Below are 56,966 nucleotides of genomic sequence, written 5' to 3'. Positions count from 1 at the left end.
GTAGGTGCCGTACGAATAGCCCAGGTAGGAGATCTTGCGCTCGCCGAGCGCGCCCCGGATCACGTCCATGTCGCGGGCGGTGTTGCGTGTGGTGACGTGCGGGAGGACGGACGCGTTGGTGGCGCGGCACTTGTCGGCCAGGCTCTTGCTCAGGGCCACCTGGCGGTCGAAGCCCGCCCGGCCCGCACCGGCCGAGAACCAGGTGAAGCTGACGGGCCAGTCGCAGTCCAGCGGGGTGCTGCGGCCGATGAAGCGGGGGTCGAAGCCGACGATGTCGTAGCGGGCGCCCACCTGCTTCATCGCCTTGCGGACGGTCGGCGGGGAGTCCACGGCCGGGCCGCCGGGGCCGCCGTTGTTGAGGAGGATCGCCCCGATGCGGTGGCGGGTGTCGGTGGCCTTGAGCCGCGATATCGCCACGGTGATCGTGCGGCCCCTGGGGGCCGCGTAGTCCAGCGGCACCGTGACGTCCGCGCACTGCACCCCGGCCTTGTCCAGGTCCCGGCCGGCCGTGTCGTCCGGGGCCTGCATACAACTGCCCCAGGCCAGGCGTTGGTTGTAGTAGCGGTCGAGTCGCCCGTCGGCCTGGGGCCCGGCCTTCGCCGTCGCGGCGGTACGGGCCGCCGCGGAGGGCGTGGCCGCCAGGGCCGGTGACGCGGTGAGGCCTACGGCGAGCGCGAGGCCTGCGGCCGCGGCGCTGCGGGCCGCCGGGCTGTGGGTGATCCTGATCTTCTCTGCGTTTCTCACACCAACAGACGCTAGAAGCTCGGGCGTTCGCACTCACTAGGGCTGGCCCCCCTCTTCACAGGGGGGTCAGCTCCTCCTCGGTCCGTCGCCCCGTGACCGGTCGCCGGTCACGCTCACGGGCACGGGCACCGTCACCGTCACCGTCACCGTCACCGTCACCGTCACCGTCACCGTCACCGTCACCGTCACCGTCACCGAGCGAGGGTCTCCCCGATCACCCACCGCGCGTTCCGCGCCATCACCGGATTCGACTCCCGGTAGGCGGCGAGCTCCATCACCGCGATGGACAGGGCCCAGCCGCGGCCCCGCTCCCAGCTCGCCTCGTCGGCCCCGACCGCCGTACGGAACACCTCCCTGGCCCCAGCGGGCAGCAGGTACCAGGCGGCTATCAGGTCGACAGCGGGGTCGGCCAGGCCCATGCAGGCGAAGTCGATCACCCCGGTGAGGCGGCCGTCCGCGACCAGGACGTTGCCCGGCTGGAGGTCCCCGTGCACCCACACGGGCGCGCCCGTGTACGCCGGGGCGGTCAGCGCCCTGTCCCAGACGGCGCCGGCCGCCTCCGCGTCGAGCACGCCGCCCAGTGCGGCGATCACCTTGCGCGTCTCCACGTCCCGGGAGGCCAGGGGCTCGCTGCGGTAGGCGGGCGGGCCGTCCGTGGGGGCGATCCGGCGCAGCGCGAGGACGAACTCCGCCAGGTCGGCGGCGAAGGCATCCGGCGCCCAACTCCCTTCTCCAGGTAGCGGGTTCGCGCCTTCCAGCCACGTGCACACCGACCAGGCCCAGGGGAAGCCCTCGGCCGGAGCGCCCTGGGCCAGCGGCGCCGGAACGGGCACGGGGAGTTGCGGTGCCAGCCGGGGCAGCCAGTGGGCCTCCGTCGCCACGTCCGCCGCGCTGCCCTCCGTACGCGGCAGCCGTATCACCTTGTCGTCCCCCAGGCGGTAGACGGCGTTCGCCGTCCCGCTCGCGTCAACCACCTTCACCGGCAGGTCCGCCCAGTGCGGGAACTGCGAGGCGATGAGCGTGCGCACGAGGGCGGCGGAGTCGGCGGAGGTGGAGTCGCGGGCCGCGGAGGCGGAGGGGGCGGGGGCGGGGTCGGAGGAAGTGGAGTCGGAGGTGACGGAGTCGCGGGCCACGGAGCCGAAGGGAGCGGAGTCGCGGGTCATGGGGTGAGTGAAGCAGTTGGGTTCGAGGCGGCACCAGGTCATTTCCGCCCGGCGCCCCATCGGCCGCCCGCCCCTCCGACCCGCGAAAAGCGGTGGGCCTGCGCCCTGACGCGGCGGAGAATCGGCATCCATGGACGACGTACCCGATGCACCTCGCACCCTCCTCCTGCCGCCCCGACTCACTGCGTCCGCACGGCGGTTGCGCGATGCCGCCGTGCGGCGCGGCCTGTACGCCGTCGAGTCGGCCGGGTTCTCCGTACCGGAGCTGCCGTGGGCGCCGCAGGGCGGGGCCGTCCATCTACATGCCGGGCCCTCCTTCGCCGACGCCGTGGCGCCCGCGCTCGGGATCGCCGCCGCACAGCCCGGCCCGGCCCTGCCCTGCCCATGCCGTGAAGCGGCGCCCCCAGAGGTTCCGGCACCTCAGAGCTCGACGGCTCCTCGGGACCAGCCGACTCCTCAGGGCCTACCGGCACATCGAGGCCTGCCAGCTCCTCGGAGTCCGCCGACTCCTCAGGGCCTGCCGGCCCCTCAGGCCGGCCACCCGTTCAGCTCAGCTCAGCTCCTCCGGGCACGGCGTCCCCGGCTGTAGCTGGTACGGGGCCGCCAGCCGGTACACCCCCGGCTTCGGCGCGAGGAGTTCGGTCCACTCGTCGCCGTACGGCCCCTCGTCCTCGATCTTGTTCAGGCAGCCGTGGATGTTGTCGAAGGTCTTGGGGGCCGTCTCGTCCTCCTGCGTCCGCAGCTTGGACTCCTCGGTCTCCTGCGGCCGCTCCAGGCTCTTGCCCTGCTCGTCGACCAGCCCGAGCCAGCGCGAGTACGGGACCCGGATCAGCACCCGGCCGGCCGACTCGACCCGGATCGTCAGCTCGTTCGCCCCCGCCCTCTCCACCGTCGCGGGCGGATCGGCGAGCGGTGTCGGCTCCAGGACCCGGTAGAGCTTCCAGTTCTCGTCGCCCCAGATCTCGCGGAGGTAGGACAGCCCGCCCCCGACCAGCTCCGCCTCCTGCTCGGCCCCGCTGTCCGGCTTGCCCGTGGGCAGCACCACGTAGTGCACCGCCCAGCGGTCCAGCCACTGCCGGTAGTTGACCGCGTTCAGGGTGTCGTCGTAGAAGAGCGGGTTGCGCTTCATGTCGGCCTGCCGGTTCCAGCCGCGGGCCAAGTTGTACGTGGCCAGCGCCGAGGCCTCCCGGTGGCTGCTCGCGGGGACCACCTCGACCCGGCCGCGCTCGGCCCCGACCTGCTGGAGCTGGTTGACCAGGGGGGCCAGCTCGCGGGCCCAGGAGGCGGTGGGGGCGGTACGGACGATGTCGTCGACGCCCTTGAAGCCGATCCAGAAGTTGAGCCCGGCGAACGCGAGGACCAGCGCGTACCAGCGGCGGCTGCGCGGCACCGTGTACGGCAGGGCGGCCAACAGCACGATCCCGGCGAACAGCATCGCCATGCGGGTCACGTTCGACCCGATCTGCGAGTCGACGAAGTAGGTGAGCACGGTGCCGACCCCGTAGACGGCGGCCGCCGTGCGGACCGTGCTCCAGTCGCGCGGTACGAGGACGAAGACGAGGACCGAGAAGATGAACGGCAGCGACACCGTCCCCAACGACATCGGCTGCGTACCGGAGAACGGGAAGAGCAAGGAGGACAGCGCCACCACGGCGACCGGGGCGAGCCCGATCGCGTACGCGCCGGGGCGCCGCTTGTGGAGGAAGAGCGCGGCGGCCACGACCCCGAGGAAGAGCCCCGCGACCGGGCTGGACGCGGTGGCCAGCGCGGCGAGCGGGGCCGCGACGGCCGCCTTGGCCCACCGCTTGTAGCGCCAGCGGTAGGGCCAGCAGAAGACCGCGGCGACGGCGCCGATGGCGAACATCATCCCGAGGCCGAACGTCACCCGCCCCGACAGCGCGTTGCACAGGTAGGCGAAGACCCCGGCGAGCGAGCAGGCCAGCGGATTGCGCACGGCCCGGACCCGGACCAGGATCAGCGCGGTCAGCCCCGCCGAGACCGTCCCCGCGATCATCATCGTCGACCGGACGCCGAGCAAGGACATCAGATACGGAGAGACCACGCTGTACGAGACGGGGTGCATGCCCCCGTACCAGGCGAGGTTGTACGCGGTGCCCGGGTGCCGGCCCACGAACTCGGCCCAGGCGTCCTGCGCCGCGAGGTCGCCGCCGCTGTTGGCGAAGAAGAGGACCCAGAGGATGTGGGTGACGGCCGCGGCCGCCGTGGCGATGGTGACGGGGTGGCTCAGCAGCCGCCGGGCCCGGGTGGTGGGCGGGGCGGGGGCGGCGGGGTTCACGGGGGGCTCCGGCTCACGGGGGGACGGCAGCAGGACGCGCGGGGCGCCGCTGCCCGCGCTGCCGGCGGTGGCGATGCCCTCATGGTTCTTACTGTCCTTGCGGTTCTCAGGGTCCTCACGCGGAGCCGCGACGCTCTCGTGGCTCCCGGCGGTGTCGATCTCCCCGGTGGTCTGCCCGATGCGCTGTCCGGCGGTCTGCCCGATGTGCCGCCCGGCGGTCTGCCCGGCGGTGCTGTCCGTCTCAGTCTCACGGCCGGGTCTCGGCTCCGCGGTGGTCACTACGACTCTCCCCGTCCTCCGCCGGCCCGTACGCCTTTCAGGACGCGTCCCGGCGTCCTTCAGTTGTCCGGGGACGCTAACACGTGCCTCCGACACATTCCCTTGACATGGAGCGGGGTGAGCGACGCCGCTCACCCCGCCCCACGACCTCTACCTACCGCCGCGTGCTCAGCCGATCCTGGTCAGCTTGTCGCCGAAGCCGGCCTCGGCCAGGTCGCCCTGCAACACCACCGGTGCCGTGACCTTTCCGGTGCCCGTGCCCACGGTCACCATGCCGACCTCACTGCCGGCCTTCGCGGAGTGCGCGATGCCCTTGCCGCTGTCGGTGACCTTGAGTTCGACCTCCAGGCCGGGCCAGCCGACCGCCTTGAGGTTCTTCGTCGCTATCACCGGGGTCTGTGCGCCGAACCCGTTGTCCACGTACCCGACCACGTCACCCTTCTTCACCACCGTGGCGGAGACAGGGGCTTCCTGCGCGTCCTGGATCAGCTTCAGGCTGTTGGTCAGGGACAGCTCCAGGCTGTCGTAGACCCGGCCCGTACCGGCCTGCTGGCCCATGACCGCTCCGTAGATCCACAGCATCTTGCCGTCGACCTTGGTGTTCGCGGACCAGAGCAGGTTGCCGCCCGCAGGGGTGGAGGAACCGGTCTTGATGCCGCTCACACCGGGCTGAAGGAGCAGCGTGTTGTTGTTGTAGATCTTGCCGTCTATGCCCTTGATCTCGACCTCCGGCATATCCACGATCTCGCGGAACACCTCGTTACGCATGACCGCCTGGGCCAGCTTCAGCTGGTCGGTCGCGGTGGAGACGGTGGCCTTGTCCAGCCCGCTCGGGTCCGTGTACGTCGAGTTGGTCATCCCGAGGTCCTTGGCCGCGTCGTTCATCTTGTCGATGAACGCGTCCTCGTTCCCCGCGTCCCAGCGGGCGAGCAGCCGCGCCGCGTTGTTCCCCGAGGGGATCATCAGCAGCTGGAGCATCTCGCGCTGGCTGAGCTTCTGGCCGTTGGTCAGGGGGGCCACCGACTCGTCCGAGTTCTTGGACTCGTCCTCCGCCTTCTGGTCGGCGGTGATCGTCTCGCCCCCCTCGTCGCCCTTGAGGGGGTGCTCCTTGAGGATCACGTAGGCGGTCATGACCTTCGCGACGCTGGCGATGGGCGCCGGCTTCTGCGCCCCCTCGGAACCGAGCGACCCGACGCCGTCCACCATCACCGCGGACTGCCCCTGGCCCGGCCAGGACAGCTTCGTCTCGCCGCCCTCGAAGGTGTACGTCGGCTCCGCCGTGAGCTCCAGGGCCGGTTCCGGCAGCGGGCGCATCACCTGCACGATCGCAAAGACGATCAGCAGGAGGAGGACCAGCGGGGTCCAGATCTTGACCCGCCGGACCACCGTACGGACCGGGGTCTCGGCCGGCGGCGGGGTGTTCGTCAGCTCGGCGAGCAGGTCGAGCGGCGGCTTGGGCGGCATCGGCTGCTGCCGGGTCCGCTCGGCCGCCGCCCACGACGGGGCCGGGGCGGCCGGGGGCGGGGTCGCCGAGGGCGAGATCGCCGGGGCCCCGGTCGCCGCGTCGGCGTCCGGCGTGCCCGTCGGCGCTCCGCTCTCCGGCGCTCGGGGCGCGGGGGCGGGCCGTACGTCGTCGGAGCGCAGGGGCACGAAGGTGCTGGTGCGCTCCACGGTGCTCTCGGGCTTGTCACCCGCGGCCTTGAGCTCCCGGAGCTCCTGCGGCGAGAGCTTCAGCGCGGTCGTCGGCTGATCGACCTTCTTGGCGGGCGTGACCGCCTTGAAGATGGCCGTGGGCTGATCGATTCCTCGCAGGTCGGAGCCGGTGTCGGCGGTGGGGCTGGTGTCGGGGCCGGTGCCGGTGTCGGGGCCGGTGCCGGTGGCCGGGCCGGTGCCGGTGGCCGGGCCGGGGGGCTCGTCGCCGTCGGAGCCGGGCTTGGTGCTCGGCTTGGTGCTGGGCTCGGAGCCGGAGGCAGGCTTGGGGCTGGGCTCGGAGTCGGAGTCGAGGTCCGGCTCGGAGTCGGGGTCGGGGGCAGGATCGGCCGCGGTTTCCGCCTTGTCGGCGTCTGCCTCGGTCTTCGTCCCGGCCTTCGGCTCCTTGGCGGGCCCAGGTTCCCCAGCAGGCTCGGGCGCACCAGCAGGCTTGAGCTGGGCTTCGGCGTCTCCGGCGGCGGGCTCGGCATCCGCCTTCGTGTCGGCGGCGGCGTCCGAGTCCACGGCAGACTCGCCCTTGGCCTCGCCCTTCGACGGACCCTCGGCCTCGGCTCCGGCATCGGCCCCGCTCTCGGCCCCGCCCTCGCCGTCAGCCGCATCAGCCGCACCGACCCACGCAGCCACAGCCGCGCGCAGCCGTACGTCACCGGGCTCCGGCGCGGCCCCCCGCGCGCCGTCCGCGTCGCCCTCGCCGTCCGCGCCGACCGCGTCATCCGCGTCATCCGCGCCGGCCGTATCGCTCACGCCCTCCGCGTCGCCCCCAGGGACCTCCGCAGCCGCATCAGGCACCTCGGGGTCCCCGGGGTCCTCTGCGGGCTTCTGGGGCGTTACAGCGCCCTCAGGAGCCCCTGCGGGCTCCTCCTCGGCCTTGGCCGACGGCTCCGGCGTACGCCCGGCCTCGTCCTCCGGAAGCCGCGGCCGGAAGACGGCCGTCGCTGTGTCCGACGTCACCGCGCCGGAACCCGCGTCCGTGTCGGCATCCGCACCGGGATGCGCACCGTCGTCCGCACCGGGTTCACGGAACACCGCAAAGCGCGGGTCGCGTTCCTCCGCAGCCGTCCCCGACGACTTCCGCTGCTCCGTTTTGTCGGGGGACTCGCCCGCCACCGATGCCTCCTCATGCGCCGCGGGGCAACCCCGCGCTGTCCGAACCATCTACCAGTGTCCTGTGTGAACCCCTGGCCGAGCTGCTAGACGAGAACGACATACCTACTGGTTCCCGTACAAAGCAGTCAGGCGCTCTCGACAGATGAATGTGAGAGGGGTCACCCTGTCAGACATCCACGCGGGGAGGCATGGATGGGCAGGAGCCGCAGAACAATCCCGGAGGAGCTTCTGTTGCTCGCTCTGGACCCGACCACGGGTACCACAGCGCAGCCGCAGTCGCTCGACCTCGGCCTGGCCGGGGCACAGCTAGTGGAGCTGGCTCTGGCAGGACGGATAGCCCCTGACGGGGATCGTATCGCCGTGGTGATGCCACGGCCGACAGGAGATCCGACACTGGACTCCGCACTGGAGCTGCTGCGCCGTCGTGGCAGCCCGGTCCGGGCCGTCCACTGGATCGGCGGGCCCCGACTGGGGCTGCGCCAGATCTATCTCGCTCATCTGGAGCGGTGCGGCATGGTTCATGCCGTGGCGGGCCAGATGTGCGGAGTGCTGCCGACGACTCGCTACCAGGCGACGGAGACGGCCATCAGCCGGGACATCAGGGCCCGGCTGGACAGTGCGATCCGCACCGGCGTACCGCCGGACCCGCGGACCGCGGCGCTCGCCGCACTGGCCCACGCGGTCGGACTCGGCAAGCACCTGTACCCCGGGAACGAGGGGCGTTCATCGCGCTCCCGGCTCCGGGACCTGATCAGGCACGACCCCATGGGCGGCCTCGTGGCGCATGCCGTGATGGACGTCCAGAACGGAGTGGCGGTCCAGCCACGCCGTACGCAGCAGGCAGCGGGCGTTCCGTTGCAGCCGCAACCACAGGCACGCCGGGGCAGCATGGCGCAGACCGCCGCGAGCTGACCCGGAGCACCTGAGCACCAGAGCACCGAGCAGGACTGCCGGGGCGGAGACGCCCCGGCAGAACCCGACTCGGTCAGAACCCGCGCAGAGGACCGCGCGGACAATCGCACACCGCCGTACCGTCGTCATCGGACCCGGTTCGGGAGCCGCACCACGCGCGGGGCAGCCGGTTTCGACCGGCTGCCCCGCGCGCTTGCGCGCCGTACCGCACACCCTGATCCATACGTTTGCACGCCGTACCGCAGACCCCGCCCCATACGCTTGCGCGCCGTACCGCACGCCCTGCTCCACGCGCTTGCACGCCGTATCGCACGCCCTCTCACGCGCCGGTGCGTGCTCCGGTGCGCGGTCGGGGGCTTATACCGCACGCACCTGCGTGTGGCCGTTTCCCAGCGCGGCCGGGGCAAGGGGTGGCAATCTGCTGAGCAGTAGATACGCACAGCTACATAGCCGGAGGTGCACTTTCCGTGCCGTCCAACGTCAATCCCACAGTCAGGCGACGCAGGTTGGGCCAGGAACTGCGCCGCCTGCGCGAACTCAAAGGCATGACGGCCGAGGAGGTGGCGGAGCGCCTGCTCGTCTCGCAGTCGAAGATCAGCCGCCTCGAGAACGGCCGCCGTTCCATCAGCCAGCGCGACGTGCGTGACCTCTGCGGGGTGTACGAGGTCGAGGACGTCCGCATCGTCGACTCACTCATGCAGATGGCCAAGGACTCGCGCCAGCAGGGCTGGTGGCACGCCTTCGGCGACATCCCGTACAGCGTCTACATCGGTCTGGAGACGGACGCGGAGTCCTTGCGGGTGTACGAGCCCCAGATGGTTCCGGGTCTGCTCCAGACCCGGGCGTACGCCGAAGCGCTGATCAGCGGCGCGCTGCCCGAGGCTCCGCCGTCGGACATCGAGAAGCGCGTCAACGTACGCTCCCGGCGCCAGGAACGGGTCAACGCGCCGGAGAACCCGCTGCGGCTGTGGGCCGTGATCGACGAGTCGGCGCTGCGCCGGCGGGTCGGTGACAACCAGGTGATGATCGACCAGCTGGAGCACCTCGTCGAGCAGTCGCACCTGCCGCACGTGACCGTGCAGGTGCTGCCGTTCGAGATGGGGGCGCACCCGGGGATCAACGGGCAGTACGCGATCCTGGAGTTCCCGGACGCCGCGGACTCCAGCGTCGTGTACATCGAGGGCGTCACGAGCGATCTCTATCTGGAGAAGGCGAACGACGTGCAGCGCTACAGCGTGATGTACGAGCACCTGCGGGCGCAGGCTCTGAACGTGGAGCAGACGCGGGAGTTCATCAGCAAGATCGCCAAGTCGTACACCAGCTGAGCACCGTGCCCGTCGACCGCACCCGCCGGCTGACTCCAGCGGCTGACTCCGCCGGCCGACTCCAGCGGCTGATTCCACCGGTTGAACCCACCGACTGAATCAGGACACCGCACTGTCCGTTCCGACGGACAACGACGGACGCCGAGAGGCGCTGACGGGCACAGAACGGCGCCGAGTGAGCGGCGGCGGCACGATACACCGCCGCCGACTCACAGCGTAAGGGTTCACAGCAAAATGCCACCCGGTCGAGTGAACGGCCATCTCATGGACGGGGCTTGGCGAGTAGCGTCGATCACGCCAACCGGAATGTGGTTGGTGCGACTCACCCAACTCTCTGAACCGGAGTGAACATGGCTATTCTTCAGGGTGCTACGGAAATGTGGACGAAGTCGTCGTACTCCGGGGGCAACGGCGCGTGCGTCGAGGTCAAGTCCCCGGTCGCTCTCTCCATCGCCGTGCGTGACTCGAAGGCCCCCGAGGGCCCCTCGCTCACCTTCGTCCCCGGTGCGTGGAACGCGTTCGTGCGCGACGTCGCGACGGGTCCGGTCGACGCCTGACGAAGGGCGCTCACCTGACGAAGGGCGCTCGCCCGACGTCCGGAAGCCGCCTGTCCGTACCGCAGGCCGCACCACTGCATGACCGCATCACAGCACCACCGCATGACCGCACCACTGCATGACCGCACCACTGCATGACCGCACCACTGCATCACTGCATCACTGCATCACTGCATCACCTGATGGAGCCCTCTCGACCGGTTCGCCGTCCTGGCCGAGGGGGCTCGGCACGTCACACCCCACAACACGTACGCACCCCCAACTACGCCCCCTACACCCCTACACCCCCTGCCATCACCTCGCCCCGCCCCAGCCGCGCCTCCGGGCGACGGGTCAGCCGCGCGGGTAGCGGGCCAGCCAGCCAGGAGCGGCGGCGGTCGGGCTGTGCAGGGCCGGGCCCTGGGTCATCTCCATCGCGAAGTCGTCGGCCAGTTCGAGGAGCGTGGGGCGCCCCTCCAGCTCGGCGAGCCAGGCCGGCGGCAGCGCGGTCTCGCCGTGCAGCGCGCCGAGCAGCGCCCCGCAGACGGACCCGGTGGCGCGCGAGGGCCCGCCGTGGTTCACCGCGAGCCGCAGCCCGTGCCGTACGTCCTCGCTGACCAGGGCGCAGTACACGGCGACGGCGAGCACCTCCTCGGCGGCGTCGGTCGCCCCCAGCGCCTCGATGAGGGCCGGGCCCGGGATGCCCTGCCGTACGGACCCGAGGGCCTGCTGAAGGGCCTCGGCCACCGGCTCGTGGCCGGGGCGCTCGGCCAGCAGCCCCAGCGTGTGCTGTACGGAACCGTCCAGGGTCCCCCCGCGCGCCAGCCCGTGCACCAGTACGGCGAAGGCGCCGGCGGCCAGTTGGGCGGCGGGCTGCCCGTGGGTCTGGGCCGCGCACTCGACGGCGAGCTGGAGCACCAGCTGCGGCTCCCACCCCACAAGCAGCCCGAACGGCGCGGACCGGGTGAGCGCGCCCGCGTCCCCGGCGGCCGGGTTCTTCGGCTGCTCCAGCGTGCCCATGACGGTGTCGCCGAAGCCGCCCAGGCACTCCCGGGTGGGGGCGCGGCGGGTGTAGAGCCACTCCTCGGCGGCCAGCCACCCGTTGTCCTTGCGCCGCTCGTCGGGCCCCCAGTCGTGCTGGGTGGCGGCCCAGCGCAGGTGGGCGCGGTGCACATCGGTGGGCGGGTGCCAGGCGCCGGTGTCGCGGCGGACCTGGGCGCGGATCAGCCCGTCCACGGTGAACAGGGTGAGCTGGGTGAGGGCGGTGACGGCCCCGCGTCTGCCGTGCGCGGGAACGTAGTCGGTGACCCCTTCGGCCCCGTGGGCCGCACGGATCTCCTCCAGCGCGAGTCCGCTGACCCCGGCCCCGAGCGCGTCCCCGATGGCCCCGCCGAGCAGCGCCCCGCGGACCCGGCTGCGGAAGTCCTGCTGCTCGGCCCGTCCCCAGACCGCCGTGGTCCCTGTGCTCACCCCGCCGCCTCCCGACACCGCATGGTTGCCGCCTGTGCGGGCCTCTGCGGGCGACCGCCCCAGCACTGTAATCGAACAGGAACGGGCGGTAGAGGGGCGACCGAGGTACGTGCGGGTATGTCGACGGACGTCCTGGAGGTCGTTTTTGGACCGGTGAGGATCGCGGCTCCAGGGGCCGGTTCCACGCGCTCAGTTCCAGGGACCCAGTCCCAGTGGCCCAGCGCCAGGCGCTCAGTCCCAGGGCCCGGCCCCACGCGCTGCGTCCCAGCGGCCCGACCCCAGTGGCCCGCCCCCAGTGGCCCGCCCCCACGCGCTCAGTTCCACGCACTCAGTCCCCGTGGCCCCTCCCCAATGGCCCGGCCCCAATGGCCCGGCCCCGGACGCGGGCTCCGGGCGTCAGCTCAGGCGCCGGGTTCTCCGGGGCTCACCCGGAGCGCAGCAGTCGCCAGCACGGCATCGGCCACCTCCCCCACCGTCCGCCCACCGCCGGTGTCGACCCGGTCCAGGCCGAGCCGGTCCACGGCCTCCACCATCAGCGCCTGAAAGCGGCCGGTACGGTCCAGGAACCGGTCCATGAGCCGCCGCTCCCCGTCCGCCGCCTCCTCGTAGCGCCCCGCCGCCCGCACCCGGTCGCGCAGGACCACGTCATCGGCGGTCAGCCACACGGCAGCCGTACGGGGAACCGCGAGCCGGGCGACCCGGTCGGGCCGGAGCGCCGAACCCTCCAGGACCAGCCCCGGTGCGCCGGGCCGCGCGTGGGTGGTGATCAGCTCCTCGATACGCGGCCAGAGCCGTTCGTAGTGGGCGAGGACGGAGGCGACGAGTTCGTCGGTGGTCAAGGTCGCGTAGTGCTCGGCGACATGGGGCGGCACCTCGTGGTCCGGGGTACGCCAGGGCCGCCCCGGGTGACGGGCCAGCCCGTCCGTGGAGCGGTGCTCGAACCCGAGCCGCTCCGCCACCGCCTCCGCGACGGTCGACTTCCCGGTGTTCGACGTCCCACCGATCAGCACCACCCGCACATCGCTCATGCCCCCGACCCTACGGTCCCCCTCGACCCGGGAGCCGCTCTCCCCGGCTGTGCGCGACGAGCAGCACATCCCGCAGGGACAGCACGGCCCGCGTCAAGGCCCCCACCGGCCCCACGCTCCTCATCGCCGCCCCTCTCCGAGGGTGACGAGCGCGTCGTCCCGGTCCGCCTCGAGCGGGGGCCTCAGGCCCAGGGGTCGAAGGGGATGCCCCCCGGCTTGGAGTTGTCGAGCAGGTTGCGGAAGCGGTCGTCCTTGTCGGTGACCTTGATGGTGGCGGCCCCGAAGTCGGCGTTCATGAGCTTCTCGCGCAGGTCGGTGCTGGGGAAGCCGTTCCAGTCGACGATCGGGGGGTAGCGCCAGTCGCCGTAGTGGTTCTCGGGCGGTTCGTCGTTGTTGTTGGCGAGGCGGAAGAAGTGCGTGCTCGGGCCGTCCTTGTGGTAGACGACCTTGGGGTGCGAACCGTCGAACCGGACCTGGGAGCGCGGGTAGGTCTTGACGGTGCTGTGCTGGGTGGTCGAGACGTACTCCACCTGGTCCGCCGTCTGGTCGACCCAGGAGACGACGTGCTCGAAGTCGTGGCGGTGGCCGCCGAGCCCGCTGCCGTGGACGGCCTGGTCCTTCTCGAAGTAGCTCGCGTAGACGATGGCGCACCAGCCGTTGTTGCACTTCGAGCGGGCGTACGTCTGGGAGTTGTCCAGGTCCCACTGGTCCCGGCAGCTCCCGTTGATGGCGCCGGTCGTCTTGAGGCCGGGGGCGAGGGTGCCGTCCGGGCCGATGGCGGGGGTGGCGTAGCAGCCGTCCCCGTCGTAGTCGAAGGCGGGCGAGAAGGACTGCTCGTAGCCCCCGGCGCTCTGGGGCAGGTGCTGCGGCGGGTCGGCGTGGGCGGCGGACGCGGTGCCGAGCACGAGGAGCCCGGAGGCGGCCAGGACGGCGGCGGTGCGGGTGGCGCGGCGGTTGGGGGTGGGGGTGCGGAGGGGCGCGACGGTGGGGGCCGCGCTCCGGATCGTGGAGGGAGAGGGCGGTGTCGTCCGAGTACGCATGGGGGGTCTCGCTCCTGACTCATCAGCACGCGATGGCGGGGGGGTGCACTTCCCTGGGTGCGCCCCTCCACGCGATGACGGGGAGGGGCACTTCCCTGCATGAATTGCCCTGGCCATGACAAGCAGAAACGGATGTGGGCGATGTGAGTGAACGGTGACCATCGCCGTCCAGAACCTTCACCGCACGGCGCGGTTGCTAACGTGCGGGGAGGCGAAGGCACCTACGGGCGCCGACCGTACCGGGGAAGGGGCAGGGCATGGCCTGGGACGAATGGGACCAGCTCAAGAGCGACGCGGCGGCGAGGGACTCCACCCGCATGCGGCTCAACGAGGCGGCGGCGCCCGGCGGGAGCGGCGGGGCGACGGACGGTGACCTCGTCGTCCACGACGACCAGCTCGGGAAAATGGGCAACACCGCCTACGAGCTGCGGGAGAAGTTCGGCGTGGACAGCGACTTCGCCCGCCCCAGCACCTTCACCGCCTCCATCGGCCTCTTCAACGACGGACTCGACATGGGCGCCGCCCTGACCGAGCTCCACGACACGTGGAACTCGCAGACCAGGACGCTCAAGGACGCGTGCGCGCACATCTCCAACCACTTCGACTTCACGCGCGCCCAGCACGCCAAGGACGAGGTGCACGTGATGACGAGCATGCCGGTGTCGAAGATCGACGACTACATCAAGTAGCGCTCGCAGTCAGAGAAGATCCACCATCGAACGGCACACGGGGGCTCGGCAGCGCATGGCGACCACAACGATGACCGTGCAGGAGCTGACAGATCTGCGCCTGGGCGCGCTGGACACGGCGGTGACGGACTGGGAGACCATGTCCGCGCGCCTCAAGACGCTCTCCACGGGCGGAGGCGGCGGAGTGAACGCCAAGAGGCTGGAGACGGAGGCCAAGGCCGCCGACTGGAGCGGCATCAACGCCACCGTCACCAAGGCCTTCGTCACCAAGACGGCGGTCGAGTTCCAGGACGTGGCGGCCCAGGCGCAGAGTGTCCTCGGCATCCTGCGCGACGCCAGCGCCGAGTTCAAGAGGCACAAGGCCGCACTCAGGACGATCGTCGACGACGTCGCCAAGCAGAACATCTACATCAACGCCCGGGGCGGCGCCGTCGCCTCCCTGCCTTCGGGGGCGGCGGCGGGCAACGCGGACATCCGCAAGCCCACCGAAGAGGAACTGGCCGCCGCGGAACGCCGGATCAAGCGGGTCCTGTGGGAGGCGAGCGAGACCGACCGCATCGCCGCACGGGCCCTGCGCGCCCTCGCCAAGAACAAGCACGACTTCTCCGGCGACGGCCCCGGCGGCCTGAAGGAGGCCGACGACCAGCAGGGCAAGGCCGACGCCGACTACTGGGCGAAGAAGGTGAAGGAGAGCGACCCCGGGGAGTGGAGCGACAAGGACGTCGAGCGCTTCAACGAGACGCTGCGCAACCAGCGCGACAACCCGGGCTTCGCCGAACGCTTCGCCACCACGCTGGGGGCGGACGGAACGCTCCAGTTCTGGCGGGATCTCGCCGCCCCACCGGGCGGAGCGGTGGACGGCGAACGGGCCAAGGTGCTCGCGCAGGTCCAGGACAGCCTGAGCATGACCCTCGCCACCGCCTCCCACAGCGACAGCCCCGCCATGGAGACCTGGAAGCGGGACGTGATCGCCGCGGGCGACAAACCGTTCCCCATCCAGGGCCTGCCCATGGGGCCCAGCGGTTTCCAGGTGATGAGCAGCCTGATGGGCAAGGGCAGGTTCGACGACGAGTTCCTCAACGACTACGGCTCGGCGCTGATCGAGTACGAGCGCGAGTTCCGCGCGGAACCGAAGTACCTCTGGCGGGACACGACCGACCTGAACTATCCGCCGTCCGCCGAGCGCAACGACCCCTTCGTCGGGTTCATGGAGAGCCTGGGGCACAACCCGCAGGCATCGCTCGACTTCTTCAACGACTCCACGAAGGCGGACGGCAAGGACCTCGACAACTGGGACTACCTGGTGGCCAAGGGCGACAACGCCCGCGAGTGGCCCCCGGCGGATGACGGAAGCCCTCTCGGCCACGACGCGTTGGGCCACGCCCTGGAATCGGCGACGATCGGCGTCCCGTACGACTCGGACGCCACCCCGCCCAAGCACTCGTCCGGCAGCGCGGAGCTCGTCAACCGGATCGTCGCCGAGTACGGGAAGAACCCCGACCGCCTGGACGAGTCGCCCCTCAACGACAGCCTCGGGAACATCACGGCGGAGTACATGCGGGACGTTCAGGATGCGCTCGACAACGGCGGCGACATCACGACGTACGGCAAGAACGCCAACCTCATGGACCTCGCTCGCGACAACGAACTGCAGACCTTCCTGGGTGCTGTGGGGAAGGACCCCGACGCCTACGGTGCCATCATCACGTCACAGCAGGCCGTGACCACCGAACTCGTCAACGAGGCCTTCCACGACAAGGAGAAGTACCCCAACACCCTCCCCGAAGAGGTGAACCTCCGGGTGGTGCCCGGAGGGGAGATCGCCGGCATCATGGCGGAATCCCGCACACAGGCCGTCTACGACGACAAGATCGCGGCGGACGCCGAGTTCAACGAAGGGCTCGCGACAGCGGACAAGTGGGCCGGCCGGGCCATCGATACCGGGCTCGGCCGCATCCCGGTGGTCGGGGACGCCGCAGGTTGGGTGATCGAGGACATCCGGGAAGCCGTGGTGGAGAACTACACACGTGACTCCAGCGACGAAGCGCAGGCGGAGCGCGACAAATTCCTCTCCTCACAGCGGGCCTCCTCCTCCAGTGCCGTCTACGACGCGACCTACACGGCAGCTATCCAGGCCGGAGTATCCGAACCGGAAGCCAAAACCATGGCCGGCAACGCCGCGGGCCAGGTCAAGGACAGCTACGGCCAGGGCCGTCAGTAGTCGGCAGGAAAGGCATCATGCGGAACGACAGTCCCACCCCGGCGGCCGGAAACAGGCGACGCGTTCTGCTCGCCACGGCGCTCCTGATCGTGGTCCTTCTGGCAGGCCTCGGCTTCTGGGCGTTCCGGTCGTCCGGTGAGGCCTCCGTGGCCGTGCCGGCCCGGGTGTGCGACGGCTCCCTTCCCGGCAGCGCGGTCCGGCCTCTCCTGCCGGAGCAGGGGGAAGGCTTCAAGGAGGAGCTGTACGGGTATCGCGGCAGCGGCGCCGCCACCGTGCAGGGGCGGTGCACCCTGACCGGCGGCGGACGGACCGTCCAGATCGTTCACTCCTTGATCCTGCACCCGTCCGATTCCGTGCGGACGAAGATCGCCGAGGAGATCGAGCGGCCCGGCAACACCGCGATCCACCTGGGCGAGGCCAGCGGGTATGCGACGCCCGGCGCGATCTACCTCTTCCTGGACTGCCGTGCTCCGGAGGGCGACCATCTCGTACGGGTGACGACAGGGCTGGGCGGGTCCGATCAGCCGCTGAAGGACCGCGCGACGATGGAACGGGTGGCCGGCCTCACCGCCGACGCGGCCCGGTCCGTGGCGCCGCGCATCGACACCTGCGAGGCGGACCGGCTGCCGGGCGGCGCCCCTACGCTCGGCTGAGCGGCGCCCCTACGGTCGGTTGGGCGGGGCCCGCCCTCCCCCGCCCGGCGGCGGCCTGGACCGGCGCCGGCGCGCTGAAGGGCGAAGCCACTGGCGCGTCGGCGCCTCTCAGCCTCTCAGCCCCTCCGCCCCTCCGCCCCCTCTCAACTGGGCACCACCGGCAGCAGTTCCGGCAGGTGGCCGTCCGAGGCCGTGGCCGCCGCGACGCGTTCGGCCGGGACCTCGCCGTACAGCGTCGTACGGGGGCGGGACGGGCGGCCTGCCAGTTCGGCGATGGCCTTCAGGTCCTGGATCGAGCGGTACGAGCCGTAACTCGACCCCGCCATACGGGAGATGGTCTCCTCCATCAGCGTGCCGCCCAGGTCGTTCGCGCCCGAGCGGAGCATCTCCGCCGCGCCCTCCGTGCCGAGCTTCACCCAGCTCGTCTGGATGTTGGTGATGTGCGGGTGGAGCAGGAGCCGCGCCATCGCGGTGACCGCCCGGTTGTCGCGGTCGGTCGGGCCCGGACGGGCGATGCCAGCCAGGTAGACCGGGGCGTTGGTGTGGATGAAGGGGAGCGTGACGAACTCCGTCAACCCGCCTGTCTCCTGCTGGAGTCGGGCGAGCGTGCGGAAGTGGCCCAGCCAGTGGCGCGGCTGGTCCACGTGGCCGTACATCATCGTGGAGGACGAGCGCAGGCCCACCTCGTGTGCCGTCCTGATGACCTCCAGCCAGGTGGCCGTGGGCAGCTTGCCCTTGGTGAGGACCCAGCGGACCTCGTCGTCCAGGATCTCCGCCGCCGTACCGGGGATCGAGTCGAGTCCCGCCTCCTTGGCGGCCGTCAGCCAGTCGCGGATCGACATGCCCGTGCGGGTCGCCCCGTTGACGACCTCCATGGGCGAGAACGCGTGCACGTGCATGCCGGGGACCCGTTCCTTCACCGCCCGTGCGATGTCGAAGTACGCCGTCCCGGGCAGGTCCGGGTGGATGCCGCCCTGCATGCAGACCTCGACCGCGCCCACGTCCCACGCCTGGGCCGCCCGGTCCGCGACCTGGTCCAGGGAGAGCGTGTACGCGTCGGCGTCCGTGCGGCGCTGGGCGAAGGCGCAGAAGCGGCAGCCGGTGTAGCAGACGTTGGTGAAGTTGATGTTCCGCGTGACGATGTACGTGACGTCGTCGCCGACCACGTCCCGGCGCAGCGCGTCCGCGATCCGGCACAGCTCGTCCAGCGCCGGGCCGTCCGCGTGGAGCAGGGCGAGAGCCTGGTCGTCGATGAGCTTCGTCGGGTCGTCGGCGGCCTGGCTCAGGGCCTGGCGTACGTCGGCGTCGATACGGGAGGGGACCATGCCGGGGGCCGCCGCCTCGCGGAGCGCCTCCCAGTCCCCGTACACCTCGTCGAAGTCGTCACGGCGGTCGCCGGTGCGGCCCTCGGTGTCGATGGTGACGTGCAGGTCGGTGCGGCCCGAGGCGTTGAAGCCCTCGTCCGGCTCCTGCCAGGGCAGGCCGGTGGGGAGGGCCCCCTCGCGGGCGAGGCCCGTCTCCGGGTCGGCCAGGGCTCGGACGTGCGGGAGGAGGCGGGGGTCGAGCCAGGGCTCGCCGCGCTGGATGAACTCCGGGTAGATGGTGAGGCGTTCGCGGAGCTGGAAGCCCGAGTCCGCTGTCTTCCGGGCCAGTTCGTCGATGTGGGGCCAGGGGCGTTCGGGGTTGACGTGGTCGGGGGTGAGGGGGGAGACGCCGCCCCAGTCGTCGATGCCCGCGCCGATGAGCAGCGCGTACTCGGCGTCCACCAGGTTCGGCGGGGCCTGGATGCGGGCCGAGGGGCCGAGGATGTGGCGGGCGACCGCGATGGCGGCGGCCAGCTCCTCCAGCTCCGCGTCGGGCATCCCGCGCATCGCCGTGTCCGGCTTGGCCCGGAAGTTCTGGACGATGACTTCCTGGATGCCGTGGTAGGCGCGGGCCGTCTTGCGCAGCTCGAAGAGGGAGTCGGCGCGCTCCTCGTACGACTCGCCGATGCCGATCAGGATGCCGGTGGTGAACGGCACGTTGGAACGGCCCGCGTCCTCGAGCACGCGCAGCCGTACGGCCGGCTCCTTGTCCGGGGAGCCGTGGTGCGGGCCGCCCGGCTCGGACCACAGGCGGGTGGCCGTCGTCTCCAGCATCATCCCCATGGAGGGGGCCACCGGCTTCAGCCGCTGGAGGTCGGTCCAGGTCATCACGCCCGGGTTGAGGTGGGGCAGCAGGCCCGTCTCTTCCAGGACCCGGATCGCCATGGCACGTACGTACGCGAGGGTGTCGTCGTACCCCTCCGCCTCCAGCCACTCCCGCGCCTCGGGCCAGCGGTCCTCGGGGCGGTCGCCGAGGGTGAACAGCGCCTCCTTGCAGCCCATCGCCGCACCCTCACGGGCGATGGCCAGCACCTCGTCCGGGGACAGGAACATCCCGTGGCCCGCGCGGCGGAGCTTGCCGGGGACGGTGACGAAGGTGCAGTAGTGGCACTTGTCACGGCAGAGGCGGGTGAGCGGGATGAAGACCTTGCGCGAGTACGTGATCACGCCCGGCCGGCCCGCCGCTTCCAGGCCCGCGTCCCGGACGCGGGCGGCGGACGCCGCGAGATCTCTCAGGTCGTCGCCGCGCGCCTGGAGCAGGACGGCGGCCTCGGTGGCATCGAGGGCGACACCGTCACGGGCACGTTTGAGCGCGCGCCGCATGGCGTTGGAGGTGGGGCGTCCGCTCTGAGGATCGGTCATGAACCGAGCATACGAGCGAGGCGCGCGCGCCGGGCCAGGGCCTCGGGTGGATTGCCGGAGCGGATCGCCGCAGGGTGGTGGTCGCGGGGGCTTGCGGGGGCTTGGGAGGGCTTGCGGTGTTCTCGCGGGGGCTTGCGGGGGCGCTCGCCGGGGGCGGGGCGCTGGGGGGGGTCGGGTCTCGGAGGGTGGGGGCGCCGGAGGGCCTGGGGTACCGGAGGGCGGGCGCCGAGGGCCGGGCCTCGGAGGGCGGGGGTGCCGGAGGCCTGGGTCCCGGGGGCCGGGGTCTCGGCGGGCGGGCGCCGGAGGGCGGGGCGCCGGGAGCCGGGCCTCGGAGGGTGGGGGTGCCGGAGGGCCTGGGGTGCCGGAGGGCGGAGGCATCGCGGGCCTGGGTCCCGGAGGGCGGGCGCCGGAGAGCGGGCGCCGGAGGGGCGGGGGCGTCGCGGGCCGGGGGCGCCAGAGGTCGGGGAGCCCGGGGCCGGGGCGCCGAAGGGCAGGGGCGCCGGAGGCCGAGGGCGCCCCGAGCTGGGGCCCGCACCTCCGACGCCTTCACTCGTGCGGGCCGACTCACCGAATGAGAGCCGTGACACGGCGTCCTCACGCCTAGTGTCGGCACGGTGATGGAAACGATCGTCCTCGGCATCGGCGAAACCCTCGTACGCGACGACCGCCACTGGGCGTCCTGGGCCAACTGGCTCGGCGTCCCCGCGCACACGCTCAGCGCGCTGGTGGGCGCGGCCGTCGCCCAGGGGCGCGACGCCACGGACGCGCTGCGGGTGCTGCGGCCGGACATGGACGTCGACGAGGCCTACCTCGCCCGCGTGGCCGCCGGGCGCGGTGAGCACCTCGACGAGTCGGACCTCTACCCGGACGTGCGGCCGGCGCTCGCGGAGCTGCGGGCGGCGGGGGTGCGGGTCGTCGTGGCGGGGAACGGGACGGTACGGGCCGGGGAACTGCTGCGGGCGCTCGACCTGCCCGCGGACCTGGTGGTGACCTCGGACGAGTGGGGCGTACGGAAGCCGGACCCGGCCTTCTTCGCGCGGGTGGTGGAGGTGTCCGGGGCCGAGCCGGCCGCGACGCTGTACGTGGGCGACCACCCGGCGGACGACCTGTTCCCGGCGGCCGCGGCGGGGCTGCGGACGGCGCATCTGCGGCGGGGGCCGTACGGGCACTGGTGGGCGGAGCATCCGGACGTGGTGGGGACGGCTGACTTCCGGGTCGACGCGTTGACGGAGCTTGCGGGGGTGGTGGACGCGGTGGGGGGTGAGGCGGGCCGCCGTCCCCCGGCCCGTCCGGCCTCCGAGGACGGAAGCGGGCGGGTGGGGGCCGGGTCCGGGAGCGGGGGCGGCTCCGGGAGCGGGAGCAGGACTGAGGGCGGGCGCCTTGCGAGGGTCTCGCACCTGCGGGGCCTCTGAGCACCGGGCCGCCGGGCCGCCGGGCCCACCCCGGCAACGGTTCCGTCCTCGAACGCCGGACGGGCCGGGGTGGGTAAGCCGGGTGCCCGCCCGGCCCTCGTCAGTGCCCGACCGACCCAGGTCAGTGCCCGACGAGCCAGGATGGGCCGGTTGAGCCGGGTCGGGCCAGGCCTGGCAGGGCCACACCAAGCCGGGCAGGGCCAGGCCAGGCGGGGCCGGGCCAAGCCGGGCCAAGCCGGGCCAAGCCGGGCCAAGCCGGGCCAGGCCGGGCCGGGCCAGGCCGGGCAGGGCCAAGCCGGGTCGGGCCGAGCAGGGCCAGGTCGGGCCGAGCCAAGCCGGGTCGGGCCAAGCAGAGCCGGGCACGCCAAGCCGGGCAGGGCAGGCCGGGCCAGGTCGAGCCGAACCAAGCAGGGCCGGGCCAGGCAGGGCAGGACCGAACCAGGCCAGGCCAGGCCAAGCCGGGCCGAGCCGCCCCGAAGCTGCCGCCCCGAAGCCGTCGGCCCGGCCAGGCCCGGAGCTACCGGCCCGTCACGCCGGGTCCACGCGGGAGACCGTGCCGCCGATCGCCAGCACGTACAGCTCCCCGTCACCCGCCTCCACGAACGAGATCACCTCGCCGCCCTGGACCCCCAGGTCGCCCTCGTCCGTCACCTCGCCGTTCTCGATCCGGAGCGTGCGGAGCGTGCCGTCGCAGTAGTCGCTGAAGACGTACTGGCCCGCCAGGTCCGCGATCGCCTCGCCCCGGTAGACGAACCCGCCCGTCACCGAGCAGCCCAGGCCGCTGCGGTCGTACTCGTGGACCGGGGGCACGTGGTTCGCCGGCTCCGTGCCGCCCCGGAACGGGTGGTTGCCCTCCATCGAGGACCAGCCGTAGTTCTCGCCGCCCTCGCTGTCCGCCGGGGCCCAGTCGATCTCCTCCCACTCGCTCTGGCCCACGTCACCGATGAGCAGGTCGCCCGTGCCCGCGTCGAAAGAGAACCGCCACGGGTTGCGGAGCCCGTACGCCCATATCTCGTCCCGCGCGTCCTCCTCCGCCACGAACGGGTTGTCCGCCGGGATGGCGTACGGCTCCCCGCCGCCCGGGTCGATCCGGAGCAGCTTGCCGAGCAGGGTGTCCAGGTTCTGGCCGTTGCCGTGCGGGTCGCCGCCCGAACCGCCGTCGCCGAAGGCGATGTAGAGGTAGCCGTCGGGGCCGAACTTGATGTCGCCGCCGTTGTGGTTCGGGTACGGCTGCTCCTGGGTGAGGACCGTGCGCCGGGTGTCCGGCTGGAGTTGACCGTCCTCCACCGCGAACTCGTCGATGGTGCTGGTGCCTTCGAGGTCCGTGTACGAGATGTAGAAGTGCGCGAACTCCGGGTCGAACGCCACGCCCAGCAGGCCGCGTTCGCCGTCGGTCGTGGTCTCGGCGGAGATGTCGAGGACCGGTTCGCCGAGGCCCTGGTCGCCCAGGACCCGTACCGTGCCTGCCCGTTCGGCGATCCAGACCTTGCCGTCCGGGCCGGCCGCACCGGCCGACGGGCTCTGGGCCGTGGCCACTTCGGTGAGCGTGACCGAGGCCTGCGGGGGCGGTGCGGTGGGCCCTTCCGTCGACGCCGACGCCGTCGTCAGAGCCGTCAGGGTCAGGGATGCGGTGAGGACGAGAGCGCCGATGATCGCCGAGCTTCTGGTGCGAACTTTCACCGTGGCCTCCTGGAGGCGGCGAGTGGGGGAGTTCACCCTGGCTGCTCCGGGCAGAGTTCGGTGGGGGTGCCCGCGCCAGTATGCAACCGGGGTGGGGGCGTGTGCCACTGGCTACGGACGAGAGTACGGGGGCCGGTGCGGCCTGGCCTAGGCCAATGCACGGTCCGATCTCGCGAAGGGCACCGGCCGAGCGACCGACCTCGCGGCGGAATCCGGCCGGGCGACCGACCTCGCGGAGGAGACCGATCGGACGGCCGACCCCGTGCAGGAAACCGGCCGGACAACCGACCTCGCCGAGAAGACCCGCCGGACCACCGCCCCCGTGAAGGAGACCCGCCGGACAACCGACCTCACCGAGGAGTCCGGCCGTAGGCCCCTACTCCCCCAGCACCGCCTCCATCACCTTCTTCGCGATCGGCGCTCCGAGGCGGCCACCGGAGATGTCCGAGCGGGAGATGTCCATGTCCGTCGGGTCGATGAAGACGGCGACGGCGACCGAACGGCCGTCGTCCTTCTTGCCGTAGCTGACGAACCAGCCGTACGGGACCTCGTCGCGCACGTTCACGCCGCGCTGGGCGGTGCCCGTCTTGCCGCCGACCGTGACACCGTCGATCAGGGCGCGCTGCGCGCTGCCCTCCTTCGCGGTGTACTCCATCATCTCCTGGACCTTCTTCGCCGTCTCGGGCGAGACGGCCTGGCTCATCTCCGCCGGCTCGTTCGTCTCCAGCGTGGACAGGTCCGGGCCCTTCAGCTCCTCCACGATGTACGGCTGCATCAGCTTGCCGTCGTTGGCGAGCGCCGCCGTCACCATCGCCATCTGCATCGGGGTGCTCGTCAGGCTGCCCTGGCCCATGCCGGTCAGGGCCGTGCCGGGCTTGTCGAGCTTCTCCGGGTAGAGGCTCTTCGTGGCGAGCATGTCGCCGAACTCCTGCGCGTACACGTCCTCGTTGAAGCCGAACTTCTCCGCCGTCTCCCGCATCCGGTCCTCGCCCAGCTCGGCGGCAGCGTCGAGGAAGACGTTGTTGCAGGAGTACTGCATGGCGGTCTTCATGGACGCCTTGTCGCAGATGCCGTCCCCCGCCTCGCTGTCGATCTTGTTCGTGGAGAGCGGCAGCGGGTACGGCGAGACCGCCTTCGTCGGGGCGTCCACGTCCGTGACCACGCCGTGCTCCAGCGCCGCGGCCGCCGTGAGGATCTTGAAGGTCGAGCCGGGCGGGAAGGTCTCGCGCAGCGGGCGGTTGACCAGCGGCTTGCTCTTGTCGTCGAGGAGCGCCTTGAAGCGGTCGCTCTCCTTGAACGAGATCCCGGCGAAGGCCTCCGGGTCGTACGAGGGCGTCGAGACCAGGGCCAGCACCTTGCCGGTGCGCGGGTCCAGGGCGACGACCGCGCCCCGGGCGCCCAGGTCGGTCAGCCCCTTGTAGCCGGCCTTCTGCGCCTTGGGGTCGATCGTGGTGATCACGCTGCCGCCGCGCCTCGGCTGCCCCATCAGGACGTCCTTGGCGTGCCGGAAGGCGAAGCGGTCGTCCTGGCCGCTGAGGACGCTGTCGTACGTCCGCTCCAGCAGCGAGGTGCCCTGGGCCTGGGAGGCGTAACCGGTGACGGGCGCGTACATCGGCCCGTCCTTGAACGTCCGCCGGAACTTGTAGTCCCTGCTCTCCGTCTCCTTCGAGCCGGTGATCGCCTTGCCGCCGACGATGATGTCGCCGCGCGGGGTGGAGAACCGCTCGAACCGGACCCGATTGTTCCGCTCGTGCTGGGACAGCTCCACACGGTCGACCTGCTGGAGCCAGTTCGCCCGCAGCAGCAGCGCCAGCACCAGCAGCCCGCAGAAGATGGCTATGTGCCGCAACGGCCTGTTCATTCCACTCCCCACCCAGGCGGGCCCACCGCCCGCACGCACGAAAGCGCGTGCGGGCCGGGCCCACGTATGCGATCCCCCGGGAGTAAGGATGCCTTGTCGGCGCCCCCGGTTGCACAGGGCCCGTGCGGCCGGGCCCCGGGGGGCCTCAGAGGTAGGCCGCGTACCCGTCCAGGACCCGCAGCACCTCCGGCTCGCCGGCCGGGGGCAGCTGGAGCACGACCTCCTCGATGCCCAGGTCGGCGTAGTGGGCGAGCTTCCCTGGGGCGGGGACGACGGCGTACGGCACCACCTGGAGCTCCTTCGGGTCGCGGCCCGCCTCCTCCCAGGCCGCCCGCAGCTTCGGGACGGACTCCGTCAGCCCCCGGCCGCCGATGGGCAGCCAGCCGTCGGCGTGCTCCGCGATGGCCGCGAACAGCTTCGGGCCCGCCCCGCCGCCGATCAGCGTGCGCGGGCCGGCGACCGGCCCGCGCGGCGCCCGCACCGGTTTCGGGAACGCGAAGCTCGCCTGCACCGACCCGAACTCCCCCTCGTACGCCGTCGGTTCGGCCGACCACAGCGCCCGCATCAGCGCCAGCCGGTCGCCCGTCAGCTCCCGGCGCGTGGACCACTCGACCCCGTGGTCGGCGGCCTCCTCCACGTTCCAGCCGTAGCCGACGCCGAGCGTGAAGCGGCCGCCGGAGAGGTGGTCCAGGGTCGCCACCTGCTTGGCCAGGTCGATCGGGTCGTGCTGGGCGACCAGGGTGATCCCGGTGCCGAGCGTGATCCGTTCGGTGACGGCCGCCACCTGGCCGAGCGCCACGAAGGGGTCCAGGGTGCGGCCGTACTCGCGGGGCAGGTCACCGCCCGCCGGGTACGGGGTGCGGCGGCTCACCGGGATGTGGGTGTGTTCGGGCAGGTAGAGCCCGGCGAACCCGCGCTGTTCCAGCTCGCGCGCCAGCCGCACGGGGGTCACCGTCTCGTCGGTGAGGAAGATGGTTGTGGCGATCCGCATCGGACACCTCCGTCGTCTGTACGAGGGGCCAACGTAAGCCGTGGGCCGGTGAAATCCGAGACCCCTTTCCGCGCTCGCCGCCGAGTCCCCTCCGCCCTGTCACTCCCCCCTCCGTCCTGTCACTCCCCCCTCCGGCTCTCTTCCGGTACGAGGGGCGCGGGAGGGGGGAAGCAAGGGACCATGGGGAGCCGACCTGGGAAAGGACGTGGGATGCGGATGGGGCTGGGGCTGGGGTTCTTCCTGTTGCCCGCAGGTGGTGCGCTGAGCCTGACCGGGGTGTTCCTGGGCAACAGCACGCTGATCAACCTGAGCTGGATCATGTGGATGGCCGGTGTCCTGCTGCTGATCGCCCAGCGCTACCGCCGCCCTCCGGACCCGCGGGAGCTGGCCGTCGCCGCTGCCGCCGGGGACGCCCGTGCGGTACGAGGGCTGCGCACGCTCGCCCTGGACGCGCGGAGCCAGGGGCGGCCGGAGGCGGCGGAGCGGATGCTGCGGCAGGCGGCGAAGGCCGGGGACGTGGAGTCGATGTGGGAGCTGGGCCGGCTGCTCCAGGAGCGCGAGGGACCGGCTGCGGCGGAGCCCTGGTACCGGATGGCCGCCGGGCGCGGCCATGTCGTCGCCAGGCGGCTGTTCCGGGCGGGCGGCGAGCTGAACCCGGACGGGACGAGCCCGCTGTAGCCGTATCTGCGCCGCAGCTGTGCCGCACCTGCGCCGTGCGCACGTCATCCGAGCGGCACAGGTGTGGCAGCCCCCTTCCCCTCCGGCCCCGGCCCCGGCTCCGGCCCGGCCCGGCCCGGAGTGATCCCCGATGCCCCGGGGGACGGCCGCCACCGCCGTAGGTGATGCCCCGTCAGGCAAGGGGCCGAGAGGGCTTTCCATGGCGTTGGTCACAGGAAAAACACAGCAACGGAGAGCAACTGCCCCCTTTTGCTCTCTCTGTCTGCCGGCGTTGGCGTCGCCCCGCCCGCCGGGGCCGGGAAATGCCCACCGTACGTTCGTACGTCCGCCATACCATCACCACAGGCCACCCGTGTGATCTCCACCGCCGGGGCGGCCCCACCCGTTCTTCGTCCCGATATCAAAAGGGCTCATGTGAAGATTCGCCGCATTCTCGCCACGGCCGTCGCCGTCGCCGTGACGACGCCCGCCGTCATGCTCTCCGTCACCCCCGCGTTCGCCGACACCCAGCCCGCCGCGCAGGCGGACGCACAGGCCCGGTCGCAGGCCAAGCCGACCGTCAAGGAGCTCGAAAAGGCGGCGGCCGAGGCGCAGAAGGCGTACGAGACGGCCCTCGCGGCCAAGGAGGCCGCGTACCAGGCGGTGGAGGAGGCGTTCTCCGACACCGCGCCCCACGCGGTGACGGCCAAGGCCGCCCGCAAGGCCGCGGAGGACGCGGCCACCGCGAAGGACACCGCCGACCAGGCGGTCGTGGACGCGCGGACCGCGCTCGACGACCTGACCGAGGACGCCACCGAGGAGGAGAGGACCACCGCGCAGAAGGCCCTCTCCGAGGCGGAGGCGGCCGCCGCGACGGCGGCGACGGCCAAGACCACGGCCGACGCCGACGCCAAGGCCGCCGCCACAGCCGCCGATGACGCACGGATCGCCGCGCTGCGGGCGGACAACACGGCGCAGAAGACCCTGGATGAGGCGCTCGCCGCCAAGAAGGCCGCCGACGCCGCCCTGGCCCGCGCCAAGGAGGAGGAGGACCAGGGCGACGGGGAGTGCGTGGACGAGCCGGGCCTCACCACGGTCGTGACCGGCTTCCCCTCCACGGTCACCGCCGGTACCTCCACCACCTTCTCGGTCCGGGTGTCCAACGGCACCGGGAAGGACCTGGGCCAGGTCCTCACGTACGCGGGTGTCCACGCGACCGACAAGACCGGCGTCAAGGACATCGCCACGTACCTGAAGCTGACGTGGTCCACCGCCGCGTCCCCGAAGTGGCAGAACGTCGACGGCGACCTCTACATCGACGCCATCGGCGGGCTGAAGCAGGGCAGCCACGCCGACATCAAGCTGCGCCTCGACGTCGACGCCAAGTCCCCGGCCGGGCAGGGCCTCACCTTCATCGCGGGTGACTACTTCAACGAGGACGGCTCCTGCGGTCTGACGCCCGACGCCGCCGTCAACGAGTTCGACATCAAGGCGGCGGCCGTGAAGCCCGTCACCAAGCCGACCCCCACGCCCAGCACGAGCGCCCCGGTCGCCGGCTCCGGGGTCACCCCGCAGGGCTCGGGTTCGAGCGTTCCGGTGAACACCACGAGCGGCACCCTCGCCGCGACCGGCTCGTCGGACACCACCACGGAGATGGCCCTGGCGAGCGGCGCCGCCGTCGCGCTCGGCGCCGGGGCGATGTTCCTCGCGCGCCGCCGCAAGGCGGGGGCCGACGCCTGAGCCACACCTGAGGCGTAGGGACACAACGAGAAGGGGCCTCATCGCGTGCCGCGGTGAGGCCTCTTCGGCGTACGCCCGGTTCCGAAACCGCTTGCCCTGAAGCGCACTCCACCTCTTAGAGTGCCGCGAGGCCCCGGCCGAACGTGCCAGGGTTCCACGGAACGAAGGAGCGGCCATGCGCTATCGCACACTCGGCGGCACCGGCATCAAGGTAAGCGCGCACTGCCTCGGCACCATGATGTTCGGCGCGGTCGGCAACCCCGATCACGACGCGTCCGTACGGGTCATCCACGCCGCCCTCGACGCGGGCATCAACTTCGTCGACACGGCGGACATGTACTCCTCCGGCGAGTCCGAAGTCATCGTCGGCAAAGCGCTCAAGGGCCGTCGCGACGATGTCGTCCTCGCCACGAAGGTCCACTTCCCGATGGGCGACGACCCCAACCGGGGCGGGAATTCCCGGCGTTGGATCGTCAAGGGGGTGGAGGAGAGCCTGCGCCGCCTCGGCACCGACTGGATCGACCTCTACCAGGTCCACCGCCCCGACCACACGACGGACATCGAGGAGACCCTCTCCGCGCTGACCGACCTCGTGCGGGCGGGCAAGATCCGTACGTTCGGCTGCTCGACGTTCCCGGCGGAGGAGATCGTCGAGTCCCATGTCGTCGCCGAGCGGCGGGGGACGGGCCGGTTCAGGACCGAGCAGCCGCCGTACTCGATCCTCGCCCGGGGCGTCGAGAAGTCGGTCCTCCCGGTCTGCCGCCGCTACGGCATGGGCGTCCTCACCTGGAGCCCCCTGGCATCCGGCTTCCTGACCGGCAAGTACCGCAAGGGCGGGACCATCGACCTGTCAGCCGGCCGCGCGGCCCTGCACCCCCACCGCTTCGACCCGTCGGCCCCGCTGACCGCCGCCAAGCTGGAGGTCGTGGAGCAGCTCGTGGCCGTCGCCGACAGCATCGGCACCACGCTGCCCCAGCTGGCCGTCGCGTTCCCCATCGCCCACCCCGCCGTCACCTCGGTGATCATCGGCCCGCGCACGATGGACCAGCTGGAGGGCCTGCTGAAGGGCGCCTCGCTGACCCTGGACGACGAGACCCTCGACCGCATCGACGCGATCGTGGCCCCGGGGACGGACGTCTACCCGCCCGACGGCGTCTGGACCCCGCCGTCACTGACCGAGGTCCCGCTGCGCAGGCGGCCGGTGGGCGACCGCGCGGGAGCGTAGGGGCCTCCCCGCGCGGAGCATAGGGATCTCCCCGCGCGGGAGCACAGGGATCTCCCCGCGCGGGAGCACACGGGTCTCAACTCGTCTGCCAACTCGCCTGCCGACCGGCCTGCCGACTGACCTGCCGGCCGGCCGGCCAACTCGCCTGCCGACTGGCCCGCTTCGCCACAAAGGGCGCATCGGGCCAGTGCGGGGATTCAAGCGCTGCACGGACCTTGCCAGGGCCACTCCCCTCCTTCTATCTTCACGTGAGAAAGCGCTTTCTATCTTCCACGAGAACCCCCTCCCCCACCCAGGGGAGCGCTCCCACATGTCATGTACGCGACATGCAGCTCACGCGGTCGCGTCATGCCCTTCCGCACCCACCATCCGAAGACGAATGGGGAGACGAACATGAGACGACCAGTCGCACGGCGGTTGCAGGCCGCCGTCGCCACCCTGGCCCTCGCGGCCGCCACCGGCGTGGTGCTGACGACGGCGCCCGAGGCCTCGGCGGCGACCGGCAGCGCCACCGGGTACGCCACCCAGAACGGCGGGACCACCGGCGGCGCCGGCGGGCAGACCGTACGCGCCACCACCGGCACCCAGATCCACGCGGCCCTGTGCGGGCGGGCCAGCAGCAGCACCCCGATCGTCATCGAGGTCGAGGGCACCATCAACCACGGCAACACCACCAAGGTGTCCGGCAGCAGCTGCAACACCGCCGCCGACGTGATCGAGATCAAGCAGGTCAGCAACGTCACGCTCGTCGGCGTCGGCAAGGGGGCTGTCTTCGACCAGCTGGGCATCCACCTGCGCGAGGCAAGCAACGTCATCATCCAGAACGTGACCGTCCGGAACGTCAAGAAGTCCGGTTCGCCCACCTCCAACGGCGGTGACGCCATCGGCATGGAGAAGGACGTCCGCAACGTCTGGGTCGATCACGCCACCCTGGAGGCGTCGGGCGGGGAGTCGCAGGGGTACGACGGCCTCTTCGACCTCAAGAACAACACGCAGTACGTGACCCTCTCGTACAGCATCCTGCGCAACTCCGGCCGTGGCGGGCTCGTCGGATCGAGCGAGACCGAGCTCTCCAACGGCTTCATCACCTACCACCACAACCTGTACGAGAACATCGACTCCCGTGCGCCCCTGCTGCGCGGCGGCATCGCCCACATCTACAACAACCACTACGTCAAGCTCAACGACTCCGGCATCAACTCCCGCGCCGGGGCCCGCGCCAAGGTGGAGAACAACTACTTCAAGAACTCCAAGGACGTGCTCGGCACCTTCTACACCGACGCGGCCGGATACTGGCAGGTCAGCGGCAACACGCTCGACAACGTGACCTGGTCCAGCCCCGGCAGCAAGACCAACCCTGCCGGGCCCGACATGAAGTCCACCACCACGGTGAGCATCCCCTACAACTACCGCGCGGACGCGGCCAGTTGTGTGCCGGACGTCGTCAGCCGGACGGCGGGCGCGGGCACGGGGCTGAAGGTCTCCGACGGCAACTGCTCCCCGCAGACCCCGACCCCGGGACCGACCGACCCGACTCCGGGGCCGACCGATCCCACCCCCGGGCCGACCGACCCCGCACCGCCCACCGGAACCAACCTCAGCATCGGCGCCGGCTCCGACGGCTCCAGCAAGGCCGCCGGCACCAGCTACGGCGACCTGCGCGACGGCAACCTGAACACCTACTGGTCGCCCGTCGGCACCACCGGCTCCGCCTCGATCAAGTGGCCCTCCGCCACCGCCGTGTCCTCGGTCGTCATCCGCGAGGCGGCGGGCTCCACGGGCACCGTCAAGGGCTGGCGGCTCCTGAACGCCGACACCGGAGCGGTCCTGACCTCCGGCAACGGTGCGGGGACCATCACCTTCCCCCGCACCACCCTGCGCAAGATCACCTTCGAGATCACCAGCTCGACCGGCACCCCGAAGATCGCCGAGTACGAGACCTACGCGGGCTAGCCCCGCACGTCCTGCCCATCCCGCACGCCCCACCCATCCCCCACATCCCCCACATCCCGCGATCGTCCGTTCCCGACCCGCATCCCCCACGTACCCGGGAGGTGCGGGTCCCGGGCGTCCAGCCAGCGGGCCGGTGTGTGGGCGCGGGCCTCGGCCGCGCCGAGCTGCGGCCGGTTCGCGGGGACGGTGACGCGGGCGCCGGGGCCGGAGTTGCGGTACTCGGCGAAGCGCTGCTCCTGCCAGGGGAAGCCCGCGGACATGGTGGCGTACGGGGTCACGGCGTCGATCCCCGGGCCGAGGTGGCTGTCCCGCACGGTCAGCATCGGGCGCGCGGTGAGGTCCGACGACGGCACCCAGGGGCGGGCCAGCTTGTAGTACGCGTCCGGGGCGGTGCTCGTGACCCGGGAGCGCAGGACCAGGAAGCCGTACGGGTTGGGCCCGGCGGTGCTGGGTGCGAAGACGAAGCCGTACGGGGCCGAGGCCAGGTCGGTGCGGGTGAGCGCGCGGAAGTGGCACCGGTCGAAGACGGCGGTCGCGCGGCCGAAGACGAAGTCGACGTCACCCTCCACGTAGCAGTCGCGGTAGTAGTGGCGGGCGAACGCGGTGAGGGCGAGGGAGTCGGCGTACAGGGTGTCCTGGTGGCCGAGGAACCGGCAGCGGTAGAACGCCGACCGGTCGCCCTGGACCTTGATGGCGACGGCCTGCGTGCCCGTGTACTCGGGGTTGTCGGAGCGCAGCCAGTCGTTGGCGAACGTCAGGTCACGGGCGGTGAACCCGGCCGCCTGGACGGTGACGGAGGCCGATCCGCTGGTGCCCAGGGTCCCGGTGCCGTCGGGTGTCGGTGTGCCCGCCGCGTTGTCGTACACGAGCACGGTGTCCCGGGCGTCACCGCTCGCGCCGATCAGAGTGAGCCCCGCGTGGGCGGGGCCGATGAGGACCGTCGCCCGGTAGACGCCGGGGGCGATCACGATGGTGCGGCCGGTGGCGGTGCCCTTGCCTGTGCCTGCGCCCGCTCCTGTGCCTGTGCCCGTGCCTGTGCCGGCGGCGCTGGTGGCGGTCGTCGCGTCCACGGCGGACTGTACGTCGGTGTGGTCGCCCCGGCCGTACGGGTCGACGTACAGCGTGCGGGGGTCCCGGCGCCGGGCGGGTGAGCCGTGGCGGCCGAAGGGGTGGGGGCGGTGAGCGGTCCCGGCCTGGGCGACCGGGGCGCCGAGGGCGAGGGCGGCGGCCGTTCCGGCGAGCAGGGTGAGGGCGGTGCGCCTGCTGGGCGTGGTGGGGCTGCTGGGCATGGGTCCTCCTCGGGGTGAGCGGCGAAAGGCCGGAGCGGCGCTCTCCGGGATGGTGGAAAGCATGCGGTGCCGCTCCGGCCGGTTTCAGGGGCCTACAGGGTTCTGCGCTCGGTCAGTTCGGTCAGTTCGGTCAGTGGCCGGTCGCCCTGCCCGCCCCGGCCTTGAGCGCCACGAGCACCGGAACGAGGAGCGGGTGGTGGACCGCCGTCCGCAGCTTCGGGGTCCAGCCGGCGCCCTCGGTGAGGTGCTCCTCGGGAACGCCCGCGTTGTGGACGGCGATCAGGTCGGTCTTGCGCCCGTTGACGTAGTTGTCGCCGGCCGTGAGCGAGGACTCCGACCACTTCTTCAGGATCGTCGCCCGGTCCACGCCCCGGTTGAGCGTGAACGCGTTGTGCTCGGCGACCAGTTGGGACTCGGCGCCGATGCCGTACGTGTAGCCGTAGGCGCTGCCCGTCGTCGCGACGAAGTGGTTGTTGTACGAGTCGACCTGGCCGAACCGGACGCGCGGGGCCCGCTCGTTGACGTCTTTGAAGAGGTTGTGGTGGAGCGTGACGCGGAGCTTGCCCCGGTCGTCGGCGCCCGCGCTGTCGCTGTTGCCGATGAGCATGGTCTTGTCGTGGTCCTTGAGGACGTTCCACGAGACGGTGACCAGGTCGGCGCCGCGCACGATGTCGAAGAGGCCGTCGTGCTGCTGGTACACCTGGCCGAAGTAGTGGGGCTGGTCGACGTCGGGGCGGCCGCCGTCGCTGAAGGTGTTGTGGTCGACCCAGACGTGGCGGGAGCCGTACACGACGAGGTTGTCGTACTCCGCGTTCCAGGCGCCCCCGGCCCCGTCCGTGGGGTCCCACTGGGGGAAGCAGTCGTAGGTGTCCTCGAAGGTGATGTTGCGGATGATGACGTTGGAGACGTCCCGCACCTGGAGCCCGGCACCGACGATCTTCGGGTTCTTGCCCACGCCGACCAGGGTGGTGTTGGAGGGGACCTTGATGTTGACGGCGGCCGCCTGGAGCTTCGCGGAGGCGCCCCGGGCCTCCTCCAGCGGGCCCGAGGGGATCGCGTCGCGGCCCCAGACCTCGGGGTCGTAGGCGGCGAGGTACTTCTCCAGCGTGTAGCCGCCGGTCTGGTACTGCTCGCAGCCGATCGGTGTGCCGTTGGCGTCGGAGTTGCCGTGGACGGTCCCGGAGATCCTGACGATCTTCGGTGCGTCGCCCGCCGCCGCGAACGCGGCGATGAGTTCGGCCCGGTTGGTCACGGTGTAGACGTGCTCGGGGGCGGCGTCCGCACCGCCCGTGGTGGAGCCCTCTGCGGCGGCCCAGCCGTCTCCGGCGGGCAGGACGGCGCGCTCGATCCCCGTGCCGTGGGGGTGGGGGTGCGGGCGCGGGGTGGTGGCCTGGGCCGGGGCGCTCATGGCGAGGGCCAGCGAGGCGCAGCCCAGGGCCACGGCGATGGCGCGGGTGCGGGTGTGGCGTGTGCGTGCGGGCATGGCGAATCCTTCTCTGTCGTCGAGGGAGGAAGAGGGAGGGGAAGGGGGAAGGGGGGAAGAAAGGCGGGGAGGGCGAGGATCAGCAGCGCGGGTGACCGTCAGGCCGGGCCGTCCCAGGTGATCCACTCCGCCGGGACCGGGTCGTCCAGGCGGCGCAGGTCGCGGGCGCCGAGCACGCGTCCGGCCAGCAGGGCGCGGGCGGTCATCCGGGCCACCTCCACGGCGCCGACCGGCCTGAAGTGGGTGTTGTCCTGGGCGCCGTCGGGGTGGTTGGGCGACTCCCCCGGTGCCAGCCACAGGAAGTACGGCTCGGTGCCGTCCGGGCCGAGCTCCTGCCAGCGGGCGAGGGAGAGCGCCTGGACGTCGACCAGCGGGACGCCCTCCTCGGCCGCCAGGGCGCGCATCGCCGCCGGGTACTCGCCGAGGGTCGGCCGGGCGGTGCCGTCGTCGGCGAACCGGCGGCGCTCGACCGAGGTGACGAACACCGGCTGCGCCCGTCGTGCGCGGGCGCCCTTCACGTACTGGCGCAGGTGCTCCTGGTAGGTGGTGTACGGGTCCGTCCCACGGGCCGGGTCCTCGGTCTTCTGGTCGTTGTGGCCGAACTGGACGAGGACCAGGTCTCCCGGGCGGACCTCGGACAGCAGCGCGGCGAGGCGGCCTTCGTCGATGAAGCTCTTCGAACTGCGGCCGTTCACCGCGTGGTTGGCGACACCGATGCGGCCGGCGAGAAAGAAGGGAAGCGCCATGCCCCAGCCCGTCTCGGGTGCGGCGTCGGCGTGTTTCGCGGCGGCCGTGGAGTCACCGGCGATGTGAACCGTACGGGGGCGGGGCCCGCCACCCCCGCCCCCGCCGCCGTGCGCAAGCGCGGGGGCGGCGGTGAGGGCGAGGGGCAGGGTGAGGAGTGCGGTGGTGGTCTGTCTGCGGGTGAGTGACACGGAGGGCTGCCTCTCGTGGAGGGAGGGCGTGCGTGCATGTCTGCGTACGTATGTACGTGCCTGCCTGCGCAGGGGAGGAACCGGCGGCGGAGCGCGACCCGGACCGCCGCCGGTCCCCGTCATCGGGAGCGGACAGAAGGAGCGGAACAGAGGGGCAGGAAGAGCGGAGACAGGAAGCGGGGACAGGGAGAGCGGAGACAGGGAGAGCGGGGACGGACAGGACGGCGACCGGATCAGCCGTCAACTGCCCGCCATCAACCGCCAGCCGCCAGTCATCAGCCGTCAGCCGTGAGCTGCGTTCCGTCAGCCGTCAGCCGTCAGCCCTCAGCCGTTGCCGATCTCCTTCCACTCCTTGTTGGCGGCGTTCAGCTCCTCGGCCATGCTGTCCAGGAACGCCTTGGCCGTGATCTTTCCGAGCAGCACCTTCTGGAACTCCGGCTCGTTGTCGGCCTTGCTGATGTTGTTCCAGTCGGGCAGGTAGTACGGCAGGTCGACGACCTTCGTGGAGCCGTCGGTCAGGGCCTTCGCGGCCAGCGCGGTCGACTCCGTCTCGTTGATCCACGGGTCCTTCGCCGCTTCGGTGTTGGCCGGGATGGCGCCCGCCGACTCGTTCCACTTGCTGTTGGACTCGTGGGAGGCGGCGAACTCGATGAACTTCCAGGCCGCGGTCTTGTTCCGGCTCGACCGGAAGAGGCCGAGGCCGTCTACGGGGTTGGAGACCTGCACGCGGGTGCCGCCGTCCCCGATGGGGGCGGGTATCCCCGCGAACTTGTCCTCGCCCAGGGCCTTCAGGTGGTCCTGGTAGGAGCCGAGGTTGTGGCTGAGCATGCCGATCGTGCCGGTGTCCCACTGGGCCACCATCTTGGTGAAGTCGTTGTTGACGTCGGCCGCGGGCGTGGTCTTCTTGAAGAGAGCGGCGTACTTCTCCAACGCCTCGATGTTCTTGGGGTCGTTGAGGGTGGTCTTGTCGCCGTTCCAGAACTCGGTGATGCCGGACTGGCCGTAGACGGCGTCGAGCGCCTGGGCGATGGAGCCGGCGCCGCCGCGGATCGTGTAGCCGAACTTGTTGTTCTTCGCGTCGGTGAGCTTCTCGGCCGCCGTGTAGAACTTCGCCCAGGTGTCGGGGACTTCGAGCCCGGCCTGGTCGAACAGGTCGGTGCGGTACCAGAGCACGCCGTTGTTGGCGGACGTCGGTACGGAGTAGATGTCGTCGCCCCGGCCGGCCGCCGCGCGGACGCTCTCGACCATGGACTCCACGAGCTTGCCCTTGAGCGCCGAGTCCTCCAGCCGCTTGTTGACCGGCTCCAGGGCCTCCTGCGACACGATGTTGGCCAGGTAGGCCGTGCCCACCCCGCCGACGTCGGGCAGCCCGCCGCCCGCGATGGCGGTGTCGTACTTGGACTGGACGTCGGCGATCGGGATCGGGACGTACTTGACCTTGATGTCCGGGTTCTGCTTCTCGAAGTCCTTGATGATCTCGGTCCAGATCGCGGTGCGCGGACCACCGTTGTTGTCCCAGAAGGTGATCTCGCCCTTTCCGCTGCCTTCGGTGCCGGAACCGCTGCCGCCGTCACCGCACGCGGTGGCCGTCAGCGCGAGCACCGCGGTGAGGGAGACCGCCGCCGTGGCACGCCCCCGCTGTGTCTTCGAGATGTTCATCGTCGGCTCTTCTCTGTCCGTTGTTCCGAGGGTGAGGTGAGGTGAGGTGAGGTGAAAGTGCGGTGGGGGGTGTCCGTGCGTCAGTCCGTGGTGCGGAATGCGGTGAAGCGGGCCGCTCCGGCGGGGCCCGTCCCGGCCGGTGCGGTGGCGAAGAGGCCGAGCAGGGCCCCGACCCAGCGCCAAGGGGTGGCGGCGAAGACCTGGCCCGAGGGCCGGAACCCGTCGCCGGTGTCGGCGGAGAACCGGCAGCGGGCTCCCGCCGTGACCTCCACGCGGAGCCGGGCCCGGCCGCCGGGGGACGCGCGGGGCTCGGCCGCGTCCCGTTCGTGTGCGGCGACGCCCTCGGCGAAGCGGTGGACGAGGAGGGGCGTCCCGTCCACCCCGGCCTCGAGGCCGATCCAGCTGAAGGCGTCGCCCAGCACGGCGAGCCCGGCCTTGGCGCCCGGCTCGTCGCTGTCCAGCGCGAGATCCACCTCGACGGTGAACTCCTCGGCGGGCAGCCGCTGGACCAGAACGTTGGGCAGCAGCCGCAGATCGTGCGCGTACGCCGTCCGTACGCAGCTGAGCCGCAGCCCGTCCCGCGCGGGCCCCGAACCCTCGGCCTGCCCCGAACCTTCGGCCTGCCCCGGGTCCCCGGTCTGCCCCGGGTCTCCCGCCTGCCCCAGGTCTCCCGCCTGCCCCAGGTCCCCGGCCTGCCCCGGGTCCCCGGCCTCCCCCGCGTCCGCTGTGATCCAGTCGGGCCGAGGGTTGGCCGTCCACTGCCACTGCCTGCCGGGCCGGCCGCCGGGGAAGTCGTCGTCGACGGCGGGCGCCGCCACCGGCTGCTCGGGGGCGGCCGGCTTGGTGTGTACGGCGACGGGTTCGCCCGCGTCGCCGATGACGGGCCAGCCCTCCGCGTCCCAGCGCATCGGCTGGAGGTGGACGACCCGCCCGTACGCGCCCCGGGCCTGGAAGTGGAGGAACCAGTCCTCCCCCGCCGCCGTCCGCACCCAGCCGCCCTGGTGGGGGCCGTTGACGTCGGTACGGCCCTGGGCCAGGACGACGCGTTCCTCGTACGGCCCGAAGAAGTCACGGGACCGGAACGCGCCCTGCCAGCCGGTCTCCACTCCCCCGGCCGGGGCGAGGATCCAGAAGTATCCGTCGTGCCGGTAGAGCTTGGGGCCTTCGAGGGTGAACCAGCCGGGGAGGGCGTCGGCGTCCACCAACGTCGTACCCGGGTCCAGGAGTTCGCGTCCGTCCGGGCTCATCCGGTGGCCGGTGAGGCGGTTCTTGATGCCGGAGCGGGACTTGGCCCAGGCGTGCACGAGGTAGGCCTCACCGCTCTCCTCGTCCCACAGGGGACAGGCGTCGATGAGCCCCTTGCCCGCCTTGAGCAGATGCGGGGCGCTCCAGGGGCCGTCGATGTGCGGGGAGTTGATCTGCTGGATGCCGTGGTCGGGGTCGCCCCAGAAGATCCAGAACCGTCCGTCGTGGTGGCGCAGGGAGGGCGCCCAGACCCCCCGGTCGTGACGGGGGACGGCGAAGTCGGCGGAGGGTTCGAGGCGGTCCAACGCGTGTGCCACGACAGTCCAGTTGACCAGGTCGCGGGAGTGCAGGAGCGGCAGCCCGGGGGCCCGGCCGAAGCTGGACGCGGTGAGGTAGTGGTCGTCGCCGACACGGACGACATCGGGGTCGGACCAGTCGGCGTTCAAGACGGGGTTGCGGTAGGTGCCGTCACCCAGGTCGGCGGTCCAGGGGCGGTGCACGGCATCCTCCTCGGGGGCCCTGCCGCTCATCGGGCCACCGCCCCGCGTGCGTACCCGGCCGCGGTCTCCCGGTCGAGCCTGCCGTCGACGACGACCGTGATGACCCGGCGTACGACGGCGGCCCCGGCGGGTACGGGCAGCCGCTCGTGCGCCGCGAGGGAAGAGCCCACGCCCGGGTACTCGGCGGTCCGCACGAACCACGGGTCGCGCCGGGTCTCCTCGGTCGCCCCCACGAAGACGAGGGTCCAGCCGTCCCCGGCGAGGGCCAGCCAGTCGGCGGTGGCGCCGTGGACCTCGCTCTCGCCCTCGCCCGTGGCGCTGAACACGTCGGGGGGCGCGGCCTCCTTGGGGGCGCGCCAGAAGAACCCGCCGTATCCGGCTCCGGGGCGGCCGTTGGTGGCGGGGCTGCCGATGGAGAGGTCGGTGTCCCCGTGGTTGGTGAGGACGAAGGAGTGGTCCAACTCCCAGGCGGCGGAGTCGACTCGGGTCGCGGTGACCGTGCGGTGCTCGCGCAGCAGTTCCCTACCCGCCGCCTCCCAGCCCAGCTCCTGGGTGAAGCCGTCCGGGCTGCGGTGGGGGCGGGCGAGGTGGCGCTGGACGCCGTGGTTGTCGAGTGCGGTGGGGCCCTGGCCCCGTACGAAGGTGCGGCCGCCCCAGAAGTTGTACCCGGCCACGTCGGGGACGGCGACGGAGACGCCCAGGTGGTGGAGGTGGTCGGCGGGGCGCTCCTCGGTGACGGTGATGCCGCCGAGGGTGGTGACGGGGTGGAGGCGGGGGCGGTCGTGGGCCCCGGGGCCGTACCCGTAGTGGGCGACGGTGGTGGTGCCGCAGGTGAGGGTGGCGGGGAGGTCGGGGAACGGGTCCGTGGCGTGGTCGGTCATGAGGTGGTCGCCTCACTCACCCGGGCCCAGGGGGCGCCCAGCTCGGAGAAGAGGCTGAGGGACTCGGCCCCGGCGGCGACCAGGGCGTCGATGCCCGGCACGACCCGCCGCCCCTCGCCCCTCGGCCCGCTTCGGTCACCGTTCCCGGCGCCCGCCCCGCCACGGCCACCGGCCCCGGCGCCCGCCCAACTGCCGCCGCCCTGCCCGTCGTACCGGGTCTCCCAGGCGCCGGCCGGCAGCGCGGCGGGCTCGGGGGCCGTGCGTACCGCCTCGACGACCCGCATGAACGCCCCCGTGCACGCGGGCGGCACCAGAAGCGGTGTGCCGTGCTCCAGGTGGTCGACGAGGTTCTCCAGCAGGTCGGTCCGGCCGTGGACGGTCTCCTCGGGGCCGTGCCCGGCGCGCTGGACCAGGACGCGGTCCTGCTTGTACCAGAAGGTGATCCGGCCCCGCTCGCCGTGCACGAGGACGTACGGCTCCCCGGCCTGTTCGGCGCAGAGGGTGACGGCGACGGTGACGGGCAGCCCGTCGGCGGTGGTGATGCGGACACTGCTGGTGTCGTCCGCCTCGATGTCGTTGGCCCGGAACAGCTCGGTCTCGATGGACACCACGTCCTGCGCCCGTCCCTCGCAGGCGAGTTCGAGCGCCGTGGCGACGGCGTGGGCCAGCGGGTTGGTGAGGACGCCGTCGACCACGTCCGTCGTACCGAGCCTGCGCCGCCCGGCCCAGGGGGCCCGCCGGTAGTAGGCGTCGTCGCGGACCCACGCCCCGGCGGCGCCGAGGCCGGTGACGGTTCCGATGGCTCCGCTGCGTACGAGGTCGCGGATGGCGGGCAGGGCGTGGGAGCCGAACGACTGGAACCCCACCTGGCAGGCCACACCGGCCTGTTCGACGCCTTCGGTCATCCGCGCGTAGTCGGCCCAGGTCGCCGCGGGCGGCTTCTCCAGCAGGAGGTGGACTCCACGGGCGGCGGCGGTCAGGGCCAGGTCGGTGTGGGTCTGGATGGGGGTGCAGACGATGGCGACCCGGGCCCCGGTGGCGGCGAGGAGCGATGCGAAGTCGGCGGACTGCTCGGGGAGTTCGTGGCTGCCGAAGCCGGCATCGGCAAGCTCCTTCGTCGTCAGCGGCTCCAGCTCGCAGACCCCGGCCAGCCGGACCCGGCCCAGGCTCTGGAGCCGGCGCAGGTTGGCGAGGTGCCAGCGGCCGTGTCCGCGGGCCCCGGCCAGGACCACGGGGACAGGGGCGGAGGTGTCCGCACCCGTGGTGGGGGCGGTCGTCTCCGGGCCCGGGACGGCGGACCGGGTCATGGACGGGTCGCTCATGTGCTGCGTCATCCCTTCACCGCACCGGCGCTGAAGCCCGTGACGAGCCACTTCTGGATGAAGGCGAAGACGATCACCACGGGGACGGCCGCGATGACACCGCCCGCCGCGAGCGCGCCCAGGTCGACGCTGTCCGCGCCGATCAGGGTGTTGAGCCCGACCGGGATCGTCTGCTTGTCCTGCTCGCTCAGGAACATCAGGGCGAACAGGAAGTGGTTCCAGCTGTGGACGAAGGCGAAGGAGCCGACCGCGATCAGCCCGGGGCGCAGCAGCGGCAGCACGACCGCGCGGAAGGCGGTGAAGCGCGAGCAGCCGTCGACCCAGGCGGCCTCCTCCAGGGAGACCGGGACGTTCTTGATGAACCCGCTGATCAGGATGATCGACAGCGGCAGCTGGAAGACCGTCTCCGCGATGACGACACTCGCCAGCGAGTTGATCATCTGGAGGTTGCGGAAGATCTCGAAGAGCGGCACGAGCATCAGCGCGCCCGGAATGAACTGCGAGCAGAGCAGCGCCAGCATGAACGCGCCCTTGATCTTGAAGTTGAACCGGGCCAGGGCGTAGCCGCCCGCCAGGGCGACCAGGGTGGTGGCGATGAGCGTCGCGATCCCGACGATCATGCTGTTCTGGAAGAAGACGGCGAAGCTGCGCTCGTTCCAGACCTTGGAGAAGTGCACCCCGGTCATCGGCCAGGGCACCAGCGAGGTGGAGCCGGCGGGCCGGACGGCGAAGAGCAGCATCCAGTAGAACGGGATGAGCGTGAACAGCAGGTAGAGGCCGAGCGGCAGGTAGATCTGCCAGCGCGGTACGTCGTCGAAGGCGCGCTCACGTCCGGGGCGTCGGCGCGAGGAGGGCGGCGGAGTGGAGTGGCCGGCGGACCGCTGGGCGGTGCCGCTCTTCTCCGTGAGTACGGCGGTCACTTGTGGTCGCCTCCGAACTTGCTCAGGCGCAGATACGCGATCGAACAGAAGAGGAGGATCACGAAGGCGACGGTGGTGAGCGCGGAGGCGTACCCGAAGTCGTGTCCCTCGATGCCGGTGTTGGCGACGTAGAGCGGCAGGGTGGTGGTCACCCCGGCGGGCCCGCCGCCGGTGAGGGTGTAGAGCAGGTCGACGTTGTTGAACTCCCAGACACCGCGCAGCAGGGTGGCCAGGATGATCGCGTCCCGCAGGTGCGGCAGCGTGATGTGGAAGAACTGCCGCAGCCGGCCGGCCCCGTCGACCGACGCCGCCTCGTACAGCTCCTTGGAGACGGACTGGAGGTCGGCGAGGATGAGGATCGCGAAGAAGGGGACCCCGCGCCAGAGTTCGGTGACGGTGGCCGCCCAGAAGACGGTTCCGGTGTCCGAGAGGAGCGAGGTGCCGTACTCGCCGATCCCGGCGTCCGCGAGGTAACGGCTGAAGCCGGTCGAGGAGTTGTAGAGCAGGATCCAGATCGTGCTGGTCAGCACGCCGGAGACGGCCCACGGCGAGAAGACCATGGCGCGGGAGATGCCGCGCCCGATGAAGGTCTGGTTGACGATCAGGGCGAGCGCGAGGCCGAGGAGGAGTTGCAGCGTGACCTGGGTGAAGACCCACTGGGCGCTGAAGCCGAGCGCCGGCCAGAACTTGTCGTCCTCGGTGAAGATCCGCCGGAAGTTGTCGAGTCCGGCGAAGCCGTTCCGCCACGGCTTGGTGACGTTGTAGTTCTGAAGGCTGTAGTAGAAAACGCTGATCACCGGGTAGGCGATGAAGCCCAGCATCAGCAGGCCCGCGGGCGCGATCAGCAGATACGGCAGGCGGCGGGGGCTCGCCGGGCGGCGCCGGGGCGCCTTGGGCGGCGGGGGCGGCGGTGTGGCCACGGCTGCGGATTGGGCCATGACACGTCTCCGATCTCTGGGAAGTGCTGGAAGTGCTGGAAGCGCTGGATGTACGGGGCCTGCGGGGCCTGCGGGGTGCCTGCGGTGTCTGCTCGGGTTGCTGAGGTGGGCCGCCGGGGTCCTGAGGTGGGCCGCCGGGTCCCTGGGGACCGCTGGGGTTCCTGGGGGCCGCTGGTGGCGCCGGTGCCGAAAGCGCTTGCTGACGGGCGCTGGGCGAGCCCGGGGCCGGGGCCCTGGGCGCAAGCGGTCTGCTCGGTGGTTCATCCCGCGTACGGGCAGTGGTCCGGCCCCGCATACAGGTGACGGTCCGGCCCGCGTACGGGGGCGGTCCGGCCCACATACAGGTGACGGTCCACCCCCGTACGAGTTGCGGTTCATCCCGCATACGGGCGGTGGCCCATACCGCATACGGGCGGTGGTCCATACCGCGTACGGGTGGCGGTTCAGCCCGCGCACGGGTGACGGTTCAGCCCGCGTACGGGTCGGGCACTTCCCCCTCCCGGGCCAGGAACGCGAAGTCGCATCCGGTGTCGGCCTGGGTGATCTGCTCCTGGTACAGCGCCCCGTACCCGCGTCCGTAGCGGGCGGGCGGCGGGGACCAGGCGGCCCTGCGCCGCTCCAGCTCCTCGTCGTCCACGTCGAGCCGCAGGAGCCGGGCCTCGACGTCGAGGGTGATCAGGTCGCCGGTGCGGACCAGGGCGAGCGGCCCGCCGACGAAGGACTCGGGCGCGATGTGCAGGACGCACGCCCCGTAACTGGTGCCGCTCATCCGGGCGTCGGAGATCCGCACCATGTCCCGTACACCCTGCTTCAGCAGGTAGTCCGGGATCGGCAGCATGCCGTACTCGGGCATGCCGGGCCCGCCCTGGGGCCCGGCGTTGCGCAGCACGAGCACGTGGTCCGGGGTGAGGGCCAGCGCCGGGTCGTTGATCGTGCGCTTGAGCTCCTTGTAGTCGTCGAAGACGACGGCGGGCCCGGTGTGGCGCAGCAGGTGCGGTTCGGCGGCGATGTGCTTGATGACCGCGCCGTCGGGGCAGAGGTTGCCGCGCAGCACGGCCACCCCGCCCTCCTCGGCCAGCGGGTCGGAACGTTCCCGGATGACGTCGTTGTTGTGGACGGTCGCCCCGTCGAGCTGTTCGCGCAGGGTGGCGTGCGCGACCGTGGGCCGGTCCAGGTGCAGTATGTCGGTGAGCCGGCCCAGGAAGCCGGGCAGGCCGCCCGCGAAGTGGAAGTCCTCCATCAAGTACCGCCCGCCGGGGCGGAGGTCGGCGAGGACGGGCACCGTACGGGCGATCCGGTCGAAGTCGTCGAGCGAGAGCTTGACGCCGGACCGGCCGGCCATGGCGATCAGGTGGATGACCGCGTTGGTGGAGCCGCCGAGCGCGAGGACGGTGGCGACGGCGTCCTCGTACGCCTCGGGGGTGAGGATCTGCGACAACGTCCGCTGCTGCCATACGAGTTCGACGATCCGCAGCCCGGAGGCGGCCGCCATCCGGTCGTGGCCGGAGTCGACGGCCGGGATGGAGCTGGCGCCCGGCACGGTGACGCCCAGCACCTCGGCGGCGGCCGTCAGGGTGGAGGCGGTGCCCATCGTCATGCAGTGGCCGGCGGAGCGGGCGAGGCCGTTCTCCAGCTCGCCCATCTCGCAGTCGCCGATGAGCCCGGCGCGCCGCTCGTCCCAGTATTTCCACATGTCCGTGCCGGAGCCCAGGACTTCGTTGCGCCAGTGCCCCGGCAGCATCGGCCCGGCGGGCACGAAGACGGTGGGCAGGTCGACGGAGGCGGCGCCCATCAGCAGGGCGGGCGTCGACTTGTCGCAGCCGCCCAGCAGCACGGCCCCGTCGACCGGGTAGGAGCGCAGCAGCTCCTCGGTCTCCATGGCGAGCAGGTTGCGGTAGAGCATGGGGGTCGGCTTCTGGAAGGTCTCCGAGAGCGTGGAGACCGGGAACTCCAGCGGGAACCCGCCCGCCTGCCAGACGCCCCGCTTGACCGCCTGAGCGCGTTCGCGCAGGTGGGAGTGGCAGGGGTTGATGTCGGACCAGGTGTTGAGGACGGCGATGACCGGCTTGCCGAGGTGCTCCTCGGGGAGGTAGCCGAGCTGGCGGGTGCGGGCCCGGTGGCTGAAGGAGCGCAGGCCGTCGGTGCCGTACCACTGGTGGCTGCGCAGCTCCTCGGGCGCGATGCGGCGGCCTGCGGGGCCCGCCTTCCGGTCGTCCGCCACGCGCCCTGCGGGGCCCGCCTTCCGGTCGTCCGTCACAGCGACCACCCGGCTATCTGCTCGGCGACCTCGGCGCGCCGGGCCTCGGGCAGGACCCGGCTCGGTGCGCGTACGTCGCGGCGGCAGAGGCCCAGTGCGGACAGGCCCTCCTTGACGACGGTGACGTTGTTGGCGGACTGCTCCTCGGCGCGCAGCTCCTCGAAGCGGCGGATGCGCTCCCACACCTTCATGGCCGCCACGTAGTCCCCGGCGCGCAGCGCCTCCAGCATGTCGAGGGAGACGGCCGGGGCGACGTTGACGAGCCCGGAGGTGAAGCCGGTGGCGCCGGTGGCGAAGTAGGAGGGGGCGTACAGCTCGGCGAGGCCGGCGACCCAGACGAACCGTTCCAGTCCGGCGTCCCGGGCGAAGGCGCCGAAGCGGGCCGAGTCGGGGACGGAGTACTTCACGCCGATGACGTTGGGGCAGGTGTCGGCGAGTTCGGCGAGCCGCTCGCCGGCGAGCTGCGGGTTGCGGATGTAGGGGACGACACCCAGCTGGGGGACGGCCTGGGCGATGGCCCGGTGGTAGTCGACCCAGCCCTCCTGGGCGACGTACGGGTGGACCGGCTGGTGGACCATCACCATGGCCGCACCGGCCTCGGCGGCGTGCTCGGCGTCGGCGACGGCGGTCGGTACGTCGTGTCCGACGCCCACCAGGACGGTGGCGCGGCCGGCGACCTCCTCGAGGCTCAGCTCGGTGACCAGGCGCCGCTCGTCGGGGGTGAGGGCGTAGAACTCCCCGGTGTTGCCGTTCGGGGTGACGATGCGGACACCGCCGTCGAGCAGCCTGCGCATCAGGGCGCGGTGGGTCGCGGTGTCGATGGTGCCGTCCTCGGCGAACGGGGTCACCGGGATCGCCACAACGTCTGCGAGGGCCGCCTTCAGCTCAGAGAAGTCCATGCGGACCGGCCTTTCGTCGAGGTGCTGGGTTCGGTGCGTGTCCAGCAGACGGTTCACGCCGCGTCGCCCCCGTCTTCGTCGTCGGGGAAGGCGCGGCGTACGAACGACGCGATGTGGTGGTGCAGAGCCCCCGCGGCGGCCTCCGCGTCGTCGGCCAGGGCGAGCCGCAGGATCTCGCGGTGCTCGGCCGCCTCCCGCTCCCAGGAGGGGATGGCCGACCAGGCCACGGTGGAGACGAGGGCCGCCTGGTCGCGGACCTCGTCGAGCATCCGGGAGAGCAGCGGGTTGCCGCAGGGCAGGTACAGGGCGCGGTGGAAGTCCCGGTTGGCCAGCGACCTGTCCGCCGTGTCGACCGCCGAGTCGGCCCGCTCCAGGGCCTCCTGGGCCGCCTCCAGCGAGGCCTTGCGGTTGATGGAGCGGCGCAGCGCCTCCGGTTCGAGCAGGAGGCGTACGTCGTAGACCTCGCGGGCCATGGTCGCGTCGACGAGCCGTACGGTGACGCCCTTGTACTGGCTCATGACCACGAGCCCCGTGCCCGCGAGCGTCTTGAGCGCCTCGCGGACGGGGGTCTTCGACACCCCGAACTGCGCGGCGAGTTCCGTCTCCACCAGCGCCTGTCCCGGTCTCAGCTGCGCGGTGAGGATGGCGTGCTTGATGGCCTCCAGCACGTACTGGGTCCGGGACGGGATCGGGGCTGGGGCGAAGGTCATGGGTGACGGGCTCTCACATCTCGCGTATCGCGTCTCATATATGACGTACGAAGTACGACGCGATGAAGCTAGAGCCGCCTGGAATGTTTCGTCAACGCTTCCGACCGAAGAACTTTCGTTCCGTGCGGGGGCCTTGACGGGACCGTCGGCGGTACCTAACTTGTCCACGCATGTGAATGCGATCCACGGATTTGACGCGCCGGGCGGTCATCGGAAGCTGGTGGCGCACCGTGGACGGCCGGCGGCGCCCCCGCCGCCCGCGTACCACCCCCGCGACCCCACATTCACCCCCGCCGCCCCCGTACACCCCCGCGCCCCGCCGGCGCTCCGCTTCGAGGAGACCCCGTATGCCCGCACCCCGCACCGTCCTGCTGACCGGCGCCGCCGGTGGCCTGGGCACCCTGATGCGGGGCCTGCTGCCCGCGTACGGATACGAGCTGCGGCTCCTCGACCTGGTCCCGGTCGACGGGGAACCGGACGCGATCACCGCCGACCTGACCGACCGGAAGGCGCTGCGCGAGGCCGTACGCGGGGTGGACGCGGTCATCCACCTGGCCGGCATCTCGCTGGAGTCGACGTTCGACAAGATCCTGCGCGCCAACATCGAGGGCACGTACAACCTCTACGAGGCCGCACGGGAGGAGGGCGTCGGCCGCATCGTGTCCGCGTCCTCGAACCACGCGATCGGCTACACCCCGCGCCCGCGACCCGGCGACCCGCTGGTCCCGGTCGACACGCCGCACCGCCCGGACACCTTCTACGGCCTGTCGAAGTCCTTCGGCGAGGACCTGGCGCAGCTCTACTGGGACAAGCACGCCCTCGAAACGGTGTCGGTCCGGATCGGCTCCTGCTTCCCCGAACCCACCTCCGTACGGATGCTGTCGCTCTGGATGAGCCCGGCCGACGGGGCACGGCTGTTCCACGCGGCCCTGACCGCCGAGGCCGTCGGCCACACCGTGGTCTACGGCTCGTCCGCCAACACCCGCCTGTGGTGGGATCTGACGACGGCGCGCGCGCTGGGCTACGACCCGCAGGACGACTCGGAGCCGTACGCGGCGAAGCTGGTGGCCGAACAGGGCGAACTGGACCCGGCCGACCCGGCGCACGCGGGGGTGGGCGGCCACTTCCTCACGGACCCGCCGATGTGGCCGCACTGAGGCGGCACGTCGAAAACCCTCCGCCCCGGCCGATTCCGTGGCGCGGCCGACGCCGGCGCCACGAGCCCGGCCGGTTCACGCCCCCCGTGTCCAGAGGAAGCGGATCTCGGGGTGGCGGTGGGTGGCGGCGTCGAGAAGCGGGCGGTGGAGTCCCAGCAGGAACCGGTCGAAGAACGCGGTGGTGCAGGCCCGGGTGACGGTTGCCGCGCGGTGCGGGGCTGTGGCTGGCGCAGTAGCCGTACGACCAGTTCGGCATCGCTCAGGCGGGGTGCAATGCCGACCCGCGAGCGCAACGGCACCAGGTCGGAATTCTCCTTCAGCATGCCGTCGGCCGTCGCATAAAGTGCTGCCGCGAGGGTGTCCACGCCGTTCGTCGGAAAACGATCCCGAACACCCTCGTTCTCGTCTGCGAAGCGCTCATGCGCTCAGTGTGCCCGTACCCACTGACGCCCCACGGCGGCCGACGCCGTCTCCGAGACCCTGCAAACCCTCGGCATCGACCCCCGTATCAATAGCGGAGATATACGGCCCGGCATGGGCTACGGCGGGGGTCGCCTCCCCAAAGACGTACGCGCCTTCACAGCCTCCACCCGGCAGCTCGGAGTCGGCCAATCCGCCGTCCTCCTCTGTGCCGCCGAGGAGATCAACGAGTCGCGTACTGGCGTTGCCCTGAATCTCATCACCCGAGCCATGAGCGACTGATCCCTCGCAGGCATCCGATTGACGGTGTGGGGCGTGGCGTTTCTGATCATCGGCGGCAGCGGCTTCCTGGGAGCTGAGCTGATCCGGCAGGCAACGGCGGCCGGGCACGCCACCGCCGCCACCTACGCGACCAGGCCTGGCACTTCCCGGGCCGGCTGGCACCACCTCGATCTGCGGAACCCAGGGGATCTGGAAGCCGTGATGGCCGAGGTGAAGCCGCGCTTCGTCATCAACGCGTCGAGCGGCAAGGCCGACTGGGCGGTCACGGCGGAGGGCCCTGCCCTGCTCGCCTCGGCTGCGGCAGCGCACGGCAGCCGCCTGGTCCACGTCTCCTCCGACGCCGTGTGCTCCGGCACCCGGGTCCACTATGACGAGACCAGCCACCCCGACCCGCTCGCCCCGTACGGGGCCGCCAAGGCGGCGGCGGAGAACGGGGTCCACGCCCACTGCCCGGGAGCCGTCGTCGCCCGCACGTCCCTGATCATCGGCCACGGGCGCTCCGTACACGAACGCCTCATCCACGACCTGGCCTCCGGCACCCGCGAGGGCGCCCTGTTCACCGACGACATCCGCTGCCCCGTACACGTGGCCGACCTCGCCGCCGCCCTCCTGGAGCTGGCCACCACCGACGCGTCCGGAATCCACCACCTAGGGGGTGCCGACGCGCTGAGCCGCCACGGACTCGGCGTCCTGATCGCCCGACGCGACGGCCTGGCCCCTTCCCTCCTCCCCGCCGCTCTGCGCGCCACCAGCGGACTCCCCGGCCCCCTCGACGTACGCCTCGACAGCAGGGCAACCCAGCGGAGACTGCGTACGCGACTCCGGGGCGCTCGCCGGTTCTGCGCCGAACCGGAATGACCGCCCGGCCAAGCGGAGACGCCGCCGCCCGCCACCCCTTCAGCGCTTCCGGAACCCGCTGCTCCTTGCCTGATCGAAAGCGCCACAAACACCAGCAGGGGGCAACTACTCTGCTGACTCAGGAGCCACCGGAACGACGGAAGTAGCACGATGGACGACGAGCCGCTGTCGGAGTGGGCGGAGCGCCGCGCCGCGAAGATCGGACGGCTCCGAGCCGTCCCCCTCGTCTCCGGCGACGGACCGAAGGCCTCACACCTCAACCCCGACGCGCCCCGCGCCATCCAGCGCTGGAACGGGTACACCTGGGAGCCGTACGGCACCGCAGCCAACCTGGCCGAGGCCCAACGCCTCCTGCACCCACGCGCCGAGGAGCAGCCGACGATGGCGGCCCCACAGCCCCCGCCACTGCGTGCCGGGAGGGGCAGGCACCGCAAGCTCAGGCCGGGGGAATGATGCCAGGAGCGGGTCAACCCGCCTTCGGCTCGGACCCGGCAGGCCGGCCGAAGCGCCTTCGGACGGCACTGATCGATTTGCGGAGGGGAGCATAAGCCGTACGGTCACCGACCTGGACGACGAAGCCCTGAAGGCTGCTGGCAGGGAGCCCGGCACCACGACCCAGCGCGACACGGTCAACACCGCGCGCCGCGGAATCGCCGACCTTGATCAACGACTGCGCACCCTTCACGAGCTGCAGGACCCTGGCCCGTGACGGCGCTCTGAACGTGGGCCTCCTCCTCGACAAGCGGAACTACCGGGGCCGATCCGCACGATGAGTGTTGCCGACCGAGGCGGAGAGCCGGGACGAGATCAGTCCGCCTGCGGCTCGAAGGCCTTGGCGACCGCCCACGTGTCCTCGAACATGTGGTAGCGCGTGATGAGCCCGTCGCGGACCTCGATGTCGTACGCGAAGTCGGACTCGATGTCGCGCCCGGTCCCGAGGACTTCGGTGCGCAGACTGCCGAGGACGACGCACCGGTCACCGTCACCGATGATCGTGTCGATCTGGAAGTGCTTGACCTTTGCCCCCTGGCCGAGCTGCGTGTAGAACTCGGCGACGCCGACGCGGCCGGTCTTGCAGCCGATCCACGGCACGACGGAGGTGTCGCCGGGGATGAACCAGTCCACGTCCTCATCGAAGCGCTGGGCCAGCTCGTCCGGCGAAGCGCCGGAGAGAAGCTGCTCGAACAGGGTCTTCGCTGCCTCACGGGCGGTCACGGTAGTCACGACTATGACAAGGCGGAGGCCTGGCCACTTATGCCCGGTCGCCTCCGAGGGCACGAACGACACGAACGGCAACAGCTGCCGAACACAACCCGACGTGCCAACCCCGAACACGATCGCGGCCAGCACTTCCGACCACCGCGCCGACGCCGACCGTCGCCCTGAGGCCACGACGGTGCCTCCGACACCACCCGCTGGAAGGGCTGACCATGATTCCGCATGGTCGCTACAACAAACCGTTTTGCTTAGCCCAGCTTATGAATTGACCGCGAGCGCAAGGGTATCGCGCACCAGTATCGATCAATGCGTCGACCAAGGTGCTTCCTACGTATTCTGTTGCATGTCCCTCGCTGACAGCATTCGCTATCACACGCAGAGATCCCCAGACGGGAAGGGAGTTTCTGCGGGCGATTCTCCGAGCGTCTCCGTCATCGATCACAGCAATCGCATCATTGACCTCGGCCCACGCAAGGACAGTAGCTTCGCCCTGGTTCGACTTGCCACCCGAAACCAGATCCATCCACTTCACGAGTGCCGTGAGCTCATTCAGGTGATCGACATGCACGATCTCCAACCAATCAGCACTCGCCAGACTCAGCCCGTACGTACCGAGCTCGTCCACCACAGTCTGGGTGGTTACATTCCGCCGCCTCACGCCTTGCCAGGTCCGGGTGGCATCGCCGAGGACATCGAGTTTTCCTGCTTTGATTGCGTGAAAGAGAGGAGATGTATCCCAGGCGAGTAAGGTCGCGGGCAGGCTTGCATCGGTGGAGACGGCACTCACGGCAGCGGCTCCTCCAGGGCGCGCGTGGGCAGTTCATCCATCGTGAGTGCGCCATAGAGAAGATCGATGGCGCGTGGAGCTGTGATGGCGCCTGCTTCCCAGGCGCTCAGCACCGCCTTGCGCCACAACTTGCCAGTTGCACCTGGTTCAAGATCAGGGATCGGCTGTTCGCCGAGTACGGCGAGAAAGTCTCCACGCGTGGGCGAGTTCGCCTTCTGACGTCTGGCTTCCGCACTGTCGATCAGCCCCAGGTTGCGCACGCGATTTACGACTGCGCTCCAGGAGACCCTGTAACTGGCTGCCAAGGCAAGCATGGCGGGCCTGATTCTCTTGGCCTCTGTAACTTCCTGCCAAGCCCTCTCTACATCCTGGGCAGGAAGGATGAAGCACTCGACGAACCGGTCGATCTGCCGCTCACGCTCATCGAGGCCGGCTGCCACACCAGCGTCGCTGTGGTACTCGTCCTGCAAAAGATGATGACCAAGTTCGTGGGCAGCCGTCCACCGCCGCCTTCCGGGCTGTGCTTCTCCACTGATGACAGCTACGCCATACCCGTCCTGCAGGAGTGAAGCTCCCTCGGCCGACACGTCTACGACCGTCAGGAAGAGGCCCAGCCGCTCCACGACGTCCGCCATCGGCCCGAGTGGACCCGATGGCCTGTCCAGGACGCTCCGGGCTGCTGCGGCCAGGGCAACCGGGTCGACCTGACCTTCCTCCCGCTGCACAGAAGGGTCCAACGGCGGAGGGGTGAGGAAACCCTCTGTGATGAGCCAATGAGCATGGCGAGCGTGCTGCTCAAGCCGGGCATCAAGCCGGTAGCTGGCACGAGTTGCCTCGTCCGGCACGTCCTCCAGTGCGACTCGGCGGGATACGAGAGGAGCCGGCGGACGAGAGAGGAAATGCGCCAGAGGGACACCTAGCGCTTGGGCCAGGCGAGAAAGCTCAAGAGCGGAAACACGGCGGTCCCCGGCTTCGATGCGCACCATGGCCGTGCGATCGAGACCCACCTCGGAGGCCAGGCTGCCCTGGCTCATACCCGCGGCCAGGCGTGCCTCAGCGATCCGCTCGCCCACTTCGTCCCAGCCCTGCACTGCTTCCATGTGTGCGATTTTTGCACACACGGGGCTGGCTGGCATCTACGGAGGGCTGCGCTCTCGGTCAAACGCCCACATCAGGCCAGGCCAGGCGCGCGGCGGGCGCCAGGGGGCACGCAGGTGCCCCCCAAACGCAAGAAATGATCTTTGAATCCGAAGCGTCGGGCCACTGACCTGCAACGACGTAGGAATTCTTGCTTCTGCACTCCAGGTCGGCCTAGCGGCGAACTGAGGCTTGAGAAATAGCTCAGCCCCAGCCCGGGAACCGCCCGCAGAACAGGGTGGAAGATGCCCTCCGGCCAGGCGAAGATCCCTCTACGCTCCGACGAGAGCGGCAACCATGGGCGGCAGCCCACCGAGGAGTCTCATGGGTTCCGATGCTTGCGGAGTAGCGGCAGCAGCCCAGAGCCGACGAGCGCACGGCCGGGGGCCATGCGCTCACCGAGGACGACCCTTTAGAGCGAGCCGTCCCGTACGGCGGTGACGAAGGCCTGCCACTCCCCCGGGGCGAAGGTGTGCGCGCCGAGGGCGCGGTCCTTGCTGTCGCCCACGGCTACGAGGCCGTCCGGCGTCGGCTGGGTTTCGATGCACGTCCCCCCGTTGTCGCCGCTGTAAGAGGACTTCACCCAGGCACCGTCGGGCAGGCCGTATCGCACCATCTGCTGCGTCCACCTCTACGTTCTGTTCATGAACTCTCGCTGCACCGCCGAGACTAGTTCCATGGACTGCCGCGACGCGAGTGCTGTAGCCCTCAGTTCGTCGAAGGCCAGCTGATAGCGCTCCACGGGCAGATCCTCTTCCAGATACAACGCGCCGTCGAGGTAGTCCAGGTTGACGACGTCGAGATCCATCGGGTCGGGATACCTGTAGATGTTGAAGGCCCCATCGGCTCCCGCGTGCCATCCCTGCGAGAAGGGCACCACCTGGATGGTGAGCTTCGGCGGGTTGTTCACCTCGACGATCTTGCCGAGCTGGGCTGCCATGACGGTCGGTCCGCCGACCTCGCGGCGGAGCACCGCTTCATCGAGAAGGCAGACGTACTGCGGAGGGTTGTCCCGCGCGAGAATCTCCTGCCGGTTCGCGCGCACCTCGATGTAGGACGCGATCTCGTCCTCGGTCGCGGATCTGCCTGCGGACCGGATCACCTCCGTGGCGTACTCCGCCGTCTGGAGAAGACCCGGCACGAGCATCGGCTGGAACGTGAGAATCCGAGCGGCGTCCGACTCGATCGACAACCGCTCCTGGAAGCCGGCCGGGAGTATGTCGCCCCTCACGCTGGAGGAGCCATGGCCGTCACCGCTGAGCCGGACCCGCCCGACTACCGCCAAGACCTGGTCGCCCACCCCGAGGCCCTCGCGATCATGCGGCGCATCGTCAGCGCCCACGTAGACCTCTGGGGCTTCCGGGAGTTGAGCGACTCCGTCACGCTCTGCGCCCATGAGCTGCTGGCCAACGTGGACCGGCACACCGGGTCGCCGCACTGCACGATCACCCTGCGCCGCCGCCCCGACGGCGTACGGGTGACCGTCACCGACACCAACACCGACTCGCCCGCACCGCGCGACCCCGACTGGGACAGCGAGAGCGGGCGCGGGCTGGCGCTGATCTCCGGGGTCGCGGAGCACTTCGGCACGGTCGTCCGGCAGGAGAGCAAGGACGTGTGGGCCGAGATCCTCACCTCACGCCCGGCCGCACTGGCGTGAACGCCCTTCTCCCCCGGGCCTATTGGTGTCACGCCGATGCCGACGGCACCGCGCACCGAACGCCCCCCGCAGACCTCGTCACCACCGCTCCGGGGCCTGCCGTGGCCTGGATAGGTGAATCCGTACGGTGGCTGACGCCTCGGCTCGGCCATGACGCCTTCCACCGGGCGTGGGCCTGGCTCGGAGACCACCGGGGCGCGGAGGCGGCCGTGCGGGCGATGCGCCGAGGGCAGCCGTACGCGTACGAGCTGGAGGCACCCGACGCCCGCTGGCGCTGGACCATCTACCCCGTCTCCGTACTCCCCCTGCACCACCGCCTACCGACCGAGCCACCCGTCAGGAGCCACGCATGACCGCCACGACCACCACCGCTCACCCGGCGCCGTCCTCCGGAGCTGCCGCCGAACTGCGTGCCGCCCTCCGTGAGGCCGGGCTGGACGTGGGTGCGACCGGCGCCGACGACCACGTACAGCTGAACGCCCTCAAGGCCCCGGACGCACGGCAGTTGGCGCGGCTCATCCGTACCGGGACCAAGCGCACCCTCAAGGCCGCCCGCGCCCTGCGGGAGATCTGCGAGGCGTACCGGATCGACCTCCCCGAGCTGCGCGTACGGCAAGGCCGCATCACGCTCGGGGTCTGCCGGCTCGACGACGCCATGCGCCTGGCGCGGTTGCTGGGGGCCTCGTCGCCGGGGTCCGGCGTGCCCGGCGTGCCCGGCGTGCCCGGCGTGCCCGGCGTGCCCGGCGTGCCCGGCGTGCCCGGCGTGCCCGGCGCCGACACCGTACGGGGCCTGCTGGCCCAGGCCTTCACCGCTGCCACGGGAGGCGGGACTCTCGACGTGTCCGTACGGGAAGGGGCCTCGGACGTGGTGGAGTTGGGGTCCGTCGACGCTCGGACCGCTCGGCGGTTGATCGGGGCGCTGCGGTTCTGAGCCGCGCGAATGTGTCCGTACGCCGCGGACCGTGCACGGGAAGGAAGCCGCCGCGGCCCTCCCGTGCACGGCGTCTTGGGGGGTGCGGTCAGCAGTTCGGGATGACGGTGCCGTTGTTGTCGCGGGCCTCGTCGTTGCCCCAGCGGGAGAGGTAGTACGCGGAGACGTAGGCGTTGCGGCCGTTCTTGCCCGGGTAGACGCTGTCCAGGTCGGTGCGCAGCCACCAGTGGTTGAACTGGGTCGCCGTGCCGACGCGCGCGCCCCACACCTTGCAATAGACGTAGTTCGTACCGGCGTTGAGGATGCCCTGCGCGTCGGCCGTGTTGGGGGCTGCGTAACCGGTGGCGTTGGCGAACGTGTCGACCCAGTACCTGCCGCCTCCGCCCGCACAACCGTTGTCGCTCGTCAGGTACTTGCTGTAGTACGAGCCCGGATACGGGCTCAGCGACTGGCCGTTGATGACGATGTTCTGGCCGACCCCGTTGAGCAGCTGCTCGTAGTGGATGTGGGCGCCGGAGCTGTTGCCGGTGGAGCCGGTGGTGCCGATCTGCTGGCCCTGGCCGACCTGGGCCCCGTTGGCGACGGAGAAGGCGTTGAGGTGGAAGTAGTACGTCTGCCAGCCGCCGCCGTGGTCGATGGCGATGTAGTTGCCCGCGCCGCTGGGCTGCGAGTAGCGGTAGGCGGTGCCGGGGGCCGAGGCGAGGACCGGCGAACCGGCGGTGGCCCCGCCGTCGGTGCGGACGAAGTCGAGCGCCCGCCTGACCTCGGCGGAGTGGTGGCTGTAGGTCCACTGCTGGCCGCAGGCGTAGGGCGCCTTGAAGTTGGGCGCGGCCGCTGCGGGGGACGCGGTGGCGGTGACGGCGAGCAGGCCGCCGAGGAGCGCCAGCAGGGCGAGGAGGCTCGTACGAGTACGGGTGCGAGTACGGGTGCGAGTACGGGTGCCCATGCGGGGGCGAGTTCGGGGTCTGGGTCGGATAGAGCGGCGCATGGGTGGAATCCTTCGGGTCGACAACCGGGCAGTGGGGTGCTGGGTGTTCGAAGTGCCGTGGAATCTACGCGGGTTGAACGGACACCAGAGTGCCGCAATGTGAGCCGGGTGGACAGACCCCCGCGACCTGGGGTCTCAGCTTCAGAGGTGGGCGAGCAGGTCATCGAGCGGGGCGGGGACCTGGTCGGCGCCCAGGGCTTCGACGAGGACGCGACCGTAGTGAATCTTGCGCCCCTTCTTCGTACCGAGGAAGCGTCGCAACTGCTGTTCCGGTGACCGGCCTTGCTGTGCCGGCTGGCGCAGGAAGATCTGGAGCGCGCGCAGGTCGCCCTCCGCCTGGACCAGCTCCCGCACCCGTGCCACGCCGAGGGCCCGGATGAGCTCTTCCTCCAGGTCGGCCGCACAGACGAAGAACTCCTGCCCGGCGCCCGCGCCCGCCCGCTCCCATCCCCGCTCGTAGAAGCCGCGCTCCCGCTCGTCGCACAGGCCCGTGAGGCGGATACCCAGCCCGGAGGGGCCGAGGAGACCGGCGAAGCGGCCGACGCTCATCGCGCCGCCCATGGGGAAGACGCAGACACCCTCGGTGGCGAGGTCCCGGCCGCGCTTCTCCGCCAGTGCGTCGACGGCGGCGGCGTCGCTCGGGCCTTCGAGGAGGACAGCGGTCCGTACGGGGAGCTGTTCGGCCAGCTCACGGGCGGGGTCACCGGGCCCACCGGCCGCCCACACGGTGACCGCCTCGCGGAACGCGCCCCTGTCACCCCTGTCACCCATGTCACCCGTGTCAGCCATGGGACGAGTCTCCGCCCTGCGCGGCCGGTGCGGTATTCAATTTTCCGCGTCCGGAGCGCCGCACCCCGTGTCGGCCTCAGACGGGTTTGAGGAGGCTGCGGAGGTTGGCCATGCGTGCCTTGATGTCGGTGGGTTCGGTGGGGTCGGTGGGTTTGGTGGGGTCAATGGTGTTGGTGTGGTGGGTTGTGCGGCAGGGGCGGCAGAGGCCGTCGGGGAGGGCTTGTGGGGGGCCGGGGCGGCCGCAGTTGGTGCATTCGATGCGGAGGGGTTGGGGTGGGGTGGG

At 71.3% G+C, this 56,966-nt stretch carries 48 protein-coding genes and 3 pseudogenes (1 of these 51 running past the window's edge); 20 read left to right on the top strand and 31 right to left on the bottom strand.

Translation table 11 applies throughout. From position 1 onward, the window contains the following. Window positions 1–744 carry the 5' portion of an alpha/beta hydrolase gene (locus tag AB0917_RS04085; RefSeq protein ID WP_366817885.1) on the bottom strand. 867 nt of this gene lie to the left of the window's left edge, so only the first 744 of its 1,611 coding nucleotides appear in the window; it begins with the start codon at window positions 742–744; the stop codon falls past the left edge of the window. Window positions 745–935: 191 nt separating this feature from the next. Further along, entirely contained in the window at window positions 936–1,907 is a 972-nt protein-coding gene (locus AB0917_RS04080; protein WP_366817884.1) for an aminoglycoside phosphotransferase family protein, read from the bottom strand. Between the two features lie 130 nt (window positions 1,908–2,037). On the opposite strand from AB0917_RS04080, the pseudogene AB0917_RS04075 reads away from it, so the two are divergent. Then, window positions 2,038–2,259, top strand: a pseudogene (locus tag AB0917_RS04075) (DUF4343 domain-containing protein); the annotation flags it as partial. Between the two features lie 198 nt (window positions 2,260–2,457). On the opposite strand, the gene AB0917_RS04070 reads toward AB0917_RS04075, so the two are convergent. Both AB0917_RS04070 and AB0917_RS04065 read right to left on the bottom strand, forming a co-directional pair. After that, on the bottom strand, window positions 2,458–4,482 hold the full coding sequence (locus AB0917_RS04070) for an MFS transporter (RefSeq protein ID WP_366817883.1): 2,025 nt from the start codon (window positions 4,480–4,482) through the stop codon (window positions 2,458–2,460). Between the two features lie 168 nt (window positions 4,483–4,650). Further along, the gene (locus AB0917_RS04065) at window positions 4,651–7,299 is read right to left on the bottom strand and encodes a serine hydrolase (protein WP_366817882.1); all 2,649 of its coding nucleotides are present in this window, start codon (window positions 7,297–7,299) and stop codon (window positions 4,651–4,653) included. A 192-nt stretch (window positions 7,300–7,491) separates the two neighbouring features. On the opposite strand from AB0917_RS04065, the gene AB0917_RS04060 reads away from it, so the two are divergent. The 3 genes from AB0917_RS04060 to AB0917_RS04050 all read left to right on the top strand — a co-directional run bounded on the left by AB0917_RS04060 (window position 7,492) and on the right by AB0917_RS04050 (window position 10,093). After that, the gene (locus AB0917_RS04060) at window positions 7,492–8,211 is read left to right on the top strand and encodes a GPP34 family phosphoprotein (RefSeq protein ID WP_366817881.1); all 720 of its coding nucleotides are present in this window, start codon (window positions 7,492–7,494) and stop codon (window positions 8,209–8,211) included. A gap of 467 nt (window positions 8,212–8,678) precedes the next feature. After that, window positions 8,679–9,536: a helix-turn-helix transcriptional regulator gene (locus tag AB0917_RS04055; RefSeq protein WP_366817880.1), complete on the top strand. Its 858-nt coding sequence runs from the start codon at window positions 8,679–8,681 to the stop codon at window positions 9,534–9,536. A 350-nt stretch (window positions 9,537–9,886) separates the two neighbouring features. After that, entirely contained in the window at window positions 9,887–10,093 is a 207-nt protein-coding gene (locus tag AB0917_RS04050) for a DUF397 domain-containing protein (RefSeq protein WP_015609176.1), read from the top strand. Between the two features lie 333 nt (window positions 10,094–10,426). Here AB0917_RS04050 and AB0917_RS04045 read toward each other — a convergent pair whose 3' ends face one another. The 3 genes from AB0917_RS04045 to AB0917_RS04035 form a co-directional block, all read right to left on the bottom strand. Beyond that, window positions 10,427–11,542 carry an ADP-ribosylglycohydrolase family protein gene (locus AB0917_RS04045; protein WP_366817879.1) on the bottom strand — a complete coding sequence of 372 codons (1,116 nt, stop codon included), beginning with the start codon at window positions 11,540–11,542 and terminating at the stop codon, window positions 10,427–10,429. A gap of 401 nt (window positions 11,543–11,943) precedes the next feature. Further along, window positions 11,944–12,570 carry a hypothetical protein gene (locus AB0917_RS04040; protein WP_366817878.1) on the bottom strand — a complete coding sequence of 209 codons (627 nt, stop codon included), beginning with the start codon at window positions 12,568–12,570 and terminating at the stop codon, window positions 11,944–11,946. Window positions 12,571–12,752: 182 nt separating this feature from the next. Continuing rightward, window positions 12,753–13,610: an NPP1 family protein gene (locus AB0917_RS04035; RefSeq protein WP_366817877.1), complete on the bottom strand. Its 858-nt coding sequence runs from the start codon at window positions 13,608–13,610 to the stop codon at window positions 12,753–12,755. Window positions 13,611–13,867: 257 nt separating this feature from the next. Here AB0917_RS04035 and AB0917_RS04030 point away from each other — a divergent pair, with 257 nt between their 5' ends. The 3 genes from AB0917_RS04030 to AB0917_RS04020 are packed head-to-tail and all read left to right on the top strand — an operon-like array spanning window position 13,868 to window position 17,173. Beyond that, entirely contained in the window at window positions 13,868–14,299 is a 432-nt protein-coding gene (locus AB0917_RS04030; protein WP_366817876.1) for a hypothetical protein, read from the top strand. A gap of 55 nt (window positions 14,300–14,354) precedes the next feature. After that, window positions 14,355–16,520 (top strand): DUF6571 family protein, encoded by a 2,166-nt coding sequence (locus tag AB0917_RS04025; protein ID WP_366817875.1) that lies wholly within the window; start codon window positions 14,355–14,357, stop codon window positions 16,518–16,520. Window positions 16,521–16,537: 17 nt separating this feature from the next. Next, entirely contained in the window at window positions 16,538–17,173 is a 636-nt protein-coding gene (locus AB0917_RS04020; protein WP_366817874.1) for a hypothetical protein, read from the top strand. Between the two features lie 143 nt (window positions 17,174–17,316). Here the strand turns inward: AB0917_RS04020 and AB0917_RS04015 are convergent, their stop codons facing one another. After that, window positions 17,317–19,899, bottom strand: a complete 2,583-nt coding sequence (locus AB0917_RS04015) for a bifunctional FO biosynthesis protein CofGH (protein WP_366817873.1) — start codon at window positions 19,897–19,899, stop codon at window positions 17,317–17,319. 617 nt (window positions 19,900–20,516) lie between these two features. Between AB0917_RS04015 and AB0917_RS04010 the strand changes: the two genes are divergently transcribed. Then, the gene (locus AB0917_RS04010) at window positions 20,517–21,311 is read left to right on the top strand and encodes an HAD family hydrolase (protein WP_366817928.1); all 795 of its coding nucleotides are present in this window, start codon (window positions 20,517–20,519) and stop codon (window positions 21,309–21,311) included. A 528-nt stretch (window positions 21,312–21,839) separates the two neighbouring features. Here AB0917_RS04010 and AB0917_RS04005 read toward each other — a convergent pair. The 3 genes from AB0917_RS04005 to AB0917_RS03995 form a co-directional block, all read right to left on the bottom strand. Then, window positions 21,840–22,991, bottom strand: coding sequence for a PQQ-dependent sugar dehydrogenase (locus AB0917_RS04005; protein WP_366817872.1), 1,152 nt, complete (start codon window positions 22,989–22,991; stop codon window positions 21,840–21,842). 376 nt (window positions 22,992–23,367) lie between these two features. Next, window positions 23,368–24,852 (bottom strand): penicillin-binding protein 2, encoded by a 1,485-nt coding sequence (locus AB0917_RS04000; RefSeq protein WP_366817871.1) that lies wholly within the window; start codon window positions 24,850–24,852, stop codon window positions 23,368–23,370. 145 nt (window positions 24,853–24,997) lie between these two features. Continuing rightward, window positions 24,998–25,843, bottom strand: coding sequence for an LLM class F420-dependent oxidoreductase (locus AB0917_RS03995; protein ID WP_366817870.1), 846 nt, complete (start codon window positions 25,841–25,843; stop codon window positions 24,998–25,000). Window positions 25,844–26,059: 216 nt separating this feature from the next. Between AB0917_RS03995 and AB0917_RS03990 the strand changes: the two genes are divergently transcribed. From AB0917_RS03990 to AB0917_RS03975, 4 genes are all read left to right on the top strand, one after another. After that, window positions 26,060–26,521, top strand: coding sequence for a sel1 repeat family protein (locus AB0917_RS03990; protein ID WP_366817927.1), 462 nt, complete (start codon window positions 26,060–26,062; stop codon window positions 26,519–26,521). A 414-nt stretch (window positions 26,522–26,935) separates the two neighbouring features. Further along, window positions 26,936–28,240: a peptidase gene (locus AB0917_RS03985; protein WP_366817869.1), complete on the top strand. Its 1,305-nt coding sequence runs from the start codon at window positions 26,936–26,938 to the stop codon at window positions 28,238–28,240. A 175-nt stretch (window positions 28,241–28,415) separates the two neighbouring features. After that, on the top strand, window positions 28,416–29,465 hold the full coding sequence (locus AB0917_RS03980; RefSeq protein ID WP_366817868.1) for an aldo/keto reductase: 1,050 nt from the start codon (window positions 28,416–28,418) through the stop codon (window positions 29,463–29,465). A 393-nt stretch (window positions 29,466–29,858) separates the two neighbouring features. Further along, window positions 29,859–31,418, top strand: coding sequence for a pectate lyase (locus AB0917_RS03975; protein ID WP_366817867.1), 1,560 nt, complete (start codon window positions 29,859–29,861; stop codon window positions 31,416–31,418). Here AB0917_RS03975 and AB0917_RS03970 read toward each other — a convergent pair. From AB0917_RS03970 to AB0917_RS03915, 12 genes are all read right to left on the bottom strand, one after another. Then, window positions 31,415–32,707, bottom strand: a complete 1,293-nt coding sequence (locus AB0917_RS03970) for a pectinesterase family protein (RefSeq protein WP_366817865.1) — start codon at window positions 32,705–32,707, stop codon at window positions 31,415–31,417. The genes AB0917_RS03975 and AB0917_RS03970 overlap by 4 nt on opposite strands. 130 nt (window positions 32,708–32,837) lie before the next feature. After that, complete coding sequence (locus AB0917_RS03965) at window positions 32,838–34,190, bottom strand: pectate lyase (RefSeq protein ID WP_366817864.1); 1,353 nt, start codon at window positions 34,188–34,190, stop codon at window positions 32,838–32,840. Window positions 34,191–34,288: 98 nt separating this feature from the next. After that, window positions 34,289–35,125 (bottom strand): rhamnogalacturonan acetylesterase, encoded by an 837-nt coding sequence (locus tag AB0917_RS03960; RefSeq protein WP_366817863.1) that lies wholly within the window; start codon window positions 35,123–35,125, stop codon window positions 34,289–34,291. A 324-nt stretch (window positions 35,126–35,449) separates the two neighbouring features. Continuing rightward, the gene (locus AB0917_RS03955; RefSeq protein ID WP_366817861.1) at window positions 35,450–36,784 is read right to left on the bottom strand and encodes a sugar ABC transporter substrate-binding protein; all 1,335 of its coding nucleotides are present in this window, start codon (window positions 36,782–36,784) and stop codon (window positions 35,450–35,452) included. Window positions 36,785–36,864: 80 nt separating this feature from the next. Further along, window positions 36,865–38,529: a family 43 glycosylhydrolase gene (locus AB0917_RS03950; protein WP_366817926.1), complete on the bottom strand. Its 1,665-nt coding sequence runs from the start codon at window positions 38,527–38,529 to the stop codon at window positions 36,865–36,867. 26 nt (window positions 38,530–38,555) lie between these two features. Further along, the gene (locus tag AB0917_RS03945) at window positions 38,556–39,410 is read right to left on the bottom strand and encodes a PmoA family protein (RefSeq protein ID WP_366817860.1); all 855 of its coding nucleotides are present in this window, start codon (window positions 39,408–39,410) and stop codon (window positions 38,556–38,558) included. Next, window positions 39,407–40,717 (bottom strand): Gfo/Idh/MocA family oxidoreductase, encoded by a 1,311-nt coding sequence (locus AB0917_RS03940; RefSeq protein ID WP_366817925.1) that lies wholly within the window; start codon window positions 40,715–40,717, stop codon window positions 39,407–39,409. Before AB0917_RS03940 ends, AB0917_RS03945 begins: the two co-directional genes overlap by 4 nt. Window positions 40,718–40,740: 23 nt before the next feature. Continuing rightward, window positions 40,741–41,652 carry a carbohydrate ABC transporter permease gene (locus tag AB0917_RS03935; RefSeq protein WP_366817859.1) on the bottom strand — a complete coding sequence of 304 codons (912 nt, stop codon included), beginning with the start codon at window positions 41,650–41,652 and terminating at the stop codon, window positions 40,741–40,743. After that, window positions 41,649–42,590 carry a sugar ABC transporter permease gene (locus tag AB0917_RS03930; RefSeq protein WP_366817858.1) on the bottom strand — a complete coding sequence of 314 codons (942 nt, stop codon included), beginning with the start codon at window positions 42,588–42,590 and terminating at the stop codon, window positions 41,649–41,651. Before AB0917_RS03930 ends, AB0917_RS03935 begins: the two co-directional genes overlap by 4 nt. Before the next feature lie 466 nt (window positions 42,591–43,056). After that, window positions 43,057–44,811 (bottom strand): L-arabinonate dehydratase, encoded by a 1,755-nt coding sequence (araD, locus tag AB0917_RS03925; protein ID WP_366817924.1) that lies wholly within the window; start codon window positions 44,809–44,811, stop codon window positions 43,057–43,059. A gap of 32 nt (window positions 44,812–44,843) precedes the next feature. Further along, window positions 44,844–45,746 (bottom strand): dihydrodipicolinate synthase family protein, encoded by a 903-nt coding sequence (locus AB0917_RS03920; RefSeq protein ID WP_366817857.1) that lies wholly within the window; start codon window positions 45,744–45,746, stop codon window positions 44,844–44,846. Window positions 45,747–45,799: 53 nt separating this feature from the next. Continuing rightward, window positions 45,800–46,456: a GntR family transcriptional regulator gene (locus AB0917_RS03915; protein WP_366817856.1), complete on the bottom strand. Its 657-nt coding sequence runs from the start codon at window positions 46,454–46,456 to the stop codon at window positions 45,800–45,802. 347 nt (window positions 46,457–46,803) lie between these two features. Between AB0917_RS03915 and AB0917_RS03910 the strand changes: the two genes are divergently transcribed. The 5 genes and pseudogenes from AB0917_RS03910 to AB0917_RS03890 all read left to right on the top strand — a co-directional run bounded on the left by AB0917_RS03910 (window position 46,804) and on the right by AB0917_RS03890 (window position 49,946). Next, the gene (locus AB0917_RS03910; protein WP_366817855.1) at window positions 46,804–47,613 is read left to right on the top strand and encodes an NAD(P)-dependent oxidoreductase; all 810 of its coding nucleotides are present in this window, start codon (window positions 46,804–46,806) and stop codon (window positions 47,611–47,613) included. Between the two features lie 480 nt (window positions 47,614–48,093). Beyond that, window positions 48,094–48,315, top strand: coding sequence for a hypothetical protein (locus AB0917_RS03905; RefSeq protein WP_366817923.1), 222 nt, complete (start codon window positions 48,094–48,096; stop codon window positions 48,313–48,315). Between the two features lie 33 nt (window positions 48,316–48,348). Then, on the top strand, window positions 48,349–49,173 hold the full coding sequence (locus AB0917_RS03900) for a sugar nucleotide-binding protein (protein WP_366817854.1): 825 nt from the start codon (window positions 48,349–48,351) through the stop codon (window positions 49,171–49,173). Window positions 49,174–49,323: 150 nt separating this feature from the next. Further along, complete coding sequence (locus AB0917_RS03895; RefSeq protein ID WP_366817853.1) at window positions 49,324–49,626, top strand: DUF6087 family protein; 303 nt, start codon at window positions 49,324–49,326, stop codon at window positions 49,624–49,626. Window positions 49,627–49,717: 91 nt separating this feature from the next. Beyond that, window positions 49,718–49,946, top strand: a pseudogene (locus tag AB0917_RS03890) (type II toxin-antitoxin system VapB family antitoxin). 34 nt (window positions 49,947–49,980) lie between these two features. On the opposite strand, the gene AB0917_RS03885 reads toward AB0917_RS03890, so the two are convergent. From AB0917_RS03885 to AB0917_RS03865, 5 genes are all read right to left on the bottom strand, one after another. Then, entirely contained in the window at window positions 49,981–50,388 is a 408-nt protein-coding gene (locus AB0917_RS03885; protein ID WP_366817852.1) for a nuclear transport factor 2 family protein, read from the bottom strand. A gap of 232 nt (window positions 50,389–50,620) precedes the next feature. After that, a complete protein-coding gene (locus AB0917_RS03880) occupies window positions 50,621–51,178 on the bottom strand; it encodes a hypothetical protein (RefSeq protein ID WP_366817851.1) in 558 nt (185 codons plus the stop codon). After that, window positions 51,175–52,278 carry an XRE family transcriptional regulator gene (locus AB0917_RS03875; RefSeq protein ID WP_366817850.1) on the bottom strand — a complete coding sequence of 368 codons (1,104 nt, stop codon included), beginning with the start codon at window positions 52,276–52,278 and terminating at the stop codon, window positions 51,175–51,177. Before AB0917_RS03875 ends, AB0917_RS03880 begins: the two co-directional genes overlap by 4 nt. Before the next feature lie 449 nt (window positions 52,279–52,727). Then, entirely contained in the window at window positions 52,728–52,931 is a 204-nt protein-coding gene (locus AB0917_RS03870) for a DUF397 domain-containing protein (protein WP_366817849.1), read from the bottom strand. 15 nt (window positions 52,932–52,946) lie between these two features. Next, on the bottom strand, window positions 52,947–53,546 hold the full coding sequence (locus AB0917_RS03865; RefSeq protein WP_366817848.1) for a DUF5753 domain-containing protein: 600 nt from the start codon (window positions 53,544–53,546) through the stop codon (window positions 52,947–52,949). A gap of 12 nt (window positions 53,547–53,558) precedes the next feature. Here AB0917_RS03865 and AB0917_RS03860 point away from each other — a divergent pair, with 12 nt between their 5' ends. The 3 genes from AB0917_RS03860 (at window position 53,559) to AB0917_RS03850 (ending at window position 54,906) form a co-directional block, all read left to right on the top strand. Continuing rightward, entirely contained in the window at window positions 53,559–53,975 is a 417-nt protein-coding gene (locus tag AB0917_RS03860; RefSeq protein ID WP_366817847.1) for an ATP-binding protein, read from the top strand. A 101-nt stretch (window positions 53,976–54,076) separates the two neighbouring features. After that, window positions 54,077–54,328, top strand: a complete 252-nt coding sequence (locus AB0917_RS03855) for a hypothetical protein (RefSeq protein WP_366817846.1) — start codon at window positions 54,077–54,079, stop codon at window positions 54,326–54,328. Beyond that, entirely contained in the window at window positions 54,325–54,906 is a 582-nt protein-coding gene (locus AB0917_RS03850) for a hypothetical protein (protein ID WP_366817845.1), read from the top strand. The genes AB0917_RS03855 and AB0917_RS03850 overlap by 4 nt, the downstream gene beginning before the upstream one ends. 88 nt (window positions 54,907–54,994) lie before the next feature. Here the strand turns inward: AB0917_RS03850 and AB0917_RS03845 are convergent, their stop codons facing one another. From AB0917_RS03845 to AB0917_RS03835, 3 genes and pseudogenes are all read right to left on the bottom strand, one after another. Further along, window positions 54,995–55,852, bottom strand: coding sequence for a M23 family metallopeptidase (locus AB0917_RS03845; RefSeq protein ID WP_366817844.1), 858 nt, complete (start codon window positions 55,850–55,852; stop codon window positions 54,995–54,997). 183 nt (window positions 55,853–56,035) lie between these two features. Next, complete coding sequence (locus tag AB0917_RS03840; RefSeq protein WP_366817843.1) at window positions 56,036–56,683, bottom strand: TOPRIM nucleotidyl transferase/hydrolase domain-containing protein; 648 nt, start codon at window positions 56,681–56,683, stop codon at window positions 56,036–56,038. A 76-nt stretch (window positions 56,684–56,759) separates the two neighbouring features. Beyond that, window positions 56,760–56,966, bottom strand: a pseudogene (locus AB0917_RS03835) (MarR family transcriptional regulator); the annotation flags it as partial.

Source organism: Streptomyces sp. NPDC007346 (assembly GCF_040703535.1).
Lineage (GTDB): Bacteria > Actinomycetota > Actinomycetes > Streptomycetales > Streptomycetaceae > Streptomyces.
Note: the sequence above shows the minus strand (reverse complement) of the source record. Positions and strands in the feature narration are given on the sequence as shown.

Excerpts from the sequence above, each read along its gene's own strand:
- AB0917_RS04080 (WP_366817884.1), bottom strand. The coding sequence starts at position 1,907 with ATGACCCGCGACTCCGCTCCCTTCGGCTCCGTGGCCCGCGACTCCGTC.
- AB0917_RS04060 (WP_366817881.1), top strand. The coding sequence starts at position 7,492 with ATGGGCAGGAGCCGCAGAACAATCCCGGAGGAGCTTCTGTTGCTCGCT.
- AB0917_RS04050 (WP_015609176.1), top strand. The coding sequence starts at position 9,887 with ATGGCTATTCTTCAGGGTGCTACGGAAATGTGGACGAAGTCGTCGTAC.
- AB0917_RS04040 (WP_366817878.1), bottom strand. The coding sequence starts at position 12,570 with ATGAGCGATGTGCGGGTGGTGCTGATCGGTGGGACGTCGAACACCGGG.
- AB0917_RS04035 (WP_366817877.1), bottom strand. The coding sequence starts at position 13,610 with ATGCGTACTCGGACGACACCGCCCTCTCCCTCCACGATCCGGAGCGCG.
- AB0917_RS04030 (WP_366817876.1), top strand. The coding sequence starts at position 13,868 with ATGGCCTGGGACGAATGGGACCAGCTCAAGAGCGACGCGGCGGCGAGG.
- AB0917_RS04025 (WP_366817875.1), top strand. The coding sequence starts at position 14,355 with ATGGCGACCACAACGATGACCGTGCAGGAGCTGACAGATCTGCGCCTG.
- AB0917_RS04020 (WP_366817874.1), top strand. The coding sequence starts at position 16,538 with ATGCGGAACGACAGTCCCACCCCGGCGGCCGGAAACAGGCGACGCGTT.
- AB0917_RS04015 (WP_366817873.1), bottom strand. The coding sequence starts at position 19,899 with ATGACCGATCCTCAGAGCGGACGCCCCACCTCCAACGCCATGCGGCGC.
- AB0917_RS04010 (WP_366817928.1), top strand. The coding sequence starts at position 20,517 with ATGGAAACGATCGTCCTCGGCATCGGCGAAACCCTCGTACGCGACGAC.
- AB0917_RS04000 (WP_366817871.1), bottom strand. The coding sequence starts at position 24,852 with ATGAACAGGCCGTTGCGGCACATAGCCATCTTCTGCGGGCTGCTGGTG.
- AB0917_RS03995 (WP_366817870.1), bottom strand. The coding sequence starts at position 25,843 with ATGCGGATCGCCACAACCATCTTCCTCACCGACGAGACGGTGACCCCC.
- AB0917_RS03990 (WP_366817927.1), top strand. The coding sequence starts at position 26,060 with ATGGGGCTGGGGCTGGGGTTCTTCCTGTTGCCCGCAGGTGGTGCGCTG.
- AB0917_RS03980 (WP_366817868.1), top strand. The coding sequence starts at position 28,416 with ATGCGCTATCGCACACTCGGCGGCACCGGCATCAAGGTAAGCGCGCAC.
- AB0917_RS03975 (WP_366817867.1), top strand. The coding sequence starts at position 29,859 with ATGAGACGACCAGTCGCACGGCGGTTGCAGGCCGCCGTCGCCACCCTG.
- AB0917_RS03970 (WP_366817865.1), bottom strand. The coding sequence starts at position 32,707 with ATGCCCAGCAGCCCCACCACGCCCAGCAGGCGCACCGCCCTCACCCTG.
- AB0917_RS03965 (WP_366817864.1), bottom strand. The coding sequence starts at position 34,190 with ATGCCCGCACGCACACGCCACACCCGCACCCGCGCCATCGCCGTGGCC.
- AB0917_RS03955 (WP_366817861.1), bottom strand. The coding sequence starts at position 36,784 with ATGAACATCTCGAAGACACAGCGGGGGCGTGCCACGGCGGCGGTCTCC.
- AB0917_RS03945 (WP_366817860.1), bottom strand. The coding sequence starts at position 39,410 with ATGACCGACCACGCCACGGACCCGTTCCCCGACCTCCCCGCCACCCTC.
- AB0917_RS03940 (WP_366817925.1), bottom strand. The coding sequence starts at position 40,717 with ATGACCCGGTCCGCCGTCCCGGGCCCGGAGACGACCGCCCCCACCACG.
- AB0917_RS03930 (WP_366817858.1), bottom strand. The coding sequence starts at position 42,590 with ATGGCCCAATCCGCAGCCGTGGCCACACCGCCGCCCCCGCCGCCCAAG.
- AB0917_RS03920 (WP_366817857.1), bottom strand. The coding sequence starts at position 45,746 with ATGGACTTCTCTGAGCTGAAGGCGGCCCTCGCAGACGTTGTGGCGATC.
- AB0917_RS03915 (WP_366817856.1), bottom strand. The coding sequence starts at position 46,456 with ATGACCTTCGCCCCAGCCCCGATCCCGTCCCGGACCCAGTACGTGCTG.
- AB0917_RS03910 (WP_366817855.1), top strand. The coding sequence starts at position 46,804 with ATGCCCGCACCCCGCACCGTCCTGCTGACCGGCGCCGCCGGTGGCCTG.
- AB0917_RS03895 (WP_366817853.1), top strand. The coding sequence starts at position 49,324 with ATGGACGACGAGCCGCTGTCGGAGTGGGCGGAGCGCCGCGCCGCGAAG.
- AB0917_RS03875 (WP_366817850.1), bottom strand. The coding sequence starts at position 52,278 with ATGGAAGCAGTGCAGGGCTGGGACGAAGTGGGCGAGCGGATCGCTGAG.
- AB0917_RS03870 (WP_366817849.1), bottom strand. The coding sequence starts at position 52,931 with ATGGTGCGATACGGCCTGCCCGACGGTGCCTGGGTGAAGTCCTCTTAC.
- AB0917_RS03860 (WP_366817847.1), top strand. The coding sequence starts at position 53,559 with ATGGCCGTCACCGCTGAGCCGGACCCGCCCGACTACCGCCAAGACCTG.
- AB0917_RS03850 (WP_366817845.1), top strand. The coding sequence starts at position 54,325 with ATGACCGCCACGACCACCACCGCTCACCCGGCGCCGTCCTCCGGAGCT.
- AB0917_RS03845 (WP_366817844.1), bottom strand. The coding sequence starts at position 55,852 with ATGGGCACCCGTACTCGCACCCGTACTCGCACCCGTACTCGTACGAGC.
- AB0917_RS03840 (WP_366817843.1), bottom strand. The coding sequence starts at position 56,683 with ATGGCTGACACGGGTGACATGGGTGACAGGGGTGACAGGGGCGCGTTC.